This window comes from Pseudomonas sp. UBA6562 (assembly GCF_002434265.1).
Lineage (GTDB): Bacteria > Pseudomonadota > Gammaproteobacteria > Pseudomonadales > Pseudomonadaceae > Aquipseudomonas.
The window spans coordinates 223,366-278,792 of record NZ_DJJS01000003.1 but is presented as its reverse complement, the minus strand read 5'-3'; the positions used below and the strand labels follow the sequence as shown (position 1 = coordinate 278,792).

The following is a 55,427-nucleotide window of genomic DNA, read 5'->3' as shown; positions in this document are numbered from 1 at the left end:
GATCGACACGTATGAGTCGCCGGGCCTGGGCGGCGCCAGACCCGTTTGGCGTCGGCCGTCAGCGCTCTGCGAAACCCCGCCGATGTTTGGCGGGGTTTTCTTTGCGCGGCGTTACTTCGGCGGACACCGCCGCTCGGCCGTCGAGCCGACCTCGTACCCCTGCGAGGCATCGCGAAACAGGCGCGGCACCTTCATGGGGCGGCGATGGGTTCGGCAGGCAATCACACCCCACTGGACTTGCCGTATTACCTGGCTTTGCGAATAATAGGTCCGCTTATTGCTAGCCGATGGGTGCACTGTCCGCGAACCCTGTGGGAGCGGCTTCAGCCGCGAAGGGCTGCAATGCAGCCCCAATGCAGGCGCCGCATGACGCTCAGTGTTCGGTAAAACTGTCAGAGGGCCGGCGTTGCCGGCCATCGCGGCTGAAGCCGCTCCTATAAGGAATTTGCACGCATATTTCATATTCCTTGTCAACCTGGCTGGTTGCTGTTTCGAGCGCTTGTGTACGTAGTTGTCGCCTCAACGCAACATCGTCTTCCGCTCTGTCGTTAAAATGCCCCCTGATCGCTCGTGGTCTGCGACTTTGGTCGATGCCCGTGGCTCGCGCTGTACTCATTGGCATGCCCAGTCACCCTGGGCTGTCGTGCATTGCCTCGTACCGATGGAGTTACTTGATGAAGAAACTTGCCCTGTTCGGCGCCTTGGCGCTGTCCATGATGTCCCTGGTAGCGCACGCCGACGAGAAACCGTTGAAGATCGGCATCGAAGCGGCTTACCCACCGTTCGCCTTCAAGCAGCCCGATGGCAGCATCGCCGGCTTCGACTACGACATCGGCAACGCCCTGTGCGCGCAGATGAAGGCCAAATGCACCTGGGTCGAGCAAGAGTTCGACGGTCTGATTCCGGCGCTCAAAGTGCGCAAGATCGACGCGATCCTGTCGTCCATGTCCATCACCGACGACCGTAAGCAGTCGGTCGATTTCACCAAGCGCTACTACCTGACCCCGGCCCGCCTGGTCATGAAAGAGGGCGCCACCGTCAGCGACAGCCTGGCCGAGCTCAAGGGCAAGAAGATCGGCGTGCAGCGCGGCTCGATCCACGACCGTTTCGCCAAGGAAGTGCTGGCGCTCAAAGGGGCGACCATCGTGCCCTACGGCACCCAGAACGAAATCTACCTGGACATCGGCGCCGGTCGCCTCGACGGCACCGTGGCCGATGCCACCCTGCTCGAAGACGGCTTCCTGAAAACCGATGCCGGCAAGGGCTACGCCTTCGTCGGTCCGTCCTTCACCGACGTGAAGTACTTCGGCGATGGTGTCGGTATCGCCGTACGCAAGGGTGACGACGCCAACCGCGAGCGCATCAACGCCGCCATCGACGCCATCCGCGCCAACGGCGAGTACAAGAAGATCCAGGACAAGTACTTCAACTTCGACATCTACGGTCCAGACGCCCAGTAATCAAAAAGGGCGTCGCCCGTGCAATGGTGCAAACAGCAGAAGGTCTGTGGTTTGCACCATTTTTCTTTTCTAAGCCGTGAGGAATTCCAAACATGTTGAAAGGCTACGGGGCGGTCATCCTCGACGGGGCCTGGCTGACGTTGCAGCTGGCCCTGTCGTCGATGGCCCTGGCCATCGTGCTCGGCTTGATCGGCGTGGCGTTGCGCCTGTCGCCGGTGCGCTGGCTGGCCTGGCTCGGCGACCTGTACGCCACGGTGGTCCGCGGTATCCCCGACCTGGTGCTGATCCTGCTGATCTTCTATGGCGGCCAGGACATCATCAACCGGGTCGCACCGCTGGTGGGGTATGACGACTACATCGACCTCAACCCCCTGGCCGCCGGTATCGGTACCCTGGGCTTCATTTTCGGTGCGTACCTGTCGGAAACCTTCCGCGGCGCGTTCCTCGGCATTCCCAAGGGTCAGGCCGAAGCGGGCGTGGCCTATGGCATGAGCAGCCGCCAGGTGTTCTTCCGCATCATGGTGCCGCAGATGATCCGCCTGGCGATTCCGGGCTTCACCAACAACTGGCTGGTGCTGACCAAGGCCACCGCGCTGATTTCCGTGGTCGGTCTGCAAGACATGATGTTCAAGGCCAAACAGGCGGCCGACGCCACCCGCGAACCCTTCACCTTCTTCCTGGCGGTGGCGGCGATGTACCTGGTGCTGACCAGTGTCTCGCTGCTGGCGCTCAAGTACCTCGAACGGCGCTACTCGGTGGGCGTGAAAGTGGTGGAACTATGATCTTCAACTACTCGGTCATCTGGCAGGCGCTGCCGCTGTACCTCGATGGCCTGCTGACCACCTTGCAACTGCTGGCGATCTCGCTGTTCTTCGGCCTGCTGGCGGCGATTCCGCTGGGCCTGATGCGCTGCTCCAAGCAGCCGGTGGTCAACTTCGCCGCCTGGCTCTACACCTACGTGATCCGCGGCACGCCGATGCTGGTGCAGCTGTTCCTGATCTACTACGGCCTGGCCCAGTTCGAAGCGGTGCGCGAAAGCCTGTTCTGGCCCTGGCTGTCGAGCGCGACCTTCTGCGCTTGCCTGGCGTTCGCCATCAACACCAGCGCCTACACCGCCGAGATCATCGCCGGCAGCCTCAAGGCCACGCCCCATGGCGAGATCGAGGCGGCCAAGGCCATGGGCATGTCGACCTTGAAGATGTACCGCCGCGTCCTTTTGCCCTCGGCGCTGCGCCGGGCGCTGCCGCAGTACAGCAACGAAGTGATCATGATGTTGCAAACCACCAGCCTGGCGTCGATCGTCACCCTGATCGACATCACCGGCGCGGCGCGCACCGTCAATGCCCAGTACTACCTGCCTTTCGAGGCCTACATCACGGCGGGGGTGTTCTACCTGTGCCTGACCTTCATCCTGGTACGCCTGTTCAAGCTGGCCGAGCGCCGCTGGCTCAGCTACCTGGCGCCGCGCAAGCACTGAACGCTCTGTGAGAACCGACAGCATGTACAAACTTCAAGTCCAAGACCTGCACAAGCGCTATGGCAGCCATGAAGTGCTCAAAGGCGTGTCCCTGGCCGCCAAGGCGGGCGACGTGATCAGCATCATCGGCTCCAGCGGGTCGGGCAAATCCACCTTCCTGCGCTGCATCAACCTGCTCGAGCAGCCCCACGCCGGGCAGATCCTGCTCAACGACGAAGCGCTCAAGCTGGTGCCGGGCAAGGACGGCGCGCTGCGCGCCGCCGACGCCAAGCAACTGCAGCGTCTGCGTTCGCGGCTGTCGATGGTGTTCCAGCACTTCAACCTGTGGGCGCACATGACCGCGCTCGAGAACGTCATCGAGGCGCCGGTGCACGTGCTGGGCGTGAACAAGAAGGAAGCGCTGGAAAAGGCCGAGTACTACTTGGCCAAGGTCGGCGTCTCGCACCGCAAGGACGCCTTTCCCGGGCACATGTCCGGTGGCGAGCAGCAGCGCGTGGCCATCGCTCGCGCCCTGGCGGTGGAGCCTGAAGTGATGCTGTTCGACGAGCCCACCTCGGCGCTCGACCCGGAGCTGGTGGGCGATGTGCTCAAGGTCATGCAGGGCCTGGCCCAGGAAGGCCGCACCATGGTCGTGGTGACCCACGAAATGGGCTTTGCCCGCGAGGTGTCCAACCAGCTGCTGTTCCTGCACAAGGGCCTGGTGGAGGAAACCGGCCACCCGCGTGAGGTGCTGGCCAATCCGCAGTCGGAGCGGCTCAAGCAGTTCCTCTCCGGCAGCTTGAAGTAAGGGCTACGGATTTGCACCAGAATAGGGCATCCTGCGCAGCGCCTTTGGGCTACCCTTGGCGCCTCAGACTCGACCGACTTCAGGTTTCGGACCGCACCCTATGACCACCCAGCGTATCGGTTTTCTCATCTGGCCCAGCACCCGGCCCCTGACCTTGGCCCTGGCCGAAGAGGTGCTGCAGGTCGCACAGCGGGTGCATCCGGAGGTGAGCTACGAGCTGTCGTTCGTGCAGGCCGAGGCGACGCCCGAGCAAGCCTGGCGTCTGCCCGGCGAGCCTTGGGGCGCACGCCTGGAGGGGTGCGACAAGCTGTTCCTGCTGGCCGATGAGCCGCCCCAGGCCATCACCGCTGCGGTGTCCAGCGCGCTCAAGCAACTGGCCCGCGCAGGTTGCACGCTGGGCGGGCTGTCGGCAGGGGTGTATCCGCTGGCGATGCTGGGCCTGCTCGACGGTTACCGCGCGGCGGTGCACTGGCGCTGGCAGGACGATTTCGCCGAGCGCTTCCCCAAGGCGATCGCCACCAGCCATCTGTTCGACTGGGACCGCGACCGCCTGACCGCTTGTGGTGGCATGGCCGTGGTGGACCTGCTGCTGGCGATGCTGGCCCGCGACCACGGTGCGGAGCTGGCGGGTGCCGTGTCCGAGGAACTGGTGGTGGAGCGCATCCGCGAGGGCGGCGAGCGCCAGCGCATTCCGTTGCAGAACCGCCTGGGTTCCAGCCACCCCAAGCTGACCCAGGCGGTGCTGTTGATGGAGGCCAACATCGAAGAGCCGCTGACCACCGACGAGATCGCCCAGCACGTGTGCGTGTCGCGGCGCCAGCTCGAGCGCATCTTCAAGCAGTACCTGAGCCGCGTGCCGAGCCAGTACTACCTCGAACTGCGCTTGAACAAGGCGCGGCAGATGCTCATGCAGACCAGCAAGTCGATCATCCAGATCGGCCTGTCGTGCGGGTTCTCGTCCGGGCCGCACTTCTCCAGCGCCTACCGCAACTTCTTCGGCGCCACCCCGCGCGAAGACCGCAACCAGCGGCGCAACAACAGCCCCTTCGAACTCAGCTCCGCGCCGGTGGAGAAAGGGCTGTAGGCACGCCGAACCGCCCACTCCCACAAGAGCGTTCACGGAACCGCAACAGGCCGTTACACTGCGCAAATGTGACCGTTCGTGTCGCATCGCCGACAGCCCGGGCCTACCTCGGTGAGGCGCTGTAACAAGTTGTCGCCTGGCCGCAAGGTCGGGCGACGCCCAGTCCTTACAATCCCCAAACGCTCGCCGCCCCCGGCAAGCGTTCCTCCCCAGGAGACTCCGATGTCCGTTGAGCAAGCTCCGGTGCAACGTGCCGATTTCGACCAGGTGATGGTCCCCAACTACGCGCCGGCGGCGTTCATTCCGGTGCGAGGCCTCGGTTCCCGCGTGTGGGACCAGTCCGGTCGCGAGCTGATCGACTTCGCCGGCGGCATCGCGGTCAACGCCCTGGGGCACTGCCACCCGGCGCTGGTCCAGGCCTTGACCGAGCAGGCCAACCAGCTCTGGCACGTGTCCAACGTCTTCACCAACGAGCCGGCGCTGCGCCTGGCGCACAAGCTGGTCGAGGCGACCTTCGCCGACCGGGCGTTCTTCTGCAACTCCGGCGCCGAAGCCAACGAAGCGGCGTTCAAGCTGGCCCGCCGTGTGGCCCATGACCGTTTCGGCCCCGACAAGCACGAGATCATCGCCACCGTGAACAGCTTCCACGGTCGTACCCTGTTCACCGTCAGCGTCGGTGGCCAGCCCAAGTACTCCGACGGTTTCGGGCCGAAGATCACCGGCATCAGCCATGTCGCCTACAACGACCTGGACGCGCTCAAGGCGCAGATTTCCGACAAGACCTGCGCCGTGGTGATCGAGCCGATCCAGGGCGAGAGCGGCGTGGTGCCGGCCGACCAGGCTTACCTCGAAGGCGCCCGTGCCCTGTGCGACCAGCACAACGCCTTGCTGGTCTTCGACGAAGTGCAGACCGGCGTCGGCCGCAGCGGCTCGCTGTACGCCTACCAGCACTTCGGCGTCACCCCCGACATCCTCACCAGCGCCAAGAGCCTGGGCGGCGGCTTCCCTATCGGCGCCATGCTCACCACCACCGAGCTGGCCAGCCACTTCGCCCCTGGCACCCATGGCACCACGTATGGTGGCAATCCGCTCGGTTGCGCAGTGGCCTGCGCGGTGCTCGACGTGGTCAACACGCCCGAGACCCTGGCCGGCATCCGCGAGCGCCACGAGCGCTTCAAATCGCGTCTGGAGCGGATCGGCGAGCAGTACGGCCTGTTCAGCAAAGTGCGCGGCGTGGGCCTGCTGATCGGTTGCGTGCTCAGCGAGGCCTGGGCCGGCAAGGCCAAGGACGTGCTCAACGCCGCCGAACAGGACGGTGTGATGGTGCTGCAGGCCGGCCCCGACGTGGTCCGCTTCGCCCCGAGCCTGGTGATCGAGCACGCCGACATCGACGAAGGCCTGGACCGCTTCGAGCGTGCCGTGGCGCGCCTGACCCAAGCCTGATCCGCCACACACCGGTCGCGCCGGGCCACGCCCGCGCGACCCCGATCGTTCCAGCGGCTGCGTGCGCCCCCAGGGCGGCGCGGCCGTTTTTCCCCCGTGCCGCCGCGAGCGGCACGTTGCCCTCGAAGGAGTGACACCATGCTGGTAATGCGCCCTGCGCAGATGGCTGATCTGAACGAAGTGCAGCGCATGGCTGCCGACAGCCCCATCGGTGTCACCTCGCTGCCCGACGATGCCGGGCGCCTGGGCGACAAGATCGCCGCCTCCCAAGCCTCGTTCGCCGCCGAAGTCAGCTTCAATGGCGAGGAGCGCTACTTCTTCGTGCTCGAAGACAGCAGCACCGGCCAGTTGGCCGGCTGCTCGGCCATCGTCGCCTCGGCGGGGTACTCCGAGCCGTTCTACAGCTTTCGCAACGAAACCTTCGTGCACGCCTCGCGCGAGCTGAAGATCCACAACAAGATCCACGTGCTGTCGCTGTGCCACGACCTGACCGGCAACAGCCTGCTCAGCAGCTTCTACGTGCAGCCCGAATTGAGCGGCAGCGCCTGGGCCGAACTCAACTCGCGCGGTCGCCTGCTGTTCATGGCCTCGCACCCCGAGCGTTTCGCCGAATCGGTGGTGACCGAAATCGTCGGCCATAGCGACGAGCAGGGCGACTCGCCGTTCTGGGATTCGATCGGTCGCAACTTCTTTGCCATCAACTACGCCGAGGCCGAACGCCTGTGTGGGCTCAAGAGCCGCACCTTCCTCGCCGAGCTGATGCCCAACTACCCGATCTATGTGCCGCTGCTGCCCGACCGTGCCCAGGAGGCCATGGGCCAGGTGCACCCGCGGGCGCAGATCACCTTCGACATCCTCATGCGCGAAGGCTTCGAGACCGAGCACTACATCGACATCTTCGACGGCGGCCCAACCTTGCATGCGCGCACCTCGGGCATCCGCTCGATCGCCCAGAGCCGGGTGGCGGCGGTGGCCATCGCGCCCACCGCGCCGCCTGGCACCCGCGCCTACCTGGTGTGCAACGGCCAGTTGCAGGATTTCCGTGCGGTGGTGCTGGAGCTGGACTGGGCGCCGGGCCAGCCGGTGGCGCTGAGCCTGGCAGCCGCCGATGCCCTGGGCGTGGGCGAGGACGACCACGTGCGCCTGGTCGCCGTCTAACCCCGCCGTCCGATTGCCAGGCGCCGGGCGCGACCCGGACACAGTGAGTTTCGCGGCAGGCGCAGGCCACCGCCCAAGGAGAAAGCATGATCGTCCGTCCCGTACGCAGCAGCGACTTACCCGCGCTGATCGAGCTGGCCCGCAGCACCGGCAACATCGGCCTGACCACCTTGCCGGCCAACGAAGAGCGTCTGGCGCAGCGGGTGACCTGGGCCGAGAAGAGCTTTCGCGGCGAGGCCGAGCGCGGCGACACCGACTACCTGTTCGTGCTGGAGAACGACGACGGCGTGGTCGTCGGCATCTCCGCCATCGCCGGCGCCGTCGGCCTGCGCCGGCCCTGGTACAACTACCGCGTGGGCCTGACGGTCAGCGCCTCGCAAGAGTTGAAGATCTACCGCGAGATCCCGACCCTGTTCCTGGCCAACGACCTCACCGGCAACGCCGAACTGTGCTCGCTGTTCCTGCGCGCCGACCAGCGCAACGGCGTCGGCGGTGGTCTGTTGTCCAAGGCGCGCTTGCTGTTCATTGCCGAGTTCGCCGAGCTGTTTGGCAAGAAGGTGATCGCCGAGATGCGCGGCATGTCCGATGCGGCCGGGCGCTCGCCGTTCTGGGAAAGCCTGGGTCGGCACTTCTTCAAGATGGAGTTCAGCCAGGCCGACTACCTGACCGGCGTGGGCAACCGCGCGTTCATCGCCGAGCTGATGCCCAAGTTTCCGCTCTACACCTGCTTCCTCTCGGAAGCGGCGCGGGCTGTGATCGGCCGGGTGCACGAGGACACCGAGCCGGCCCTTGCCATGCTCGAACGCGAGGGCTTCACCTACCAAGGCTACGTCGACATCTTCGATGCCGGGCCTGCGGTCGAGTGCGAGACCGCGCGCATCCGCGCCGTGCGCGACAGCCAGACGCTGGTGCTGGCGGTCGGCACGCCGGGCGACGACGCCACGCCCTACCTGATCCACAACCGCAAGCGCGAAGACTGCCGCATCACCGCCGCCCCGGCGCGCTTGGCGGCGGGCACCCTGGTGGTCGATCCGTTGACCGCCAAGCGCCTGCGCCTGAGCGCGGGCGACAACGTACGTGCGGTGCCGCTGTCGGCCGTGCGGGAGGTGCGCGCATGAGCACGCACTACATCGACGGGCAGTGGCACGCCGGGCAGGGTACGCCGATGCAGTCGCTCGACCCGGTGACCCAGGCCGTGTTGTGGCAAGGCCAGGCGGCTACGCCTGAGCAGGTCGAGGCCGCCGTACAGGCCGCGCGGCGCGCCTTCGCCGGTTGGGCCGGGCAAGGGCTGGCAGCGCGCATCCAGGTGCTGGAAGCCTTCGCCGCGCAGCTCAAGGCCAATGCCGACGCCTTGGCCCACTGCATCGGCGAGGAAACCGGCAAACCCTTGTGGGAAGCGGCTACCGAAGTCACCAGCATGATCAACAAGGTGGCCATCTCGCTGCAGAGCCACCAAGAACGCACTGGCGAGAAGAGCGGCCCGCTGGGCGACGCGACCGCCGCCTTGCGGCACAAGCCCCATGGCGTGCTGGCGGTGTTCGGGCCATACAACTTCCCCGGCCACCTACCCAACGGGCACATCGTGCCGGCGCTGCTGGCCGGCAACTGCGTGGTGTTCAAGCCCAGCGAGCAGACGCCCAAGGTGGCCGAACTGACGCTGCGCTGCTGGATCGCCGCCGGCCTACCGGCCGGCGTGCTCAACCTGCTGCAAGGCGCACGCGACACGGGCGTGGCCCTGGCGGCCAACGAAGGCATCGACGGCTTGCTGTTCACCGGCTCCAGCGGCACCGGAGCGGCGCTGCACCAGCAGTTCGCCGGTCGGCCCGAGAAGATCCTGGCGCTGGAAATGGGCGGCAACAATCCGCTCGTGGCGGAAGAAGTGGCCGATGTCGATGCGGCGGTCTACACCATCGTGCAGTCGGCGTTCCTGTCGGCCGGCCAACGCTGCACCTGCGCGCGGCGCCTCCTGGTGCCCCGAGGCGCCTGGGGCGATGGCCTGCTCGCGCGCCTGGTCGAGGTCAGCCGCACATTGCGGGTGGGCCGCTTCGACGCGCAGCCCGCGCCCTTCATGGGGGCAGTGATTTCCCTGGCGGCGGCCGAGGCGCTGCTGGCCGCGCAGGCGCACCTGTTGGCCAGCGGTGGCGTGTCGCTGCTCGGCATGACCCAGCCGCAGCCGGGCGCCGCCTTGCTCACGCCGGGCATCGTCGATGTCACGGCCTTGCCCGCTGCGCCCGACCAGGAGCTGTTCGGGCCTTTGCTGCAGGTGATCCGCTACGACGGTTTCGAGCAGGCCATGGCCCAGGCCAACGCCACCCGCTATGGCCTGGCCGCAGGCTTGCTGTCCGATTCCCGGGCGCGCTACGAGCAGTTCTGGCTGCACAGCCGCGCCGGTATCGTCAACTGGAACAAGCCGCTGACCGGCGCCGCCAGCAGCGCGCCGTTCGGCGGGGTGGGCGCCAGTGGCAACCACCGCGCCAGCGCCTACTATGCGGCCGACTACTGCGCCTACCCGGTGGCCTCCCTGGAGACCGCCAGCCTGGCCCTGCCGAGCACCCTGACGCCGGGCGTCAGCCTATGAGCCATCGACCTGGAGCCCTGTCATGAATGCGTTCGAAGTCAATTTCGACGGGCTGGTCGGCCCGACCCACAACTATGGCGGGCTGTCGTACGGCAACGTTGCTTCGCAAAGCAACGGCCAGCAGGGCTCCAACCCTCGCGAGGCGGCGCGTCAAGGCCTGGCGAAGATGAAAGCCCTGGCCGACCTGGGCTTCCAGCAAGGCGTGCTGGCGCCGCAGGAGCGGCCGGACGTGGCCGGTCTGCGCCGCCTGGGCTTCACCGGCAGCGACGCCGAGGTGATTCGCCAGGCCGCCCGTGAGGCCATGCCGTTGCTGGTCGCCAGTTGTTCGGCCTCGAGCATGTGGGTGGCCAATGCCGCGACCGTCAGCCCCAGCGCCGACACCGCCGACGGCCGCGTGCACTTCACCGCCGCCAACCTCAATTGCAAGTACCACCGCAGCATCGAGCACCCCACCACCAGCCGCGTATTGCAGGCCATGTTCGACGACCCGCGCCATTTCGCCCACCACCCGGCGCTGCCGGCGGTGATGCAGTTCGGCGACGAGGGCGCGGCCAACCATACGCGGCTGTGCCGCGACCACGGCGGGGCCGGGGTGGAGTTCTTCGTCTATGGCCGCAGCGCCTTCGACAACCGTTTGCCGGCGCCGACCAAGTTCCCGGCGCGGCAGACCCTCGAAGCCTCCCAGGCTGTAGCCCGGTTGCACGGCCTGAGCGCCGATGGCGTGGTCTTCGCCCAGCAGAACCCGGCGGTGATCGACCAGGGCGTGTTCCACAACGATGTGATCGCGGTGGGCAATGGCGAGGTGCTGTTCCACCACCAGGACGCCTTCCTCGACAGCGATGCCGTGCTGGACGAATTGCGCGCCAAGCTCGCCGCCAGGGGCGGGCGCTTGCAGGCCATCGGCGTGCCGCGCGCGCAGGTGTCGGTGGACGACGCAGTGCGTTCCTACCTGTTCAACAGCCAGCTGCTCAGCCGTGCCGACGGTTCGATGCTGCTGGTGGTGCCCGAAGAGTGCCGCAACCACCCGCGCGTGTGGACCTACCTGCAAGAACTGACCGCCCAGGGCGGGCCGATACGCGAGGTCAAGGCCTTCGACCTCAAACAGAGCATGCAGAACGGCGGCGGCCCAGCCTGCCTACGGCTGCGTGTGGCGTTGAACGCGACCGAGCTGGCGGCGGTGAACCCTGGTGTGCTTCTCGACGACGGACTGCATGCCACGTTGTTGCAATGGGTCGAGCGGCATTATCGTGACCGCCTGACCGACGCGGATCTGGCCGACCCGCAACTGCTCGACGAGTCGCGCACCGCGCTCGACGAGCTGACCCGGATTCTAAAGTTGGGCGCGGTCTATCCGTTCCAACGCCAACCCTGAAAGAGAGAACCTGTAATGTCCGAAGCCTTGAGCCTGTTGCTGGAAGATGACGACGGCACCCAACTGCAAACCTCCTGCACCCGCTTCGCCGTGCTCTGGCAGGGCAAGGAAGTGTGGATTCAGCAGGATGGCCGCGGCCAGTTGCTGATCGGCGTCGACGTCGCCGAGGGCGACAGCGAATACGCCAACCTGTTGCTGCGCCCGATGGCCACCAACCTGGTCAGCCTGCAACTGGAAATGGAAGCCGCCGAGCTCGACGAAGACGACGACCACGTGCACGGCCCCGACTGCGGCCACCACCACTGAAGGACACGCGCCATGCTCTCGCTCGGTAAATTGCTTGAACTGACCTTGGCCGGGCGCGAACCGGCCGACAAGACCCAAGTGACCGTCGAGGGCGTGCGCCTGCGTTGGCTCGGCGAAGGCGCGCTCGAAGTGCGTCCTCCCGAGGCCCTGGACAATGGCCTGGACCTGCTGCTGTCGGCAGGTATCCACGGCAACGAAACGGCGCCCATCGAACTGCTCGACGCGCTGATCGCCGGCATCGCCGGCGGCACCCTCAAGCCGCGCGCCAGGGTGCTGTTCCTGTTCGGCAATCCACCGGCGATCCGTCGCGGCGAGCGCTATCTGGAGCAGGACATCAACCGCCTGTTCAACGGTCGGCATGCCGCCGCCAGCGGGGCCGAGGCCCTGCGCGCGGCGGAGCTGGAGCAGTTCGCCCGGGTGTTCTTCAGCCTGCCGGGGCGGACCCGCCTGCATTACGACCTGCACACGGCCATCCGCGGCTCGAAGATCGAGCAGTTCGCCTTGTACCCCTTCAAGGCGGAGCGCCGGCATTCGCGCCGCGAGCTGGCCCGGCTGGAGGCCGCCGGGGTGCAGGCGGTGCTGTTGCAGCGCAAGCCGTCGACCACCTTCAGCGCCTTCACCTACGAGCAGCTCGAGGCCGAAGCCTTCACCCTGGAACTGGGCAAGGTCAGGCCTTTCGGGCACAACGGCCAGGTCAACCTCGATCGCCTGCGCCAGCGGCTGTGGCAGCTCATAGAGGGCTGCGAACCGCCGTTGGACGCTGAGTTGCAAGGCTTGCAACTGTTCGGCGTGGCCCGCGAGATCATCAAGCACAGCGAGCATTTCCGCCTGCACTTGCCCGACGACATCGAGAACTTCGCCGAGCTTGCGCCCGGCTACCTGCTGGCCGAAGACCTGGCGCAGACGCGCTGGGTGGTGGTGGAGCAGGGCGCGCGCATCATCTTTCCCAACCCCCACGTGAAGAACGGCCTGCGCGCCGGTTTGCTGATCGTGCCGGAGGCGGGGGAGGGGCTCGAATAGGGCGTCGGCCGCCGTGTGTGGCGAAGCGCAGGTCCAAGTGGACTCCCAAGGTGGATGAAAACCTTTTAACGGGCTTGCTGCTTCCTTTTCCCACAAGCTGCGTCGTCAATGGGCTTGCCAGTGGCGAGAAGCTGCATTTAGCATCCGGGCCAGTCGTTTTTGTCCGCATCCACTTCAAAAGCCGTGTCTGCGACGCTTTCTAACGCATAAAACACACTGCACCGAGCTTGCAGGACCGATATAATGCGGCCCTTTGCCGTCGTTTCGTCGACGCGTTTGCCCCCAAGTGGGCCGCCGTTTCCGTGGAAGAACCTATGAAAAGCGCAGAAATCCGTGAAGCCTTCCTTCGCTTCTTCGAAGAGCAGGGCCACACCCGAGTCGCCTCCAGCTCGTTGATCCCGGGCAATGACCCCACCTTGCTGTTCACCAACGCTGGCATGAACCAGTTCAAGGATTGCTTCCTCGGCCAGGAAAAGCGCGCCTATACCCGTGCCACCAGCAGCCAGAAATGCGTGCGTGCCGGCGGCAAGCACAACGACCTGGAGAACGTCGGTTACACCGCGCGCCACCACACCTTCTTCGAGATGCTCGGCAACTTCAGCTTCGGTGACTATTTCAAGCGCGACGCCATCACCTTCGCCTGGACCTTCCTGACCTCGCCGCAGTGGCTGAACCTGCCCAAGGACAAACTCTGGGTCACCGTCTACGCCACCGACGACGAAGCCTACGACATCTGGACCAAGGAAGTCGGCGTGCCGGCCGAGCGCATGGTGCGCATCGGCGACAACAAGGGCGCGCCCTACGCCTCCGACAACTTCTGGACCATGGGCGACACCGGCCCGTGCGGTCCGTGCACCGAGATCTTCTACGACCACGGCGCCGACATCTGGGGCGGTCCACCCGGCTCGCCGGAAGAAGACGGCGACCGCTACATCGAGATCTGGAACAACGTCTTCATGCAGTTCAACCGCACCGCCGACGGCGTGCTGCACCCGTTGCCGGCACCGTCGGTGGACACCGGCATGGGCCTGGAGCGGATCAGCGCCGTGCTGCAGCACGTGCACTCGAACTACGAGATCGACTTGTTCCAGAGCCTGCTCGACGCCTCGGCCAAGGCCATCGGCTGCAGCAACGAGGCCCAGGCCTCGCTCAAGGTAGTGGCCGACCACATCCGTTCCTGCGGCTTCCTCATTGCCGACGGCGTGCTGCCGTCCAACGAAGGCCGCGGCTACGTGCTGCGCCGCATCGTGCGTCGGGCCTGCCGCCACGGCAACAAGCTGGGCGCCAAGGGCAGTTTCTTCTACCAGATCGTCTCGGCCCTGGTGGCCGAGATGGGCGAGGCCTTCCCCGAGCTGAAGAGCCAGCAGGCGCACATCGAGCGCGTGCTCAAGGCCGAGGAAGAGCAGTTCGCCAAAACCCTGGAGCAAGGCCTGCGCATCCTCGAACAGGATCTGGCGCAGCTCGACGGCAAGGTCGTGCCGGGCGACGTGGTGTTCAAGCTGTATGACACCTACGGCTTCCCCATGGACCTGACCGCCGACATCGCCCGCGAGCGCGAGCTGACCATCGACGAAGCCGGCTTCGAGCGCGAAATGAACGCCCAGCGCGAGCGTGCCCGTTCGGCCAGCGCCTTCGGCATGGACTACAACAGCCTGGTCAAGGTCGACACGCCCACCGAGTTCCTTGGCTACGGCGCCACCGAAGGCGACGCCAGGGTCGTGGCCCTGTACCGCGACGGCATGGCGGTCGAGCACCTGGCCGAAGGGCACGAGGGTGTGGTCATCCTCGACCGCACGCCGTTCTACGGCGAGTCGGGCGGGCAGATCGGCGACGTCGGCGTGATCGAAGTCGACGGCGCGCGCTTCGAAGTGCAAGACACCACCAAGACCGGCGGCGCCTTCCTGCACCACGGCGTGATGGCCAGCGGCGCGCTGGAGCGCGGCGCCCAGGTCCAGGCGCGGGTCGAGGCCCAGGTGCAGCAGGCCACTTCGCTGAACCATTCGGCCACCCACCTGCTGCACGAAGCGCTGCGCCAGGTGCTGGGCGAGCACGTGCAGCAGAAAGGCTCGCTGGTCGACAGCCAGCGCCTGCGTTTCGACTTCAGCCACTTCGAAGCGGTCAAGCCGGAGCAGATCAAGGCGCTGGAAGACATCGTCAACCGCGAGATCCGCCGCAACACCGAGATCCTCACCGAAGAGACCGACATCGAGACCGCCAAGCGCAAAGGCGCCATGGCGCTGTTCGGCGAGAAGTACGGCGACACCGTACGCGTGCTGAGCATGGGCGGCGACTTCTCGGTGGAGCTGTGCGGCGGCATCCATGCCAAGCGCACTGGCGACATCAGCCTGTTCAAGATCGTCAGCGAAGGTGGCGTGGCCTCCGGCGTGCGCCGCATCGAAGCGGTCACGGGCGCTGCAGCCCTGGCCTACCTGAACGCTGCTGAAGAGCAGGTCAAGGAAGTGGCCCAACTGGTCAAGGGCAACCGTGACAACCTTATCGACAAGCTGGCGGCGGTGCTCGAGCGCAACCGTCAGCTGGAAAAACAACTGGAGCAGTTGCAGGCCAAGGCCGCCAGCGCCGCAGGGGACGATCTCTCCAACGCGGCCGTTGAGGTCAAAGGCGCCAAGGTGCTCGCCGCCCGCCTGGATGGGCAGGATGGCAAGGCACTGCTGGCGCTGGTCGACCAGTTGAAGAACAAGCTCGGCCACGCAGTGATCCTGCTGGGCAGCGAGCATGAAGGCCGGGTCGTGCTGGTAGCCGGCGTGACCAAGGACCTCTCCAGCCAACTCAAGGCTGGCGACCTGATGAAGCAAGCCGCCGCGGCGGTAGGCGGCAAAGGCGGCGGTCGTCCGGACATGGCTCAGGGTGGTGGCGTCGATGTCGCCGCCCTGGACAAAGCCCTGGCCCTGGCCGTGCCGTTCGCCGAGCAGGGACTTTGAGATGCCGCGGGCGGTGAATCGCTGAGCCCGGTCTGCCTGCCCGCCAAGGGAGGCGGGTCGGGCGGCGCTCCGCTCGCCGGCAGGATGGATTGTTTACTGGGGCCCCTCGGGGCTGAGGCACCTTTGAAATGGCGTTGATCGTACAGAAATTTGGCGGCACCTCTGTCGGTTCCATCGAGCGGATCCAGCAGGTTGCCGACAAGGTCAAGAAATTCCGCGAGGCGGGCGATGACCTGGTGGTCGTGCTGTCGGCCATGAGCGGCGAAACCAATCGCCTGATCGAGCTGGCCAAGCAAATCAGCGAAAAGCCCGATCCGCGCGAGCTGGACGTGATCGTGTCCACCGGCGAGCAGGTCACCATCGCTCTACTGGTGATGGCCTTGCTCGAACGCGGCGTGCCGGCGGTGTCGTACACCGGCAACCAGGTGCGTATCCTCACCGACAGCGCGCACAACAAGGCGCGCATCCTGCAGATCGACGATCAGAAGATCCGCGCCGACCTGCAGGCCGGTCGCGTCGTCGTGGTCGCCGGTTTCCAGGGCGTGGACGAGCACGGCAACATCACCACCCTCGGCCGCGGCGGCTCGGACACCACGGGCGTGGCCCTGGCGGCGGCGCTCAAGGCCGAGGAGTGCCAGATCTACACCGATGTGGACGGCGTCTACACCACCGATCCGCGCGTGGTGCCGCAAGCCCAGCGCCTGGAGAAGATCACCTTCGAGGAGATGCTGGAAATGGCCAGCCTCGGTTCCAAGGTGCTGCAGATCCGTTCGGTGGAGTTCGCCGGCAAGTACAACGTCCCGCTGCGCGTGCTGCACAGCTTCAAGGAGGGTCCGGGTACCCTCATCACCATTGACGAAGAGGAATCCATGGAACAGCCGATCATTTCCGGTATCGCCTTCAACCGCGATGAGGCCAAGCTGACCATTCGCGGCGTTCCGGACACCCCGGGCGTGGCGTTCAAGATCCTCGGCCCGATCAGCGCTTCTAACATCGAAGTGGACATGATCGTGCAGAACGTGGCGCACGATAACACCACCGATTTCACCTTCACCGTGCACCGCAACGAGTACGATCAGGCGCTGGCCGTGCTGCAGAATACGGCTCGCGAGATCGGTGCGCGCGAAGTCATCGGTGACATCAAGATCGCCAAGGTGTCTATCGTGGGCGTCGGCATGCGTTCCCATGCAGGCGTTGCCAGCCGCATGTTCGAAGCGCTGGCCAAGGAGAGCATCAATATCCAGATGATCTCCACCTCCGAGATCAAGGTTTCGGTGGTGCTCGAAGAGAAGTACCTGGAGCTGGCCGTGCGCGCGTTGCACACCGCGTTCGAACTCGACGCGCCTGCGCGTCAGGGCGAGTAACACGCTGCAGGGAAGGGCGCGGCTTGCCGCGCCCTTTCGCGTTTCTGGCGATTGCGCGCGCTACTGTCCTTGCGAGCGCGGTCGCTTGGGGTCGATGGCCCCACCACTAGACTGTTATCCCTGATGAATTGTTTGAGGAGTAAGTTATGTTGATTCTGACTCGTCGGTGCGCCGAGAGCCTGATCATTGGCGATGGTGAAATCACCGTCACGGTCCTGGGCGTCAAAGGCAATCAGGTGCGCATTGGTGTCAGCGCCCCTAAGGAAGTGGCCGTTCACCGCGAAGAAATCTACCTGCGGATCAAGAAAGAGAAGGACGAAGAACCAAGCCTTTAATTTTTATCGAGTTTTTTTCAAAAAAAGGTTTGCAAACGGGGAGGGGTCTGGTTAATATACGCCCCGTGTTGCGGTGAGGTGGCCGAGTGGCCGAAGGCGCTCCCCTGCTAAGGGAGTATACCTCACAAGGGTATCGGGGGTTCGAATCCCCCCCTCACCGCCATTATTTCGCGATGTAGGTCGTTATCGCTCAAGTGGTTAAGTCGTTGAAATTAAACGAAAAATGACTTGGCAAACGTTTCAATCGACCTATAATGCGCTGCAAAACACGGACCCATAGCTCAGCTGGATAGAGTACTCGGCTACGAACCGAGCGGTCAGAGGTTCGAATCCTCTTGGGTCCGCCACTTTTGAAGTGGCTTTGTACATCAAGGCAGCTTCATCAGCCAGTGGTAATCTGGTCTAAAACTACCGTCACGGACCCATAGCTCAGCTGGATAGAGTACTCGGCTACGAACCGAGCGGTCAGAGGTTCGAATCCTCTTGGGTCCGCCACTTTTGAAGTGGCTTTGCATATCAAGGCAGCTTCATCAGCCAGTGGTAATCTGGTTTAAAACTACCATCCCGGACCCATAGCTCAGCTGGATAGAGTACTCGGCTACGAACCGAGCGGTCAGAGGTTCGAATCCTCTTGGGTCCGCCATATCAGAGAAGCCCGCTTTTTAAGCGGGCTTTTTGCTGTCTGCGATTCATGGAATCCTCTAAATCCTTTTCCCATCCTCTCCTGCTCAAGATCGGCCCGCCCCGGCATTGCACAGCCGCACGTAACGCCACGCCCGTTGTCATAGACACATCGCGGCAACGTTCACCCTTGACAAAAATTTAAGCGAACCAATCGCTTGGGCAGTGTATGATTGCGCCCGTCAGCCCCGCCGGGGCTTGTGGAATACCACCATGGACTTACCCAGTAGTTACTTATCCCTACGCTTTTTCAAGCCTGAACTGACCGATTGATTCCCCCGGCGTGCTCCGCTGCTGGGAGTGGAGTTCGCCTATGACCGAAATCGAAGTAAAGAAAAGCCAAGACAGCCTGCAGGACCGTCTGGCCCAGGTAATCGAGCTGCTGCAGCGTCAGCGTGTCGTCGAAGACCTGACCCATCGCCAAGAAGGTCAGCACCACGACCTGGTTGAAAACCTCGTCCACCGGCAGAACCTCGTCGAACTGCAACGCAAACTCGACGACCTGCACCCCGCCGATACCGCCTACATCCTCGAAGCCTTGCCGCTGGAAGACCGTCTTTCGGTCTGGCAGCTAGTGCGCTCGGACCGCGACGGCGACATCCTCCTCGAAGTCTCCGACGCCGTCCGCGAAACGCTCATCGCCGACATGGACGACCACGAGCTGCTGGCCGCCGCCAAGGAGATGGACGCCGACGAACTGGCCGACCTGGCGCCGGAACTGCCCCGCGACGTCGTCCATGAGCTGATGGAAACCCTCGATGCCCAGCAACGCGAGCGTGTGCGCTCCGCGCTGAGCTACGACGAGGAGCAGATCGGCGCGCTGATGGACTTCGAGATGGTCACCATCCGCGAAGACGTCAGCCTGGAAGTGGTATTGCGCTACCTGCGCCGCCTCAAGGAACTGCCCAACCACACCGACAAACTGTTCGTGGTCGACAACGGCGGCATCCTCAAGGGCGTGCTGCCGATCAAGCGTCTGTTGGTCAACGACCCGGAGAAGCAAGTGGCGGAGGTCATGGCGACCGATCCCGTCAGCTTCCGTCCCGAGGAAGATGGCTACGACGCCGCCCAGGCTTTCGAGCGTTACGACTTGGTCTCGGCACCGGTGGTGGATAAGAGCGATCGCCTGATCGGCCGTTTGACCATCGACGAGATGGTCGACCTGATTCGTGAGGAAAGCGAATCCGAAGTGCTCAACATGGCTGGTTTGCGCGAAGAGGAAGACATCTTCGCTTCGGTCTGGCGTTCGCTGCGCAACCGTTGGGCGTGGCTGGCGATCAATCTGATCACCGCATTCCTGGCCTCGCGGGTGATCGGCCTGTTCGAAGGCTCCATCGAGAAACTGGTCGCCCTGGCCGCCCTTATGCCCATCGTGGCCGGCATCGGTGGCAATTCGGGCAACCAGACCATCACCATGATCGTGCGCGCCATGGCGTTGGACCAGGTGAGCCCTGGCAACACTGTACGCTTGATGCGCAAGGAGCTGGCGGTCGCCTTGATCAATGGTCTGGTGTGGGGCGGGGTGATCGGTGTGGTGGCCTACTGGCTGTACGGCAGTTGGTCGCTGGGTGTGGTGATGACCGGTGCCATGACGCTCAACTTGCTGCTCGCGGCGTTGATGGGGGTGCTGATCCCCATGACCTTGATGCGCATGGGCAGGGATCCGGCCATGGGTGCCAGTGTGATGATCACTGCCGTGACCGACAGTGGCGGTTTCTTCATCTTCCTTGGGTTGGCCACGTTGTTCCTGCTCTGACGGCGGTGTCCAGCCCACAAAAAAGCCAGCGTAAGCTGGCTTTTTGCTGAGCGATTGGCCGGATTAGGAGGCGTCGGCAGCCATTTCAGCGTCGTGTGCGATCAGTGACACCAGCGCATTCTGCTGGCGGTGGGAGAGCTGGCGGAAACGTTGCAGCAGCTCGCGTTCGTGCAGGGTCAGCTCAGGGCTGTCCATGCGCATGCTCAGTTCTTCACCCAGGGCACCTTCCTGGATCAGGGTCTGTTCGAGACGAGCGATGATTTCGGAATTCATACTGCGGTGATGGTTGCGCGACACTTCGGCGATACGCTCACGCATGCCGTCTGGCAAGCGGACGACGAATTTGTCAGCGGTGCGGCTCGAGTAGATAGCCTGTTTCAATGGGCGCATATAAATTAACCGGTTCTTCTGGTTCAGGGGGAGCGGTTCGCAGATTGCCCGCACGGTGAAGGTACGACCGTTATTTCGGCAAAATGTTCAACCGCTGCTGTGACAAGGACCGTATATTGCCTGAGGGTAGTCGGTTCCTTGACGTCAAATCTGTGACAAATAGTGAGCTGGGTAAAGGCTTTTTGCCAGCACCGATTATCAGAAATGTGTACTGGTTTGAAAAGTGAAAGGCCTGTTACGCATTTTCATCCGTAAAGAATGAGTTCAAGCGCGGATAACAGGGGTCGGAACATCTGAGTCCACCCCGCGCATATCGTGCGCTCAATCGTCGAGGAGCCTGCCATGACCCCTGTGAATCCCCTGCCAGACGAGCGAGGCCGGCTCATCCTGCTGGTAGGCCCATCGGGGTCCGGCAAGGATTCGCTGTTGCAGGCGGCCCGACCTGTGCTGGAAGAGCAGGGCGTAAAGATCGTCAGGCGCACCATCACCCGTTCTCCTGAATCGTTGGGAGAGGAGGCGTTCGGTGTGTCCCGGCAGACCTTCGAGCACATGCAGGCGCAAGGCGATTTTGCCCTGCACTGGCAGGCCAATGGCCTGTGCTATGGCATCCCGAGGCAGATCGACGACTGGCTGGCTGCCGGTGATTCGGTCCTGGTCAATGGCTCGCGCGGCCACCTCGAGCAGGCACGCACGCTATACCCGGACCTGCTCGCCATCTGCCTGGACGTCGCGCCTGCTGTCTTGCGCCAGCGCCTGCTCAGCCGCGGGCGCGAGCTACCGGAGGAAATGGAGCAGCGCCTGGCGCGCAGTGCCGAGCTGAGCGGTGCGCTGCCCAGGGGCATGCGGCATCTGGACAATTCCGGCGCCCTTGAGGGGGCGGTCAATGCGCTGCTGGCTGTATTGGAAGAGGAAGGCATCATCGGCGTGCCGCGTCCTTCTCGACACGCGTAAACAAAGCCTTCGCTCGTGCAGCCTGATTCCTACATGACAAACGGCCGAGCGCTGGTTAACATGCACGCCTTCCTTGCCGCCGGCGCCCGCCGACGGCCTCAGGGTCTCAGTAGCTCAATTGGATAGAGCATCCCCCTCCTAAGGGGAAGGTTGCAGGTTCAAATCCTGCCTGGGACGCCATACCTTGCAGAATCTCGAAGACCTCAGTGCCTCAGAGAGGCTTGTTCGAATGCGCAGGGTATGTGCGCGACTCCGTTGACCGGCTGCCGAAGACTCTACGCTAGCCAGATCATCTGGACTTGGACTCTGTCATAAATCGATGCTCTATTTTGAATAGCTCATGGCGCGCTATTTTTGCGAGGCGATGCGTTGAGTCTGTGATGCTGCCAATACATGAAACAGGCTCCTATCAGTAACCCGCTGCCCATCGTGCCGAAAATGGCAATGGCAGAAAAGGCGATGCGGTCGTTCTTGTCATCTATTACTTGACTGAGCGAGCTGTCGTAGAGGGTTTCGTTATCCGTATACAAGCGCACGAGTATCAATTTGGATTGCGCGTAGCCTAAATCAACATATAGCGCCGTGGTTTTATGGATGCGAGCACTGTCGAATGTTATTTTATAGGCATAAGCTACGGTAGTTGCTTTTTTGCCTTCTGGATCTTTGTAGGTGATTCTGAATCTGTAAATCGATTGATCGTTCTCCCAGGTCTCGATGTTCGATGAGACTACGGCTGGTGTTCTCGTGGCAGCCATTGTGATAAAGCCGGGGTTCTCGCTCAGCGCGAGTATACAGAATGAAGCAAGGGTAATTTTCAAGGCCCCAGTCCAGGTGAAAAGCTTGGCGGCCTCGATGGGTGGCAAGCTTCGTACCAGTAGAATAATATCTTTCAAGCTCATCATGTCTTCGATCCTGATGAAGATGTGCGGTTGTTCAGTTTGTAGCGGGTGTGCATCAAGCTACTTTGAAGCGTTGGATCTGATGTTGCCGGTGCGTAAGGTTTCGCGCGGGTAGAGAACGAATTTGATGGATCAGTCGGAACTCAATCATCCAGTTTTTTACGCTATGTCTTTGCATGTTGATAGTTCGGACCTGTAATGCCGCCAATACATAAAGCACGCGCCCACCATAAAGCCGCTGCCCATTGTGCCGAAAATCGTCATGGCCGCGACCCCGAGTCGGTCATTCTCGTCATATATCATCTGTCTGGTGGATTTGTCATAAAGGGTTTCGTTTTCGGTGTAAAGGCGCACGATCATGGGCTCGGACCGCAAGTAACCAACATCTACTAATAATCTCGTGTTTTTATTAATGCGGGCAGTATCGAAGGTTATTTTATAGGCATACACCGAATGCCTCAGCTTATTTCCCTCAGGATCTCTGTAGGTGACATGGAACCTGTATATCGAACGATCTCGATCCCATGTCTCGGTTTTGGATGTGAGCACAGCGGGTACTCCAGTGGCTGATACTGTCAGCGTGCTTAAATCAGTGCTCGGTAATATGATGAAAATTGATGCGACTGCGATATTTAAAATGCCGGACCAAGCAAACAGTCTGGCTGCTTCGATGGGTTGCATGCTTCGTATCAATAGGATGATGTCTTTCAGGCTCATCATGATGTAAGCCTATTTTCTCGTGGGGTACGGGGATTTATCATGATTTTTCTTCTGCATGCATTGAATGGCCAGATTGAATCTGGCCTATTCACGAGGTGTTACTTAGACTCGGGCTAGTTTTTATAGCTGTCCTGTGTGTCGCCACTGGAACAGACATATTGATCTTGCTGGTTTCCTATGGGAACCGTTATCGAGGGCGGCGGTCCGGCGGGAGGGGTGCCATTGATGCTTTCTATACCAATTGTTACTGCCGCGCCTCCATTGTGATGAGGCGGTAACGGGGTAATTGCAGGTGTAATGGAACTTCCAGGCGGTGAAGTGGGCTCAAGAAAATACGTGGGATTGGCCGGTATTGGATATATCAGTGGGTATAAAGGCAAGCTCTCGATCTTTACTTCTTCCGATTGAGGATGCCAAGTGATAGCTTGTACTCGACCTGCAAATATTTGATTGATGGAGGAGACATCCCTGATAGTCATGTCTGGCGCTACAAACGGCTCAAGTGGCTCTCGAGTGATGTCGTGTTTTACGAGCATGTCAAAAATGGGTGCTATTTTCTTATTTATTTCTTCGGCCAGTTTAGAGTTGTAAGCTCCGAATAGAGCGGCACCTAATGCTATAGCAGTAAATGCTGTGGCCGCTGCAGGCAGCCCTGCTAGCGCGACAAATCCTGCAACGACGCCAGCGACATTGCCTACGAGACTGATAGAATCACCAAAATTGATTTTGCTATCGGATTTATATTCCGCAACTATCTTTAAGAAGGTTACGCTCCCCGCCAAGGTATTCGTTACAATGTTGATGAACGGCACTGCGCCGTGAGTCATCTTCTCCACTGCTAACACTGCTGCAATCGCACCCGCAGTTTGCGACCCCTGCACGACCAAGGAAAAGCCTTGGTTATCGGTTTTGAATTGATCATGTATCGCCGCAGCTGCCCCAACTTGAAATCCGGGCTTTTCAACTTTGTTGACGATGGCCACGAAAATCTCGAATCTATTACTCATGTCCTATATCCTGATCTACTGTTTTAAACGCAATGGTCATGCGCAGGCGGTCGCAACTCATGAATGGAGAGTTGGCACGGTGTGGAATTTTGCCGTTGAAAACGACAACGCGATTGGGTTTGGGCAGTACGGTCGCAGTGACGTCTGTCTTCATAGGGTTGAAAAAGGTGAGTTCTCCGCCCCATGCCATTGCCCAGTAATCGTTGCAGAACAGCACCGCGGTGCGTCCTGGCTCAAACAAATCGTTGTCTCGATGAATGGGACCATCCTGTCCTGCGGTCTGGCCGTTCGCATAAACGCCGATGAGTCTCGAGTTTTTCATGGACGAACTGCGTAGGCGTCTCCAGACATTTATGAGAAACCCCCACTGCTCATGATCGGCTAACTCCCGTTCACAGCAGTGCAAAGAACTTCGCTCGCTTCCCGCGATAAAGATGTGCCAGCATGGGCGCGAAAATGGGTTTGGGTGTATTGGCCAACCATAGCGCCAGAGGGCCTTTGATAATGTGCTATTCAGTTGGCACTGTTCCGTGTCGGTTAATACATTTTCTATTATTTCCAGATCGTCAATCTTCGTATGTTTTTCCATGGTTGCCCCGCGCAATTGCGCTGTCCATATTCATCCAGGCTTAGGGTGAAAACCGTCGAAAGAAAGATTGAGCGCTAAGTGAAAATCAAGCTACGGGATAAAGTTAACGTCCAGCGAAAGATTCTTCCGGTCTGAACGTAATCTGTTTACCGATGCCTGGTAGGAAATTTCTATTTAGAGATTTTTGGGCCAAAATCATTTCAGTAAGTCACCCGTCGTCAAACAAAAAACGCATCGAGCAACCCATTCAAACCTTGCAATCGTTGCTGTCACAATTTTTATCCTGTGCAGTTGAATGAGCGCCGACAGATCCTCGGCATCAACCCAGCCGCGTGACAGAAAAGTGCAGCCAAGCCTTGCCAAGTTAGGCCTGCGTACGGACAGAGGTTTGCGAGTCTGGTATTCGAGTCGGTGAGGGCAGGGCCTTACCCTTCTGGTAATGGACGTTGGTATTTTTCTCAAAGATGAGTCGTTGCGCCTTCCATCCAGACACAAGCCCATCAAACAAACGTCCGGGCTCCCCCAAGAAGCCTGTGCAGGCTATACGGATACTGCCATGGCTGATTCCTGCACTCCTACAGAATGAACATCCTCCCCCAGTCAACCTCAAAGTTCTGTCGATAGAAGAAAAGCACATAAGCGATCCCGCGCCCTCGCACACGCCGAGGTACGACTCGCTAAGGACCACACCAAGAGGTAATCCAATGAAAATCGGTTGTCTGGCTTGGGGTTCGTTGATCTGGAAGCCTGGCGATCTCCAACTCGCCGGCCAATGGCATGCCGACGGGCCGGCAGTGCCGGTGGAGTTCTGCCGCGTAGCCGACGGCGGCGAGCTGTCCACCGCCATCTGCCTGGGCGCCAACTGCGTCGATGTGCTGTGGGCCCGTCTGGCCACGCTGTCGCTCGAAGAGGCGTGCGCCCAATTGGCGGAGCGCGAGGCCATACCTGCCGGCCGCCACGATGGCGTGGGCACGCTGCTGGTGCATGAAGACGACGGCGTCGACGGCCTCAATCGCTGGGCGTTGCGCCAGGGCCTGGACGCGGTGATCTGGACCGCGCTGCCGCCGCGCTATCTGAACATCGAGAGCCGCATTCCCACGGCAGTGCAGGCCATCACCTACCTCGACGGACTCGAAGCGGACACCCGGACGCATGCGCGCGACTACATCCAGCAGGTACCGGCGCAAATCGCCACCGGTTATCGCCCTTTGTTCGCAGACAAGCTGGGGTGGTGAAGTGACCGTGTCGGCCGTTCGTAGGCGAACGGCCCGGTAAAGGCCTAACGGCTGCGTGGCGTATCCAGCGCCGGTGACCAGACGTGATGCCCGCACCGTTCGCAAACACTCCGCTCCTGCGCCTCGTGATAAGCCCCGAAACCGCAGCTCACGCAGCTGTACAGGCCTGCCACCGGCGGCAACGCGTATTCGGCGCGATGTTCGTCCGGGAGGACCGACAGGCCCGGGCGCGTGTCCTCCAGATCGTAGAAGTACAGGCTCAGATCGCCGTCGGTTTCCAATAGCCCCAGCCGTACCTGGCCCAGATGCTCGACGCCTTGCTGACGCAGTTCCATGAACAGCTCGTTTGAGGAGATGTTCAGGTTGCGCAGCGAGTGAATTTCATACATGCCGTCCTTGACCACGGTGATGGGCAGCCCGTCGATCCAGGCCTCGCAGGTCTTGCTGCGTTTCATGGCGTAGATCGTGCCGCGGTAGAGCAACAACAGGGTCACGAACACCAACAGTACCGGCAAGATGGGCACGTCTTCGTAGAAAGTGACGTCGCCGGCGGCCGAGCCCAGCGTAAGGATGACCACCAGTTCGAAGCGCGACAATTGCTTGATGCCCCGTCGACCGCTGAACTTGAGGAAACAGAACACCGCCAGGAAAGCCACCAACACTCGGGCGGAGACTTCCCAGAGAAACGACAGGGGCAGTTCGCCGAGCAGCATGCGTTGTGCTTCAAACGCGACCATTTACAGGTTCCTTGATAGTCGGCCTACAGCCGTTGATCGATGTCACGGGCAGTCCCTTGGTTCGGCGTTGGACTAACGTCGGATTCATCGCCCAAAGGAAGAACACCGATAGTACACCGCCCGTTAATGAGCGCTCCAAGCATTGGCCATCCTTTATTTAAAGGCGGTTTATCTGAGTGTTCATATTGTTTTCCATTCGTCAGGCAAGGCCTGATCCGTTCCAACCTTTCTCCGCGCACCTCACTCCCAATCATGGGCGGCGTCAACATACCTACATTCAGGCGCCCTCCCAACCGTGAGGAAACCGTCATGTTTATTCACAACAAACGTTTGCAGTACACCGTGCGTGTTGCCCAGCCCAATCCCGGCCTTGCCAACCTGCTGTTGGAACAATTCGGTGGGGCGCAGGGTGAACTGGCTGCGGCCGGTCGCTACTTCACCCAGGCGCTGGCGGAAGACGATCCGGGCCGCAAAGACCTGCTGATGGACATCGCCACCGAAGAGCTGAGCCATCTGGAGATCGTCGGTTCGATCATCGTGATGCTCAACAAAGGGGCCAAAGGGCGTCTGGCCGAAGGCGTGGAAGAAGAGGGTGCGTTGTATCGCTCCATCAACGGCGCAGGCAACGACTCGCACATCACCAGCATCCTGTACGGAGCTGGCGCGCCGCTGACCAATTCGGCGGGCGTGCCTTGGAGCGCTGCCTACATCGACACCATCGGTGAGCCGACCGCCGACTTCCGTTCCAACATCGCCGCCGAAGCGCGGGCTAAGATCGTGTATGAGCGATTGATGAACGTGACGGACGATCCTGGCGTCAAGGAAGCCCTAGGCTTCCTGATGACCCGCGAAATTGCGCACCAGTTGTCGTTCGAAAAAGCACTGCATTCGATCCAGCCCAACTTCCCCCAAGGTAAGTTGCCCGGCATGCCCGAGTTCACCAACAAGTACTTCAACATGTCGGGTGAACCGAATGTAAGAGGGCCCTGGAACGAGGGTGAGGAGTGGGAGTATGTCGAGCATCCCACGGCCGCAGTGGACGGCGGTGATGGCAGTGCTTCGGTGATGTTGTCCGCCGAGGAACTTCAGGTCGTCGAAGCCATGCGTCTGCGCACCCAGTCCAACCCGGCCAGCGACCCCATCACCGGTGCCGATCTCGGCTCGGGCGTGGTCAACGATCTGGATAAGTGAGCGATCGAGCGCCGAGTGTCTCGCCCAACCGAGACCCAAGCCTCGGCGCTCACGCCCAAACTTCGAACAAGTACCTGTTTTCCTACCTTTGGAGAGATAGCGATGGCCCGTAAGACGCTCGAAGACCTGTTCATCCACGAACTGTCGGACATGTACAGCGCCGAGAAGCAAATCGCCAAAGCCCTGCCACGTTTGGCCAGGGCGGCCACCAATCCGCAGTTGGCCGAAGCCTTCAAAACTCATCTGGAAGAGACCCATGGTCAGATCGAGCGTATCGACCAGTTGGTGGAAGCTGAGGGTCTGAAGCTCAAACGCATGAAGTGCGCGGCCATGGAAGGGCTGGTCGAAGAAGGCAAGGAGTTGCTGGACGAGATCGAGAAGGGCGAAGTGCTCGATGCGGGCATGATCGGCGCCAGCCAAAAGATCGAGCACTACGAAATCGCCGGTTATGGCACCCTGATTGCACTGGCCAAGCACCTGGGCATGAAGACCGCCGCCAAGCTGTTGGCTGAGACCCTGAAGGAAGAAAAGGCGACCGATGAAAAGTTGTCGGCCATCGCCGAGCAAGGCGGCGATCAGGCTGCCACTCTGGAAAAATGAAGGTGCATGCCCGGCATCTCGTGTGCCGGGCATCGCTCGTATGCTTCCCCCGCATGCCTCCCTTGTTTTCCTGCCAAGCCTTGTCGCCTCACAAGACGCCTGATGCTTCACAACGCGCGCTTCGTCACTGCAAGGCGGTCAAGCGAACGCCCCACCTAGGTGGAAGTTGCCCGCCTGTGCAGTCTGACCGCGTATCCGGCTTCCTTTTTGTCAGGTATCCGCGCAACCTCCCATCCCACAAGATTTGACCTGAAGGTCAAACCTGCCTAGGGTATCGCCCCTGTTTTTTGCTTGAGACCACCATGACCGACCGTGCTTCAATCCCCGCTGCCGTCTACCTACTGGGGTTGACGATCTTTTCCCTGGTCACTGCCGAATTCATGGTCGCCGGCATCATGCCCGCCCTGGCCGCAGAGTTTTCTGTGAGTCTGGCCCAGGTCGGCAATCTGATTGCGTTCTATGCCCTGGGCATGGCCCTGGGCGGCCCGCCGGTGACCATGCTGCTGATCGCCCGCGGCGTCAGCAACAAGCGTGCGCTGCTGGGGCTGTTGGCGGTGTACGTGCTGGCCGGGGCCCTGGGGGCGGTGGCTACCGACTACTCGGTATTGCTCCTGGCCCGCGTGCTGATGGGTATCACCAGTTCGGCCTGCCTGGGCCTGTGCATGACCCTCTGCGCAGGCCTTGTGCCTGCCGCGCAGCGCGGACGGGCGATCGCCATCGTGCTGGCGGGGTTGATGATGTCGCCGGTAGCCGGCGTGCCGATGATAAACCTGGTCGAGCACAGCTTCGGCTGGCGTGCCAGCGCCTGGGCGATCGTGCTGCTGTCGCTGCTGTGCACGCTGCTGGTGGCGACGTGCCTGAAGCAGGACCCGGCCGACCGGCAACCGCCGCTGTCCCGGCAATGGGCGGCGTTGAGCAACCCCAGCCTGTGGGGCGCGTACCTCACCAGCGGCCTGATCATCGGCGCGACCTTCGCCGGCTTCAGCTACATCACGCCGATCCTGATCGAGGAAGTCGGCGTACTGCCCAGCCATGTGGCGCCGCTGCTGGCGTTGTACGGCGTGGCCAACCTGCTCGGCAACATGCTGGTGGGGCGTGTCGCCGATCGGCACACCTTCGCCGCCTTGGGCTGGGGACTGGTGCTGTTGACGGTGGCGATGGCCGGCTTTGCCATGGCCGGCCAGACGGCGTGGCTGAACCTCGCCTGTTTCCTGGCCATCGGCCTGACCGGCGTGGCGCTGAACCCGGCGATGGTAGCGCGGGTGATGAAGGCGGCCGAGCCCGGCGCGCTGGTCAATGCCCTGCACACCTCGGTGATCACCGCCGGCCTGGCGCTGGGCAGTTGGGCGGGCGGCGAATCCATCGACGCCGGTTTCGGCCTGCGTGCGCCGTTGTGGGTCGGTGCGGCCATGGCGGCGGTGGGCCTGCTGAGCGTGGTGCGTCCGTGGCTCGCGCGTGCGCCGATGCCCCTGGCCAAACCCTGCGTCTAGCCCCAAGGCGGGCCGTGCGCAGACATTCGGTTACTTTCACCGGGAACGGCTGTACGTGTATCGTCCGCTCTTGCGTTCGGGCCGCCGCGCTGGCGCCCGGACGCCGGTAACTCCGACAACAACAGGATGTCCTTCCATGGCCCGCTCGCGTTTCCTGCCCGACAACTTCACCCTCATGCTGGTCGCCGTGGTGCTGACCGCGACCCTGCTGCCGGCCGCAGGTCAGGTGGCGGTGGCCTTCGACTGGATCACCAACATCGCCATCGGCCTGCTGTTCTTCCTGCATGGCGCCAGGCTGTCGCGCGAGGCGATTCTGGCCGGGGCCGGGCACTGGCGCCTGCATGGGCTGGTGTTCGTCTGCACCTTCGTGCTGTTCCCCTTGCTCGGCCTGGCCCTGCGCCCGCTGCTGCTGCCGCTGGTGGGCAAGGACCTGTACATGGGCTTTCTCTACCTGTGCACGTTGCCGGCCACGGTGCAGTCGGCCATCGCCTTCACCTCGCTGGCCCGTGGCAACGTGCCGGCGGCCATCTGCAGCGCGGCGGCGTCGAGCTTGATCGGCATCTTCATCACCCCGCTGCTGGTCACCTTGCTGATGGGTGTGCACGGCGACAGCGGCTCGACTCTCGAGGCGATCCGCAAGATCAGCCTGCAGCTGCTGGTGCCCTTCGTGGCCGGGCAGATCGCGCGGCGCTGGATCGGCGAGTGGGTAGGGCGCAACCGCAACTGGCTGAAGGTGGTCGACCAAGGCTCGATCCTGCTGGTGGTGTATTCGGCCTTCAGCGCGGCGGTGATCGGTGGCCTGTGGCAGCAAGTGCCGCCGCTGCTGCTCGGCTGGCTGGTGCTGGGCTGCTGCGTGCTGTTGGCACTGTCGCTGGGCGTCACGGCGCTGCTGGGCCGGGTGCTGGGCTTCAGCGTCGAAGACCGCATCACCATCCTGTTCTGCGGCTCGAAGAAAAGCCTGGCCACCGGTGTGCCGATGGCCCAGGTGCTGTTCGCCGGCAGCACCATCGGCCTGCTGATCCTGCCGCTGATGCTGTTCCACCAGATCCAGCTGATGGTCTGCGCCGCCCTGGCGCAGCGCTATGCCCGCCGTCCGGAAGCGCCGCTGCCAGCGGCCGAGGTGGCCAAGGCTACCGAGTGAGGGGCGCCCTTAGCCCTTGAAGGCGCCCAAGGGCTGACGCTGGCGACCCTGCCCGTCGAAGTTGCTCGGCGCCAGCCAGGCGTCGAACGCCACCTTGAGCGCCGGCCACTGGCCGTCGACGATCGCGTACCAGGCCGTGTCCCGGCTGCGGTCCTTGTACCGCACCGCCTGCCGAAACGTCCCCTCGTAGACGAACCCCAATCGCTCGGCCGCCCGCCGCGAGGGCAGGTTGAGGTCGTCGCACTTCCATTCGTAGCGCCGGTAGCCGAGTGCGTCGAAGGCGTAGGCCATCAGCAGGTACTGCGCTTCGGTCGACAGCGCCGATTGCTGCAGCGCCGGCGAAAAGATCACGTACCCCACCTCGATCACGGCATTGGCGGGATCGATGCGCATCAGCGCCAACGTGCCTACGGCCTTGCCGCTGGCCAGGTCGATCACCGCGAAGTGCAACGGGTCGCTGCTGCGCGCCGCCGCTTCGGCATGGGCCTGGTACTGCGCAAGGGTGTCGAAGGGGCCGATGGGCAGGTACGTCCAGTGGCGTGTGTCGCTGGCGGCGGCATAGGCGGCGTACAGATCGGCGGCGTGCCGTGCGGCATCCAGCGGCTCCAGCCGGCAGTGGCGACCGGTCAGGGTGACGGCAGCGGGGCGTGGCCGCGGCGAGCAGTCGGCAAGTGCCGGACCGATGGGTTGGGCGTACTCGTTGAGGCGGGTCATGGACGGAATTCCTGCGCGCAAGGGAGTAGCACTGTAGCGCGTCGGCGCTCTGATGAAAGGGCCATTGGCCCGTGTTTGCGGGGCACCAATCGCCTGCTTCGGCACGGGCCGCGCACCGCGTGGCAGACGCTGTGCAAACGGCCGACACTTAGAATGAATCTTTCCCGCGACCCACCGCTCCCATAACCATGTAACGATCAGGGAGGCCGAAATGGCAGGTCAGCAGCTGTATGTAATCGAGTATGCGCTTCACGCGCAGCCGCGCACGTTCATCATCCGCCTGGAACGCATGGACAATGCCCAAGCTTGGCATTGGGCCAGTTGCGATGCGGGGGTGGGGATCATCCCCCGGTTCGGTCAGCACCAGATCAAGCGGGTCAGCCGGCCCATGGCCGAGCGCTACGGCATCACCGAGGTAAAGTGGCGTCTGGCCGGGCAGGGTCCGGAATTCGTCGCGCCGCCGATCGACCTCAAAGGCATGGGTGATTCCGCCTCGCAGCGCTGCACCACCGGCGCGTGAAAGGTCCAAAGGCCATCTCCGTAGACCCGCGGAGATGGCCTTTGTCGTCATGCACGGAGCATTTTCGATAGCCGCTAACGTCCTGCCCACACAGTGCTGGCGAATTCCAAAGCCAAGACCCCTGCCTACTGCCGTTCGCAGCGTCCATGCGGACCAAGCGACGCACCTGCGCGCACCACGCCGCTAGACGTGCAATGCCCGCCCCAATGCCTTCAACGCCGCTTCCTGCACCGCCTCGCCCAATGTCGGGTGAGCATGGATGGTGCCCGCCACATCCTCCAGGCACGCGCCCATTTCCAACGACTGGGCAAAAGCCGTGGACAGCTCCGACACCCCCACACCCACCGCTTGCCAGCCCAGGATCAGATGGTTGTCGCGCCGCGCCACCACCCGCACGAAGCCGCTGCGGCTCTCCAGCGTCATGGCCCGCCCATTGGCGGCGAACGGGAACTGCGCCACCAGGCAGTCGAGCCCTTGTTCGCGGGCCTGCTCGGGGGTGAGGCCGGCCACCACCAGTTCCGGATCGGTGAAGCACACCGCTGCAATCGCGGCCGGTTGGAAGCGCCGGGTATGGCCCGCGACCAGCTCGGCGACCATCTCGCCCTGGGCCATGGCCCGGTGCGCCAGCATCGGTTCGCCGGTCAGGTCGCCGATGGCCCAGACGTTGCGCATGCTGGTCTGGCAACGTTCGTCGACGCTGACTGCCGCGCCATTCATGGTCAGTTGCAGCGCCTCGAGATTGAAGCCCTCGCTGCGCGGGCGCCGGCCGGCCGCCACCAGCACCCGGTCGCAGCCCAGGCGCAGCGCTTCGCCTTCGGGGGTGCGCACGCGTAGGCCTTGGGCATCGTGGCCTTCGACGCGGTGACCCAGGTAGAGGTCGATGCCCAGCGCCTTCATGGCTTCGAGTACCGGCGCGGTCAGCTCGGCGTCGTAGCTGGGCAGCACGCGCTCGCGCGCTTCCACCACGCTGACCTGCGCGCCCAGCTTGCGGTAGGCGATGCCCAGCTCCAGCCCGATGTAGCCGCCCCCGACCACCACCAGGTGCTGCGGCAGCGTCTGTGGCGACAAGGCCTCGGTGGACGACACCACCGCGCCGCCCAGCGGCAGCATCGGCAACGCGACGCTGGTGGAACCGGTGGCCAGCAACAGGTGCTCGCAGCGGATGCGCTGCTCGCCGACCTGCACGGTCTTGCCGTCGACGATCTGCGCCCAGCCATGCACCACCGTGACCCGGTGCTTTTTCAACAGACTGGCCACGCCGCTGGTGAGGCGGTCGACGATGCCGTCCTTCCAGGCCACGCTGCGGCCGATGTCCAGGCTGGGCGCGCTGGCGCTGATGCCCAGGTCGGCATCGGTGGCATGCTTGCCGGCCTGATGGAACTGCTCGGCAACATGGATCAGCGCCTTGGACGGAATGCAGCCCACGTTCAGGCAGGTGCCGCCCAGTGCCTGGCCTTCGACCAGCACCGTAGGGATGCCCAGTTGCCCGGCGCGGATGGCGGCGATGTAGCCGCCGGGGCCGCCGCCGAGAATCAGCAGAGTGGTGTTCAAGGTTTCGGGCATGCTCACTCCACGAACAGGCAGGCGGGTTGTTCGAGCAAGCCGCGTACGGCCTGGATGAACAAGGCGGCGTCCATGCCATCGACCACACGATGGTCGAACGAACTGGACAGGTTCATCATCTTGCGCACCACGATCTGGCCATCGACCACCACCGGCCGCTCGACCATGCGGTTGACGCCGACGATGGCCACTTCCGGGGTGTTGACCACCGGCGTGCTGGCGATACCGCCCAGGGCCCCGAGGCTGGTCAGGGTGATGGTCGAGCCCGACAGCTCTTCACGCGTGGCCTTGTTGCCGCGCGCGGCCTGGGCCAGGCGGATGATCTCGCGGGCGTTGTGCCACAGGCCGGCGGCTTCGGCATGGCGCAGCACCGGCACCATCAGGCCGTTGTCGCCCTGGGTGGCGATGCCTACGTGCACGGCGCCATGGCGGGTGATCAGTTGCGCCTCGTCGTCGTAGGTGGCGTTGATCTGTGGGAAGTCGCGCAGCGCCACCACCAGGGCCCGTACCAGGAACGGCAGCAAGGTCAGCTTGCCGCGCTGTTCGCCATGCTGGCGGTTGAGCTGCTGGCGCAAGGCTTCGAGCTGGGTGACGTCGATTTCTTCGATGTAGCTGAAGTGGGCGACGCGGCGCTTGGCGTCCTGCATGCGCTGGGCGATCTTGCGGCGCAGGCCGATGACCGGGATCTGCTCGCTGTCGGTGCGCCGGGCCTGGCCGGCCGCTGCCGGCTCGCTGCGCTGCGGCGCCTGGAGGAAGGCGTCGAGGTCTTCGTGCAGGATGCGCCCGGCCGGGCCGCTGCCGTGCACGTAGCGCAGCTCGATGCCGGCATCCAGCGCGCGCTTGCGCACGGCGGGGGAGGCCAGGGGCTTGTCGCCGGGCTGGCGCGGCACCAAGGGTGCGGCAGGCTGTTGGGCATGTGCCGATTGCCCAACGGGCGCGCCGTCGGCTTTGGCGCCATGTGCCGATTGTGCGGCGAGTGCGCCGTTGGCTGTGGCACCCGACGCCGAACCGGTATCGGCAGGTACCGCCGTCGTCGGCGGGGTCGGTGCTTTGGCGACCGGCGCCGTCGGCTCGGGCTGCGACGCGGCAGCATCCGACGCCGGCTTGGCGGCGTGCGCCACGTCGGTGTGGTTGCCGCTGCCCTCGACCTCGATGCGGATCAGCTCGCTGCCCACGGCCATGACTTCACCGGGCTGCCCGCCCAGTGCGACCACGGTGCCGCTGACCGGCGACGGGATTTCCACCGTGGCCTTGTCGGTCATGACGTCGGCCACCACTTGGTCCTCGCCGATCACATCGCCGACCTTGACGAACCACTCGACCAGCTCGACCTGGGCGATGCCCTCGCCGATGTCCGGCATCTTGATGACGTGCGTGCCCATTCAGACCTCCATGACCTGTTTCAATGCCGCGCCCACCCGGGACGGGCCGGGGAAGTAGGCCCATTCCTGGGCATGCGGGTAGGGGGTGTCCCAGCCGGTGACGCGCTCGATGGGCGCCTCCAGGTGATGGAAGCAGTGCTCCTGTACGAGAGCGATCAGCTCGGCGCCGAAGCCGCAGGTGCGCGTGGCTTCGTGCACCACCACGCAGCGCCCGGTCTTCTTCACCGAGGCGACGATGGTGTCCAGGTCCAGCGGCCACAGGCTGCGCAGGTCGATCACTTCGGCGTCGACGCCGGTTTCCTCGGCCGCCACCTGGGCCACGTACACCGTGGTGCCATACGTCAGCACCGTGACGTCGTTGCCCGGTCGGGTGATCACCGCCTTATCCAGCGGCACTTGGTAATAGCCTTCCGGCACCGCGCTTTGCGGGTGTTGGGACCAGGGCGTTACCGGGCGGTCGTGGTGGCCGTCGAAAGGGCCGTTGTACAGGCGCTTGGGTTCGAGAAAGATCACCGGGTCGTCGCACTCGATCGAGGCAATCAGCAGACCCTTGGCATCGTAGGGGTTGGACGGCATCACCGTGCGCAGGCCGCAGACCTGGGTGAAGGTGGCTTCCGGGCTTTGGCTGTGGGTCTGGCCGCCGTAAATGCCGCCGCCACAGGGCATGCGCAGGGTCAACGGCGAGATGAACTCGCCGGCCGAGCGATAGCGCAGGCGGGCCATCTCCGACACGATCTGGTCATAGGCCGGGTACACGTAGTCAGCGAACTGGATTTCCACCACCGGGCGCAAACCGTAGGCGCCCATGCCCACGGCGGTGCCGACGATGCCGCATTCGGAGATCGGCGCGTCGAACACCCGCGAGGTGCCGTACTTGCGTTGCAAGCCTTCGGTGCAGCGGAACACGCCGCCGAAGTAGCCGACGTCCTGGCCGTAGATGACCACGTCGTCGTCGCGCCCGAGCATGATGTCCATGGCCGAGCGCAGGGCCTGGATCATGGTCATGGTGGCGGTAGCCTGTGCGGTGTCGGTGTGCATGACGCTTGTCTGGTCGTTCATCTCAGACCCCCAGTTGCTGGCGCTGACGGCGCAGGTGGTCGGGCATGTCCTTGTACACGTCCTCGAACATCGAGGCGGCACTGGGGATGTGGCCGTTGGCGAGGGTGCCGTGCTGCTCGGCCTGTTTCTGTGCGGCGAGGATCTCGGCTTCCAGCTCGGCGCTGACGGCGGCGTGTTCCTCTTCGCTCCAGTGGCCGCTGGCGATCAGGTGCTGCTTGAGCCGGGCGATCGGATCGCCCAGGGGGAAGTGGCTCCAGTCGTCGGCAGGGCGGTACTTGGACGGATCGTCCGAGGTCGAGTGCGGACCGGCGCGGTAGGTCACCCATTCGATCAGGCTCGGCCCCAGGCCGCGGCGGGCACGCTCGGCGGCCCAGCGCGAGGCGGCGTAGACCGCGACGAAGTCGTTGCCGTCCACCCGCAGCGAAGCGATGCCGCAGCCCACGCCGCGGCCGGCGAAGGTGCTGGCCTCGCCACCGGCGATGGCCTGGAAGGTGGAGATCGCCCATTGGTTGTTGACCACGTTGAGGATCACCGGAGCGCGATAGACGTGGGCGAAGGTCAGGGCGTTGTGGAAGTCCGATTCGGCGGTGGCGCCGTCGCCGATCCAGGCCGACGCGATCTTGGTGTCGCCCTTGATCGCCGAGGCCATGGCCCAGCCCACGGCCTGCACGAATTGCGTGGCCAGGTTGCCGCTGATGGTGAAGAAGCCGGCTTCGCGCACCGAGTACATGATCGGCAGCTGGCGGCCCTTGAGCGGGTCGCGCTCGTTGGACAGCAGTTGGCAGATCATCTCCACCAGCGACACCTCGCGGGCCATGAGGATGCTCTGCTGGCGGTAGGTGGGGAAGCACATGTCGCTGCGGTTGAGCGCCAGGGCCTGGGCGCTGCCGATGGCTTCCTCGCCCAGGCTCTGCATGTAGAACGACATCTTCTTCTGCCGTTGGGCGACCACCATGCGGCTGTCGAACAGGCGCGTCTTGAGCATCGCGCGCATGCCGCGGCGCAGCACCTGCGGATCGATGTCCTCGGCCCAGGGGCCGACGGCGTTGCCCTGGCCGTCGAGCACGCGCACCAGGCCCGTACACAGGTCGGCGGTGTCGGCGGCTTCGACGTCGATGGGCGGTTTGCGCACCTGGCCGGCGTCGCTCAGGTGCAGATAGGAGAAATCGGTCTGGCAGCCAGGCCGGCCGGTAGGCTCGGGCACGTGCAGGCGCAGGGGGGCGTAGTCGTTCATGCGGGTTACGCTCGCTCGGGTCGTTGTTTTTATGAGCTATGCAGCGATGGCCGCCATGCGCCAGTTCGGTCAGGGCAGCCTTGCCTATAGGGTAGAAGCCCGGCAGAAGAATATTTCTCTCATGTTCATTGCCTTTCGGCAGTGGCGCAGATAAACATTCTGCACAACCATAAAAAACCGGTGAATTTGTCTCATGCGCAAACTCGATCGTACCGACATCGGCATTCTCAACAGCCTTCAGGAAGACGCCCGCATCACCAACGCCGAACTGGCCCGCTCGGTGAACCTCTCGCCCACGCCCTGTTTCAATCGGGTACGGGCCATGGAGGAGGCGGGGTTGATCCGTCAGCAGGTGACCTTGCTCTCGCCGCAGGTGCTGGGCCTGGACGTCAACGTGTTCATTCACGTGAGCCTGGAGAAGCAGGTGGAACAGTCGCTGCACGGTTTCGAGGACGCCATCGCCGAGCGCGCCGAGGTGATGGAGTGCTACCTGATGACTGGCGATCCGGACTACCTGCTGCGCGTGCTGCTGCCGAGCATCCAGGCCCTGGAGCGCTTTCTCGACTACCTGACGCGCCTGCCGGGGGTGGCGAACATCCGCTCCAGCTTCGCCCTGAAGCAGGTGCGCTACAAGACCGCGCTGCCGCTGCCGGCCAATGGGCTGACCTTGCGCGAGTGAGGGGGGAGGCCAAGGAGGCGCCATCCTGACCGGCAGCTATTGGACCGGGTTCGCTCAGGCCCGCTCCTGGAGCTGCTACCGAAACGAATGTCCTGCTTGCTCTCGACTTGCCTTGGCTTCCCGGGAACTGTCGGCTCCGCTGTTCATCGAACGCTGTGCCGCTGCCCAGCCCCGCTTGCCGAGCGCTTCATGCCCCGCATCCGGCTGGTGCAGGCGCACGGCGGGTCCGACCGGCCCGACTACGACAACATCTTGACTCGCCGCGCCGCCTTGGCACCTTTTCCTGGGGCGAAGCGGGAAAGCGGGTTTAAGCTTGCCAGCTGTACTCCATCTCACCAGGGAGCCCGCCCGGGACGTATGCGCCATATCTGGAAGTCTTTTCGCTCGTTGTACTTCGCCGCGCTGATGATGCTGATCGGCTCGGGTCTGCTCAGCACCTACCTGGCCTTGCGCCTGGCGGCCGACCAGGCCGACAGCCTGTGGGCCGGCGCCCTGATGGCCGCCAACTATTTCGGCCTGGCCCTTGGCGGCAAGGTGGGCCATCGGCTCATCGCCCGGGTCGGGCATATCCGCGCCTACGCCACTTGTGCCGGCATCGTCGGTGCCGCCGTGCTCGGCCACGGCCTGACCGACTGGCTACCGGCCTGGGTCGGGCTGCGCATGGTTGTCGGCCTGGGCATGATGTGCCAGTACATGGTCCTGGAAAGCTGGCTCAACGAGCAGGCCGACGCCAAGCAGCGCGGCGCGGTGTTCAGTTGCTACATGATCGCGTCCTATCTGGGCCTGGTGCTGGGCCAGCTGATCCTGGTGGTGCACCCGCAACTGGGCCTGGAGCTGTTGATGCTGGTCGCCATGTGCTTCGCCCTGTGCCTGGTGCCGGTGGCCATGACCCGGCGCATCCACCCGGCGCCCTTGCGCCCTGCGCCGATGGACCCGCTGTTCTTCATCAAGCGCGTGCCGCAGTCGCTGTCGACCGTGCTCGGCGCGGGGCTGATCGTCGGCGCGTTCTATGGTTTGGCGCCGTTGTACGCCAGCAGCCAGGGCTTGAGCACCGAGCAGATCGGTCTGTTCATGGGCTGCTGCATCTTCGCCGGGCTGGTGGTGCAGTGGCCTTTGGGCTGGCTGTCCGACCGCTACGACCGTGCCGTGCTGATCCGCAGTGTGGCGGTGGGCCTGGCGGTGGCGGCGTTGCCCTTGGCGATCTTCCCGGCGGTGCCGCTGGAGATTCTTTTCGGCATGGGCTTCTTGATCTCGTTGCTGCAGTTCGGCTTGTATCCACTGGCGGTCGCGTTCTCCAACGACCATGTGGAAAGCGAACGCCGCGTGTCGCTGACGGCCATGTTGCTGGTGACCTACGGCGTGGGCGCCAGCATCGGGCCGTTGGCCGCAGGCGTGCTGATCAAGCTGTTCGGGACACAGATGCTCTATGCCTTCTTCGTTTTCTTCGCCCTGGTGCTGGTGTGGCGCATTCGGCCGCAAGCGGTCACCGGGTTGCATCAGGTCGAAGATGCGCCGCTCAGCCACGTGGCCATGCCGGCTACCAGTTCGCCGCTGTCGGCGGCGCTCGACCCGCGGGTCGACGAGCAGACGGTGCAGGATGTGATGCAGGCGCCGGTGGCGGCGGAGGATACCGAGGAGGAAGAGGACGCCGAGCAGGCGCAGGAAGCGCAGGGCGTGGAGGAGGAGGTCGCTGGTAAACCCTGAAGGGAGGGGGCAAATTGGGCGCGGTATCTATCTTGGGGAAGTTGGATCGGGGTCATTGGGCCGGCGTTGCCGGCCATCGCGACTGATCGGAGCGCCGAACCGGCCGCTCCAACAGGGTAGGCGGCGCTGCGCCTGTCCAGGCAGCGCCCTCTGCGAACCGGGCTCAGTAATCGTCTTTGTCGAACCGCCGCGCCTCGCGCTGCAGTTGGTACACGAAACTTTCCACCCGGCGCTGGCCCTGGCCGCTGAGGTTGTGGAAGCGCACGCCGGCAAAGGTGGTGTTGATGCGCTCTTCGAAATGCAGATGGCGCAGCTCCACCATCGTCTCGCTCAAGCCCAGCGGAGCGCCAGCTTTCATGCGCTCGTACACCTGACCGAGTTGCAGGCGGCTTTCCACATCGCCCTCGAAGCGCAGCTTGCAGCCGGTGGCGGAAATGTCCAGCAGCTTGCCGCGCAGCGGCCCGTCGCCACGCAGGTGCCTGCCATCGAGCACGACATCCACCAGCTGCGACAGCTTCAACGCGGCGCGGAAGGCATTGCGGCGCTGGTGGTAGGTGATTTCGCTAGGCAGCGGCCCACGGTAGCAACGGTGGCCGTCGATCTCGGTGATGGTCAGAGGGTGGTTGCATTCCCAGGCCACGCGCACGCCGTCATGGAAGCCCTCGACCCGGAACGGCTCGCCGTTTTCGATATAGCGCTCGCCGTCGCGGGGCATCAGCTCGTCCAACGCCAGCACATCGCTGTCCTTGTCGACGTGCACCACGTAGCTCTGGAAGCGCTGGTCGCGCTCCGGAAAGGTGAGAATCAGAGGGTCGTGGCTGTCGAGCAGTTGGCGCAGGTTGGCGTTGATCTCCAAAGGGGTGGCCAGCACTTTGGGCGGCTGTGGAGCATCGGCGTCATTGAACACGGGTTAACAATCTCCAGGCAAAAAGCGTCACATCCAGGTCGCGGCATTTTGCCAGTATGGAGGGCGGCTTGATAGAGGGCTGATCACACCTGGCTGAGCGGCCGGCGTCGAGCCATGGGCGAGGTACCGCCGCGGCTGTCGTACAGGGAGGGCGAGTCGCCACCCATGAGGATGCGTACTTGGTTGCTGGTGATGTGTTGCTGCACCTGGATGATCCGGCCGTTGGTCTGGTTGACCTCTTGGCAGGCGTCGAGCAGTTCGCCGAGCAGGTCCAGCCGCTGCAGGATCACCTCGCCTTGGGCCGATTGTGCGGCCAGCGCCTGCACACCCTGGCGATCGGCCGACAGGCCCAGCTCGGCGAGCAGTTGCGTGCGGCGGCGGCCATGCTGTTCGAGCAGCACGATCAGCGACTGCTTGCGCGCCAGGATCGTCTCCAGCACGGCCATGTCGCGCCCATGCAAGGCTACCGCTTCGCCCTGCAACAGCTCGAGCAGTTCCTGGGCGGGGGCGATGTCGTCTTCGATGAGGTGCAGCATGGTGGTGTCGTGCATGGCTAGGCCCTGTGTGAAATCGATCTCGCTCGAATCTGCTGCATCCGCGTGCGGCACTGCCGGCCTTGCTTGCGCCAGGGGTGCGTTCGCGTCGCCGCATGCCGGAGCCGCCCAACGCAGCTCAGGTCAGGTGAAGCACAGGCCGTACCCTTCGAATCAGCGGAGTGGACTCAACGCTGGCTCTCGAGATCGAGCATCTTGCTGGCGACACGGCCCGCATCGACCTGGTAGCTGCCGTCGGCGATGGACTGCTTGAGCTGCGCTACCCGTGCGCTGTCCACTACCGGCTGGTCGCGCAGCTTGTCGGTGATGGTCTTCAACTGTTGCGCTTCCTGGCTGAGATGGACCGCTTCGCCGCTGGCGCTGCTGGTCTTGGCCTGGTCGGCGACCGCTGGTTTTTCGGCAGGGCCGGTGGCGGCGGCGCTGCGGGTTCCACCGGCCACGGCCGGCGGATTGTTCAAACGATTGAAATCAATGACCATGATCGAAAACCTCTGGGGATATGGACGCTTGCCTTGTTTTCGGCCACCCCTGGAAAAACTTTAGGCACCGCTGCACGGCCGCCCATCGGCGAGCCCACGGTGTGCGGTGCCGCACAGTTTAAGAAAGGCCCCAGGTTAGCGCCAGCCCATTGGCCTTGGCGTCATCCCCACCGGTCCGATATCGCCACCTACATTGCCACCTCGACCTGCCCCGGCGCCGTTACACGCGCCTTGATCACCCGTTTGGAATTGAGGTTGCGCACGCGGATCTGTTCGGCCAGGCCGCCCTTGCTCAAGGCCTCGCCCGGCATGCGCACGCTCAAGGTGCCGCTGCGCGCGATGATCACCACATGGTCGCCCTTGCGAATCAATTCGGCCTGTTCCAGATGTTGCGGCGTCAACACCTGGTCGAGCACGGTGGGCCGCAGCAGTTTCATGCCCACCACTTGGTCGAGCTCGGTGATAAAGCCCTGGCCGAGGCCGCCGACATCGCGCTCGCGCAAGGCCACGTCGCCTTCGCCCACCACGCTTTCGCGCTTGAGCGGGCGCACCATCACCACCACCTCGCGGAACAGCTTGACCGTGGCCGGCACGAACACGGTCCACGGGCCGCTGCCGGCACAGCTCACCCGCACGGTGACGCGGCCCATGGGCGTCGCCGGGCTTTCCAGCGAAGCGTCCAGTGCCTGGCTGCACTCGGGCATGCGCAAACGCGGGTCGAGCGAGTTGACCGCGACCTCATAGCGTCCGGGGGTTTGCGTGCTCGCAAGATAATCCTCGACCTTGAACTCAAGAAATCCCTGCGTCACGCCGATAAGTTGTTCAGGCGAGGTAAACGCCTGCGCCAGCACCCTGGCGCCGGGTGCCCATAGGCACAGAGCCGCCAGCAAGGTGCTCAGCAGTTGCGTCAGTCGTCGGAAATTTGTCGTTTTCATAGGCATGACGCTCAAAAAAGCAAAGCCCGTGCCGACTTGGTATCAGGGCATCAGGTGTGAAGGAGTCGGGCATGGCGGGTGTAATGGATTCGGTCAACCAGCGTACGCAGCTGGTTGGGCAGAATCGTCTCGAGCTGCTGCTGTTTCGCCTCAACGGCGCACAGCTTTACGGGATCAACGTGTTCAAGGTGCGCGAGGTGCTGCAATGCCCGCCCCTGACGCTATTGCCCAGGTCGCATCCGGTGGTGCGTGGCGTGGCCAACATCCGCGGCGCCACCATTCCCATCCTTGACCTGTCGATGGCCACGGGCTTGCCGGGTCTGCAAGAAGAGCTGTGCAACAGCTTCGTGATCATCACCGAGTACAACACCAAGACCCAGGGTTTCCTCGTGCACTCGGTGGAACGCATCGTCAACATGAACTGGGAAGAGATCCACCCGCCACCCCGCGGTACCGGTCGCGACCATTACCTGACCGCCGTGACCCGCGTGGACAACAAGATGGTCGAGATCATCGACGTGGAAAAGGTGCTGGCCGAAGTGGCGCCGACCTCCGAAGCGGTGTCGGAGGGTGTGATCGACGCCGAGGTGCAGGACAAGGCCGTGATGCTGCGGGTGCTCACCGTCGACGATTCGTCGGTGGCGCGCAAGCAGGTCAGTCGCTGCCTGCAGACGGTGGGGGTGGAAGTGATCGCGCTCAACGACGGCCGTCAGGCGCTGGACTACTTGCACAAGATGCTCGACGAGGGTAAGCATCCGGAAGAGGAATTCCTGATGATGATCTCCGACATCGAGATGCCGGAGATGGACGGTTATACGCTGACCGCTGCCATCCGCAGCGATCCGCGCATGCAAAAACTGCACATCGTCCTGCATACTTCGCTATCCGGTGTGTTCAACCAGGCGATGGTGAAGAAGGTCGGTGCGGACGATTTCCTCGCCAAGTTCAGGCCTGACGACCTCGCCCAGCGTGTCGTCGACCGGATCAAGGCGACGCACTGAAACGGCCGGGGGCTCCGCTCCCGGCGTCAAAGATTGAAAATGAGGCGGCGACAGTGTCTACGGCTACTACTACCGATTTCGAACAGTTCAGGATCTTCCTGGAAAAAGCCTGTGGCATCTTGTTGGGCGACAACAAGCAATACCTGGTCTCCAGCCGCCTCAACAAACTGATGGAGCAGCAGGGCATCAAGTCGCTCAGCGAGCTGGTGCAGCGCATCCAGACCCAGCCGCGCAGTGGCTTGCGCGAGCAGGTGGTCGACGCCATGACCACCAACGAAACCCTGTGGTTTCGCGACACCTATCCCTTCGAGGTGATGAAGAACCGGGTCATCCCCGAGTTCATCAAGAACAACCCCGGCCAACGCCTGCGCATCTGGTCGGCGGCCTGCTCGTCGGGCCAGGAGCCCTACTCGCTGTCGATGACCCTCGACGAGTTCGAGCGCAGCAACCTCGGCCAGTTGAAGATGGGCGCGCAGATCGTCGCCACCGACCTCTCCAGCCTGATGCTGAACAACTGCCGCACCGGCGAGTACGACAGCCTGGCGATCGCCCGCGGCCTGTCGCCCGAGCGCTTGCAACGCTACTTCGACAGCAAGGGGGCAGGGCGCTACGCGGTCAAGCCGGCGATCCGCAGCCGTGTGGAATTCCGTTCGTTCAACCTGCTCGACAGCTACGCGGCGCTGGGCAAGTTCGACGTGGTGTTCTGCCGCAACGTGCTGATCTACTTCTCCGCCCAGGTGAAGAAGGACATCCTCATGCGCATCCACGGCACCTTGAAGCCGGGCGGCTACCTGTTCCTCGGCGCTTCGGAAGCGCTCAACGGCCTGCCGGACCACTTCCAGATGGTGCAGTGCAGCCCAGGCATCATTTACCAGGCCAAATAGCCAACCGCTCCATCTTCTCCAAAGCCAGCGCCCGTGCGCTGGCTTTTTCGTTGATGGGCGCTCGACCGCCAGCGCGCCAGCTGATCGACGCCCCGTCAAAAAATTGATTTTCCCGCTGTAATCCCGCCGATTTGCCGCTGTTTGCCGCCAAGCCGGCAGCACTTTGCCGCTTTTCCCGCTGACGGTTCGCCCGCTGTTGGCATCGACCCCACGTACTTCAAGGCTTTTGCCGATCTGGCACAACCCTTGCTATCTCAGCCTCAAACGATCTTCGGTCAACCCGCGCAGGTTCCAGACATGAGCATCAACTTCGACAAAGCGCTCGGCATCCACCAGCAGGCGATGAATTTCCGTGCCCAGCGCGCCGAGGTGCTGGCCAACAACATCACCAACGCCGACACGCCCAACTACAAGGCCCGCGACCTGGATTTCTCGTCGATGCTGGCAGCCGAGGCGAACAAGCAGAACAGCGGCGGCATCGCCCTGAACCGCACCAACGGCCGGCACATCGAGGCCGAAGGCCTGGCCAGCGCCGACGATTCGCTCAAGTATCGGATTCCGACCCAGCCGTCGATCGACCAGAACACCGTCGACGCCCAGGTCGAGGAGTCCAACTACGCGCAGAACGCCCTCGACTTCCAGGCCAGCTTCACCCTGCTCAACAACAAATTCAAAGGGCTGGTGTCGGCCCTGCGCGGAGAGTGACCATGTCCCTTGCCAACGTCTTCAACATCGCCGGTAGCGGCATGAGCGCGCAGAACACCCGCCTCAACACCGTGGCCTCGAACATCGCCAACGCCGAGACCGTGTCGTCGAGCATCGACCAGACCTACCGCGCGCGCCATCCGGTGTTCGCCACCACCTTCGAACAGGCGCAAAGCGGCGCCGGGCAATCCTTGTTCGAGGACCAGGGCCAGGCCGGGCAGGGCGTGCAGGTCAGCGGCATCGTCGAAGACCAGAGCGAGTTGCAGGCCCGCTACGAACCCAACCACCCGGCGGCGAACAAGGACGGCTACGTCTACTACCCCAACGTCAACGTGGTGCAGGAGATGGCCGACATGATTTCCGCCAGCCGCTCGTTCCAGACCAACGCCGAGTTGATGAACACGGCCAAGACCATGATGCAGAAAGTGCTGACGCTGGGTCAGTAATCGGGATATCGACATGACGACCACGACCGCCACCACCGGCTCGGCTTACCTGACGTCGCTGCAAAAGAGCACCGACGCCAATAACAGCAGCACGGGCGCTGCCGGCAGCGCGCTGGGCAAGGATGCGTTCCTCAAGCTGCTCGCCACGCAAATGCAGAACCAGAACCCGCTCGATCCGCAGGAGAACGGCGAGTTCGTCGCGCAGCTGGCGCAGTTCAGCAGCCTGGAGGGCATGCAGACGCTCAATAGCTCCGTGAACAGCATTCTCCAGGGCTTCCAGTCGTCCACCGCATTGCAGGCCTCCTCCCTAGTGGGGCGCAACGTGGTGGTGCAGACCGACAAGGCCAATGTCGAAGCCGGCCAGCCGCTGAACGGCTCGGTCAACGTCACCGGCTCCAGCACCTCGGTGAAGGTCGACGTCTACAACGACAAGGGCGATGTGGTGCGTAGCATCGACCTGGGCAGCAAGGCCAGCGGCTTGGCCGACTTCACCTGGGACGGCCTCGACGATGCCGGCCAGGCCGTAGCCTCGGGCGTGTACAGCTTCAAGGCCACCGCCGACATCAAGGGCACGGCCACGGCCATGACCACCAACTTGTCGGCCAAGGTCAACAGCGTCACCACGGGCGTGAACGGCAGCGAAATGATGTTGAACCTGGCAGGGATGGGCAGCGTTGCCCTGTCGAAAGTACAAATGATCGGAATCTGAGGGCCGACCCCGTCGGCAGGAGTGAGTAAATGTCTTTCAATATTGGACTGAGCGGGCTGTACGCGGCCAACAAGGCCCTCAACGTCACCGGTAACAACATCGCCAACTCCGCCACCACCGGCTTCAAGGCCTCGCGTGCCGAGTTCGCCGACCAGTACGCCTCTTCCGTGCGTGGCACCAGCGGCCGCACCCAGGTCGGCAGCGGCGTGCGCACTGACGCGGTGTCGCAACAGTTCACCACCGGCAACATCGTCGGCACCGGCAAGAGCCTGGACCTGGCCATCGACGGTGACGGTTTCTTCGCCATGAGCGACAACGGCTCGCGCATCTATACCCGTGCCGGCGCTTTCTACAGCGACAAGGAAGGCAAGGTGGTCAACGCCTCCGGCGCGACCTTGCAGGGCTACCCGGTCGACGCCAACGGCCAGATCGTGCGCGGCGCGCTGACCGACCTGAAGATCGACACCGGCAACCTGGCGCCCCGCGCCACGTCGAAAGTCAGCGAAACCCTGAACCTCAATTCCACGCAAGCCGCGCCCGCGCTGACGCCGTTCGATCCGTCCGACGTCAAGACCTACAACTACACGTTCAACACCGACCTGTACGACAGCCAGGGCAACCTGCACCAGCTGAACCAGTACTTCGTGCGCGACACGGTCAACAACGCCTGGACCATGTACACCACGGTCAACGGCCGCAACCCGGCCGATCCGAGCAACACCACACCGCTGGTCAACACCCTGCCGTTCAAGTCCGACGGCTCGCTCGACACCGCTTCGATGGCCGCCGGCCCGGTCGCCGGTGGCATGAGCATCGCCACCGACAAGACGTTCAAGATGGACAACTGGGTACCGGCCGCGAAGAACGCCGCCGGCGCCTGGGCCAGCAACGGCGCTGTCGCCAATGACGGCGGCGTCGGCCTGGACATGCTCGCCACCACGCAGTACAACGCGGCCTCGGCGACCACCGCCAAGGACCAGGATGGCTATTCCACCGGTGAATTGACCGGCCTGACGGTCGACCAGAGCGGCAACCTGTTCGCCAACTTCACCAACGGTCGCGACAAGGTCATCGGCCAGGTCGCCGTCGCCACCTTCGCCAACATGCAGGGGCTGACCCCGGTCGGTGGCACGGCGTGGCGCGAGTCGTACAATTCCGGCGTGGCGGTGGTCGGCGAGCCGGACACCGGCACCTTCGGCAAGATCGCTGGCGGCTCGCTGGAAGACTCCAACGTCGACCTGACCGGTGAGCTGGTCAACCTGATCAAGGCGCAGAGCAACTACCAGGCCAACGCCAAGACCATCTCGACCGAAAGCACCGTCTTGCAGACCATCATCCAGATGACCTGATGGGTGGGAGCGGGGTGAGGCGCGTGGCAGGGTTTTCAGGGGTGACGCGCGTGGTCTGGTTTCGAAGGGCACGCGTCGTCCCGGCCCATCCTGGCGGCACGGTTTCCTGGCAGATCGCGGTGGCTGGGTGGGGCCGGCGGTGCCGGCCATCGCGGCTGAAGCCGCTCCCACAGAAGCCGCTTCTGCAGTGAGTCGTTTCCACAATGAGTCGCTCCTGCAGTGAGCCGCTTCTGCAGTGAGTCGTTCCCACAGTGAGCCGCTCTTGCGGTGAGTCGATTCTGTAGTGCACCGTTCCCGTGTGGGAGCGGCTTTAGCCGCGATCCAAGGCGAAAGCCTTGGTGGCTGCCAATGAACCCTCTTTAGGCAAACACCCACCCGAGCCCCATGCCAATGTCGAAACGCTTTACCCTCACTGCGCTTCTTCTGCTCCTGGCCCACACTTGCGTACAGGCCGCCCCCGCGCCGTTCTTCCTCTGGCAAAGCAAGCTCACCGGCCGCTACATGTGCAGCCAGCACAAACCCGGCGATGGCTGGATCTGGCACGCCGGGCCGTTCAACAACGCGGGTTGCCGCGCGCGGTAGCGTTGGCGATCGCTGCATGGCAGGCGGTGACGGAGCCCCAAGATACGAAGCATCGAGCAGCGAACCCCAAGCACCGGGCCATGGGCGCCGACCCATGAGCCTCATGCCTCCAGCGCGGTGACCCCCCCCCCCGACCCCATCGTCCGATGCCGGACAATCTCCCCTCCCGGCAATTCCCTTGCGGCAAACCTTTGCCGACAAACTGACGCCATCGCCCAGCCATCCTCGTCAAACCCCAGTAAACACGGGCTTTGGCAAACCTGGTTCGATAATTGCTAAGGCTTGCACGAGGCGACAACATTTCGCTACGCGCACAGAGGATTCCCCGTGGACAAGATGCTTTACGTGGCCATGACCGGTGCCAGCCAGAACGCCCTGGCGCAACAGGCCCACGCCAACAACCTGGCGAACATTTCCACCACCGGCTTCCAACGCGATCTGGAGCAGGCGCGGTCGATGCCGGTGTTCGGCGACAGCTTTCCGTCGCGCGCCTACGCCATGACCGAGCGCCCGGCCACCGACTTCAGCGCCGGCGCCATGATCGAGACCGGCCGTGATCTGGACGTCAGCGTCTCCGGCCCCGGCTTCATGGCCGTCCAGGCCCCCGACGGCAGCGAAGCCTATGTGCGCACCGGCAGCCTCAACGTCGATGCCTTGGGCGTGCTGCGCGCCGGCAACGGCATGGCGGTGATGGGCAACGGCGGGCCGATCGCCGTGCCGCCCGAGCAGAAGATCGAAGTGGGCGAAGACGGCACCATCAGCATTCGCGGCATGGGCGAAGACCCGCGCGTGCTGGCGGTGGTCGACCGCCTGAAGCTGGTCAACCCCGATACCAAGGGCATGGTCAAGGGCACCGACGGCCTGATCCACACCAGCAGCGGGCAAGCGGCCGACGCCGACGTCAACGTCAAAGTGGTGTCGGGCTTTCTCGAGGCGAGCAACGTCAACGCTGTCGAGGAGATGACCTCGGTGCTGGCGCTGTCCCGGCAATTCGAGTTGCACATCAAGATGATGAACACGGCCAAAGAAGGCGATGAAGCCATGGCGCGTGTTTTGCAAATAGGCTGATAACACCTGAACGGGTGCCGAAAATCCGGCGCACGAGGAGAACGAGATGCTTCCAGCACTGTGGGTCGCCAAGACCGGTCTGTCTGCCCAAGACACCAATTTGGCCGTGGTATCGAACAACCTGGCCAACGTGTCCACCACCGGTTTCAAGCGCGACCGCGCCGAATTCCAGGACTTGCTGTACCAGGTCAAACGCCAGCCCGGCGCGCAATCGACCCAGGACAGCGAGCTGCCCTCGGGTTTGCAGGTCGGTACCGGTGTGCGCGTGGTCGGCACGCAGAAGAGCTTCACCGCCGGCAGCCTGCAAACCACCGAGAACCCGCTGGACATGGCGGTCAACGGTCGGGGCTTCTTCCAGGTGTTGCAGCCCGACGGTACGGTGTCGTACACCCGTGACGGCACCTTCCACCTGAACTCCGACGGCCAGATCGTCACCGCCAGCGGCTTCGCCCTGGAGCCTGCGGTGGTCGTGCCCAACGACGCACAGACCTTCACCGTGGGCCAGGACGGCACAGTGTCGATCACCACCGCTGGCAACCCGGCCTCGCAGGTGATCGGCAACATCCAGACCGCCGACTTCATCAACCCGGCCGGCCTGCAGGCCATCGGCAGCAACCTGTTCCTCGAGACCGCCGCCAGCGGCGCACCGCAGGTGGGTACGCCGGGCCTCAACGGCCTGGGCACCACCCAGCAGATGACCCTGGAAAACTCCAACGTCAGCACCGTGGAAGAGCTGGTCAACATGATCACCACCCAGCGCGCCTACGAGATGAACTCCAAGGTCATCTCCACCGCCGACCAGATGCTCTCGTTCGTCACCCAGCAGCTTTGATCACCGATCCGTTCCCGCGCCCGATCCACCGTGAGGTAAGCGTCATGAGTCGTCTGTTGTCCGTGTTCGCCCTGGGGGGCGTGGTCCTGCTGTCCGGGTGCGTGGCGCCCGCGGCCAAGCCCAACGATCCGTACTACGCCCCGGTGCTGCCGCGCACCCCGTTGCCGGCCGCGGCCAACAACGGCTCGATCTATCAGGCCGGGTTCGAGCAGAACCTCTACACCGACCGCAAGGCCTTCCGTGTGGGCGACATCATCACCATCACCCTCAACGAACGCACTTCGGCCAGCAAGAACGCCGGTTCCCAGCTCACCAAGAACAGCAAGGCCAACCTCGGTCTGACGTCGCTGTTCGGCGGCTCGGGCACCACCAACAACCCGTTCGGCGGCGGCGACCTGTCGCTCAACGCCGGCTACAACGGCGACCGCACTACCAAGGGCGACAGCAAGGCCAACCAGGGCAACACCTTGACCGGTTCGGTGACGGTGACCGTGGCCGACGTGCTGCCCAACGGCATCATCTCGGTACGCGGCGAGAAATGGCTGACGCTCAACACCGGCGACGAGCTGGTGCGCATCGCCGGGCTGATCCGTGCCGACGACATCGCCACCGACAACACCGTGCCGTCCACGCGGGTCGCCGATGCGCGCATCACCTATTCGGGCACCGGCTCCTTCGCCGATGCCAGCCAGCCGGGATGGCTGGACCGCTTCTTCCTCAGCCCGCTCTGGCCCTTCTGAGAACGATGACCATGCTCAACCCAAGGCAGCTGCTCGCCGCGACCCTTCTGCTGTGCTGTGCGTTTGCCGCGCAGGCCGAGCGCCTGAAGGACATCGCCAGCATTTCCGGCGTGCGCAGCAACCAGCTGATCGGCTATGGCCTGGTCGTGGGCCTGAACGGCACGGGTGACCAGACCACCCAGACGCCGTTCACCCTGCAGACCTTCAACAACATGCTGGCCCAGTTCGGCATCAAGGTGCCGCCAGGGTCGGGCAACGTGCAGTTGAAGAACGTCGCTGCGGTGTCGGTGCACGCCGACCTGCCGCCGTTCGCCAAGCCGGGGCAGGTGGTCGACATCACTGTGTCGTCCATCGGCAACTCCAAGAGCCTGCGCGGCGGTAGCCTGTTGATGACCCCCCTCAAGGGCATCGACGGCAACGTCTACGCCATCGCCCAGGGCAACTTGGTGGTCGGCGGCTTCGACGCCGAAGGCCGCGACGGCTCGCGCATCACCGTCAACGTACCGTCGGCCGGGCGCATCCCGGGCGGCGCCTCGGTCGAGCGCACCGTGCCCAGCGGCTTCAACCAGGGCAACAGCCTGACGTTGAACCTCAACCGCCCGGACTTCACCACCGCCAAGCACATCGTCGACAAGGTCAACGAGCTGCTCGGTCCCGGTGTGGCCCAGGCGTTGGACGGCGGGTCGGTGCAGGTCACCGCGCCCATGGACCCGAGCCAGCGCGTCGACTACCTGTCGATCCTGGAAAACCTGGAGATCGATCCGGGCCAGGCGGTGGCCAAGGTCATCATCAACTCGCGCACCGGCACCATCGTCATCGGCCAGAACGTCAAGGTGTCGCCGGCGGCGGTCACCCACGGCAGCCTGACCGTGACCATCACCGAAGACCCGGTGGTCAGCCAGCCGGGCGCCTTCTCCAACGGCCAGACCGCCGTGGTGCCGCGCTCGCGGGTGAATGCCGAACAGGAAGCCAAGCCGATGTTCAAGTTCGGTCCAGGCACCACATTGGATGAGATCGTGCGTGCGGTTAACCAGGTGGGCGCGGCCCCCGGCGACCTGATGGCGATCCTCGAAGCCCTGAAGCAGGCCGGCGCGTTGCAGGCCGACCTGATCGTCATCTGAGGCCCCGACCATGACGCCCAAGAGCCTGGTATCGACCACTCCCGACAGTGGCGCGTACACCGACCTGACCCGCCTCAGCTCGCTCAAGCATGGCGATCGCGACAGCGACGCCAACGTGCGCAAGGTGGCCCAGGAGTTCGAGTCGCTGTTCATCAGCGAAATGCTCAAGGCCTCGCGCAAGGCGAGCAACGTCATGGCCGACGACAACCCAATGAACACCGAGACGGTCAAGCAGTACCAGGACATGTACGACCAGCAGCTGTCGGTGAGCATGTCGCGCGAAGGCGGCGGCATCGGCTTGCAGGACGTGCTGGTGCGCCAGTTGTCGCAGAAGAAGGCCAGCGCCGCTGCGGCGGCCAGTGCCGCCAGCGCCCACGCGCCGGCCCTGTGGGGCGCACGGGTGGCGGCGACGGCGGCGGGCGAGGGCGGTGCCACCAGCTCGCGCAACGACGTCGCCCTGCTCAATGCCCGGCGCCTGGCATTGCCCGGCAAGCTGACCGACCGCCTGCTGGCCGGCATCGTGCCCTCCGCCAGCGGCACCTCCGCCAGCGGCACTTCGACGAATGGCGCCTCCGCGAGCGCTCCGACGCTGGCCACCGCCAGTCCCGCGCTGGTCAAGCTGGACCGGTCGAAAGTCCAGTCCGCCACCGCCGCAGCTGCCACTCCGAGCGCCGCCACGCAGATACTCGGTCGCGCCGTTGCCCAGCCACCGTTGGCGCCGCAAAAAGCCTTCTCGGGTAGCGATGAGTTCGTCAACACCATGCTGCCGATGGCCGAAAAAGCCGCCAAACGCATCGGCATCGACCCGCGCTACCTGGTGGCCCAGGCCGCGCTGGAAACCGGCTGGGGCAAGTCGGTGATGCGCAATCCCGACGGCAGCAGCAGCCACAACCTGTTCGGCATCAAGGCCACCGGCAAGTGGCAGGGCGGCGAGGCCAGCGCCATCACCAGCGAATTCCGCGAGGGCAAGTTCGTCAAGGAGCGTGCGGCGTTCCGCTCGTACGACTCCTACGAAGACAGTTTCCACGACCTGGTCAGCCTGTTGCAGGACAACGGCCGCTATAAAGATGCGGTGGCGTCTGCCGATAAACCGGAACAGTTCGCCAGAGAGCTGCAAAAGGCCGGCTATGCCACCGATCCGGACTATGCCCGCAAGATCATCAGCATCGCCCGACAGCTGCAACCCACTTCCCAGTACGCCATGGCCGGCTCTGCAACGACTCTATAAGGATTGACGCATGACGAATCTGATCTCGATCGGCCTGAGCGGCCTGAGTGCCAGCCAGGCGGCGTTGTCGGTCACCTCCAACAACATCGCCAACGCCGCCACCTCGGGCTACTCGCGCCAGCAGACGATCCAGACCGCCAGCCCCTCGCAGAATATCGGCGTGGGCTTTCTCGGCACCGGCACTACCTTGTCGGAAGTGCGCCGCATCTACAGCGCGTACCTGGACAACCAGTTGCAGTCGGCGACCTCGCTGCAGGCCGACGCGACCGCGTTCCAGGACCAGATCACCGGCATGGACAAGCTCCTGGCCGACCGTGACACCGGCATCAGCTCGGTGCTCACCGCCTTCTTCTCGTCGTTGCAGACGGCGGCGGCCTCGCCGTCGGACGTGGCGTCGCGGCAGTTGCTGCTGACCCAGGCGCAGACCCTGAGCAACCGCTTCAACGCCGTGGCCGGGCAGATGAACCAGCAGAATGCGCAGATCAATTCGCAGCTGCAGACCATGGCCGGGCAGGTCAACAAGCTCACGACCAGCATCGCCGACTACAACCGGCAGATCGTGCAGTTGTCGGCGGCGGGCACCTCGCCCAACAGCCTGCTCGACGCACGCAGCGAAGCGGTGCGCCAGCTCAACGAACTGGTCGGCGTCACGGTGCAGGAGCGCGACGGCAACTTCGACGTGTCGCTCGGCACCGGTCAGGCGCTGGTCACCGGTATCCACGCCAATCCTTTGTCGGTGGAGCCCGGCGTGGCGGACAAGAGCCAGGCGAGCCTGAAGATCGAATACGCCAACTTCAGCTCCGACGTGACCACGGTGACCACCGGCGGGCAGATCGGCGGCCTGCTGCGCTACCGCAACGAAGTGCTGACCCCGGCCCTGAACGACCTGGGCCGCGTCGCCCTGGTGGTGGCCGACAGCATCAACTCGCAGTTGGGCCAGGGCCTGGACATCAACGGCCAGTTCGGCGCCGATCTGTTCACCAGCATCAACAGCGCCACGGCGATTTCCCAGCGCAGCCTGGCGTCCTCGGCCAACAGCACCGGGTCGGGCAACCTCGACGTGACCATCCGCAACAGCGGCGCGCTGAGCACCTACGACTACGAGGTCAAGTTCACCAGCGGTTCGCAGTACAGCGTGCGCCGTTCCGACGGCACCGAGATGGGCAGCTTCGACCTCAATGCCGACCCGGCGCCGGTGATCGACGGCTTCAGCCTGGCGCTCAAGGGCGGTGCGCTGGCTGCGGGCGACAGCTTCAAGGTGATCCCCACGCGCACGGCCGCCGCCGACATCGGCACCGTCACGCAGGACGCCAACAAGCTGGCGTTCGCCGCGCCGGTCACTGCGGCGGCCAGTGGTGGCAACGGCGGTACCGGGACCATCACGCAGCCGACCCTGACCGAGCGTCTGGACATCTACGGCGGCAGCGACACGGCGGTGGCGCGCGAAGCCATGCGCACCTCGATGCCGGTGCGGGTGGTGTTCCAGGCGGCCAGCGGTGGCGCCCAGAGCTACACCGTGTTCGACGCCAAAGGCACTTCAATCGGCACCGGCAGCATCGTGCCCGGGCAAGACAACAAGCTCTCGATCGCCGTGCCGATGCGCGACGCCAGCGGCGCGCCGATCCTCGACGGCAACGGCCAGCCGCGCAGCTTCAGCCTCGACACCAGCATCGGCGGCAGCCCCAACGTCAACGACAGTTTCACCCTGTCGTTCAACACCGACGGCAAGTCCGACAACCGCAACGCCAGCCAATTGCTCGCGTTGCAGACCAAGGCGACCGTGGCCACGGGCTCGGGCGGTGGCATCAGCTTCACTTCGGCCTATGCTTCACTGGTGGAGCAGGTCGGCGCCAAGGCCAGCCAGGCCAAGATCGACGGCACCGCCACCGATGCCGTGCTCAAGTCGGCCAAGGAAAGCCGCAGCTCGGTGTCCGGGGTCAACCTCGACGACGAGGCGGCCAACCTGGTGAAGTTCCAGCATTACTACACGGCGTCGTCGCAGATCATCAAGGCGGCGCAGGAAACCTTCCAGACCTTGATCAACGCACTCTAAAGGAGAGCTGACCATGCGCATTTCCACCGCTCAGTTCTACGACGCCAGTGCCAGCAGCTACACGAAGAACTTTTCCGACCTGAACAAGACCCGCGAACAGGTCGACTCGGGCGTGCGTATCCAAAGCGCTGGCGACGATCCGGTCGGTGCCGCGCGTTTGCTGGTGTTGCAACAACAGCAGGCGCTGCTGGGCCAGTACAACAGCAACATGTCCACCGTGAACAACGCGCTGTTGCAGGAAGAGAGCGTGCTGTCGACCATCACCGAAG

Annotated in this window: 55 protein-coding genes and 5 tRNA genes (2 of these 60 only partly in view); 45 read left to right on the top strand and 15 right to left on the bottom strand. The window is 63.7% G+C overall.

What is annotated here, in order from left to right; all coding sequences use genetic code 11:
- The 21 genes from acs to mgtE all read left to right on the top strand — a co-directional run.
- Window positions 1–2, top strand: a 2-nt sliver of a protein-coding gene (gene acs / locus B4M43_RS04050) for an acetate--CoA ligase (RefSeq protein ID WP_296264432.1). Its footprint begins 1,960 nt before the window's first position; just 2 of its 1,962 coding nucleotides fall inside the window; the start codon falls outside the window, past its left edge; the stop codon is cut by the window's left edge — 2 of its three bases fall inside, at window positions 1–2.
- A 672-nt stretch (window positions 3–674) separates the two neighbouring features.
- A complete protein-coding gene (locus B4M43_RS04045; RefSeq protein WP_296264430.1) occupies window positions 675–1,460 on the top strand; it encodes an ABC transporter substrate-binding protein in 786 nt (261 codons plus the stop codon).
- 92 nt (window positions 1,461–1,552) lie between these two features.
- Window positions 1,553–2,242, top strand: a complete 690-nt coding sequence (locus B4M43_RS04040; RefSeq protein ID WP_296264428.1) for an ABC transporter permease — start codon at window positions 1,553–1,555, stop codon at window positions 2,240–2,242.
- Window positions 2,239–2,937, top strand: a complete 699-nt coding sequence (locus B4M43_RS04035) for an ABC transporter permease (RefSeq protein ID WP_296264426.1) — start codon at window positions 2,239–2,241, stop codon at window positions 2,935–2,937. Before B4M43_RS04040 ends, B4M43_RS04035 begins: the two co-directional genes overlap by 4 nt.
- Before the next feature lie 22 nt (window positions 2,938–2,959).
- Complete coding sequence (locus B4M43_RS04030) at window positions 2,960–3,724, top strand: ABC transporter ATP-binding protein (protein ID WP_296264424.1); 765 nt, start codon at window positions 2,960–2,962, stop codon at window positions 3,722–3,724.
- Between the two features lie 100 nt (window positions 3,725–3,824).
- Window positions 3,825–4,808, top strand: coding sequence for a GlxA family transcriptional regulator (locus B4M43_RS04025; RefSeq protein ID WP_296264423.1), 984 nt, complete (start codon window positions 3,825–3,827; stop codon window positions 4,806–4,808).
- A gap of 222 nt (window positions 4,809–5,030) precedes the next feature.
- Complete coding sequence (locus B4M43_RS04020) at window positions 5,031–6,251, top strand: aspartate aminotransferase family protein (protein ID WP_296264421.1); 1,221 nt, start codon at window positions 5,031–5,033, stop codon at window positions 6,249–6,251.
- Window positions 6,252–6,389: 138 nt separating this feature from the next.
- Complete coding sequence (aruF, locus tag B4M43_RS04015; protein WP_296264419.1) at window positions 6,390–7,409, top strand: arginine/ornithine succinyltransferase subunit alpha; 1,020 nt, start codon at window positions 6,390–6,392, stop codon at window positions 7,407–7,409.
- Between the two features lie 86 nt (window positions 7,410–7,495).
- Window positions 7,496–8,527, top strand: coding sequence for an arginine N-succinyltransferase (gene astA, locus B4M43_RS04010; RefSeq protein WP_296264417.1), 1,032 nt, complete (start codon window positions 7,496–7,498; stop codon window positions 8,525–8,527).
- Window positions 8,524–9,987 (top strand): succinylglutamate-semialdehyde dehydrogenase, encoded by a 1,464-nt coding sequence (gene astD / locus B4M43_RS04005; protein ID WP_296264415.1) that lies wholly within the window; start codon window positions 8,524–8,526, stop codon window positions 9,985–9,987. The genes astA and astD overlap by 4 nt, the downstream gene beginning before the upstream one ends.
- Window positions 9,988–10,009: 22 nt before the next feature.
- Entirely contained in the window at window positions 10,010–11,359 is a 1,350-nt protein-coding gene (gene astB, locus B4M43_RS04000; RefSeq protein ID WP_296264413.1) for an N-succinylarginine dihydrolase, read from the top strand.
- A 15-nt stretch (window positions 11,360–11,374) separates the two neighbouring features.
- Complete coding sequence (locus tag B4M43_RS03995; protein ID WP_296264411.1) at window positions 11,375–11,665, top strand: topoisomerase II; 291 nt, start codon at window positions 11,375–11,377, stop codon at window positions 11,663–11,665.
- Between the two features lie 12 nt (window positions 11,666–11,677).
- Window positions 11,678–12,685 (top strand): succinylglutamate desuccinylase, encoded by a 1,008-nt coding sequence (gene astE, locus B4M43_RS03990; protein WP_296264409.1) that lies wholly within the window; start codon window positions 11,678–11,680, stop codon window positions 12,683–12,685.
- Between the two features lie 314 nt (window positions 12,686–12,999).
- The gene (alaS, locus tag B4M43_RS03985) at window positions 13,000–15,624 is read left to right on the top strand and encodes an alanine--tRNA ligase (RefSeq protein WP_296264406.1); all 2,625 of its coding nucleotides are present in this window, start codon (window positions 13,000–13,002) and stop codon (window positions 15,622–15,624) included.
- Between the two features lie 128 nt (window positions 15,625–15,752).
- On the top strand, window positions 15,753–16,988 hold the full coding sequence (locus tag B4M43_RS03980) for an aspartate kinase (protein ID WP_296264404.1): 1,236 nt from the start codon (window positions 15,753–15,755) through the stop codon (window positions 16,986–16,988).
- Between the two features lie 146 nt (window positions 16,989–17,134).
- Window positions 17,135–17,323, top strand: a complete 189-nt coding sequence (csrA, locus tag B4M43_RS03975) for a carbon storage regulator CsrA (RefSeq protein ID WP_003254503.1) — start codon at window positions 17,135–17,137, stop codon at window positions 17,321–17,323.
- A gap of 72 nt (window positions 17,324–17,395) precedes the next feature.
- Window positions 17,396–17,486: transfer RNA gene (locus tag B4M43_RS03970), tRNA-Ser, on the top strand.
- Window positions 17,487–17,593: 107 nt separating this feature from the next.
- Window positions 17,594–17,670 (top strand) — tRNA-Arg (locus tag B4M43_RS03965).
- Window positions 17,671–17,741: 71 nt separating this feature from the next.
- Window positions 17,742–17,818, top strand: a tRNA-Arg gene (locus B4M43_RS03960).
- A gap of 71 nt (window positions 17,819–17,889) precedes the next feature.
- A tRNA-Arg gene (locus B4M43_RS03955) sits at window positions 17,890–17,966 on the top strand.
- A 351-nt stretch (window positions 17,967–18,317) separates the two neighbouring features.
- Window positions 18,318–19,760 (top strand): magnesium transporter, encoded by a 1,443-nt coding sequence (gene mgtE, locus B4M43_RS03950; protein WP_296264403.1) that lies wholly within the window; start codon window positions 18,318–18,320, stop codon window positions 19,758–19,760.
- 63 nt (window positions 19,761–19,823) lie between these two features.
- Here the strand turns inward: mgtE and B4M43_RS03945 are convergent, their stop codons facing one another.
- On the bottom strand, window positions 19,824–20,150 hold the full coding sequence (locus B4M43_RS03945; protein WP_296264402.1) for an Arc family DNA-binding protein: 327 nt from the start codon (window positions 20,148–20,150) through the stop codon (window positions 19,824–19,826).
- 342 nt (window positions 20,151–20,492) lie between these two features.
- On the opposite strand from B4M43_RS03945, the gene phnN reads away from it, so the two are divergent.
- Both phnN and B4M43_RS03935 read left to right on the top strand, forming a co-directional pair.
- Complete coding sequence (gene phnN, locus B4M43_RS03940) at window positions 20,493–21,101, top strand: phosphonate metabolism protein/1,5-bisphosphokinase (PRPP-forming) PhnN (RefSeq protein ID WP_296264399.1); 609 nt, start codon at window positions 20,493–20,495, stop codon at window positions 21,099–21,101.
- Window positions 21,102–21,204: 103 nt separating this feature from the next.
- Window positions 21,205–21,281: transfer RNA gene (locus B4M43_RS03935), tRNA-Arg, on the top strand.
- Between the two features lie 158 nt (window positions 21,282–21,439).
- On the opposite strand, the gene B4M43_RS03930 is transcribed toward B4M43_RS03935, so the two are convergent.
- The 4 genes from B4M43_RS03930 to B4M43_RS03915 all read right to left on the bottom strand — a co-directional run bounded on the left by B4M43_RS03930 (window position 21,440) and on the right by B4M43_RS03915 (window position 24,316).
- Entirely contained in the window at window positions 21,440–22,003 is a 564-nt protein-coding gene (locus B4M43_RS03930) for a hypothetical protein (protein ID WP_296264398.1), read from the bottom strand.
- 156 nt (window positions 22,004–22,159) lie between these two features.
- Window positions 22,160–22,720 carry a hypothetical protein gene (locus tag B4M43_RS03925; RefSeq protein WP_296264396.1) on the bottom strand — a complete coding sequence of 187 codons (561 nt, stop codon included), beginning with the start codon at window positions 22,718–22,720 and terminating at the stop codon, window positions 22,160–22,162.
- Between the two features lie 113 nt (window positions 22,721–22,833).
- Window positions 22,834–23,727 (bottom strand): hypothetical protein, encoded by an 894-nt coding sequence (locus tag B4M43_RS03920; RefSeq protein ID WP_296264394.1) that lies wholly within the window; start codon window positions 23,725–23,727, stop codon window positions 22,834–22,836.
- The gene (locus tag B4M43_RS03915; RefSeq protein WP_296264392.1) at window positions 23,720–24,316 is read right to left on the bottom strand and encodes a 2OG-Fe(II) oxygenase; all 597 of its coding nucleotides are present in this window, start codon (window positions 24,314–24,316) and stop codon (window positions 23,720–23,722) included. Before B4M43_RS03915 ends, B4M43_RS03920 begins: the two co-directional genes overlap by 8 nt.
- Before the next feature lie 704 nt (window positions 24,317–25,020).
- Here B4M43_RS03915 and B4M43_RS03910 point away from each other — a divergent pair.
- A complete protein-coding gene (locus B4M43_RS03910) occupies window positions 25,021–25,551 on the top strand; it encodes a hypothetical protein (protein ID WP_296264390.1) in 531 nt (176 codons plus the stop codon).
- Between the two features lie 44 nt (window positions 25,552–25,595).
- On the opposite strand, the gene B4M43_RS03905 is transcribed toward B4M43_RS03910, so the two are convergent.
- On the bottom strand, window positions 25,596–26,288 hold the full coding sequence (locus tag B4M43_RS03905) for a DUF421 domain-containing protein (protein ID WP_296264388.1): 693 nt from the start codon (window positions 26,286–26,288) through the stop codon (window positions 25,596–25,598).
- A 309-nt stretch (window positions 26,289–26,597) separates the two neighbouring features.
- Between B4M43_RS03905 and B4M43_RS03900 the strand changes: the two genes are divergently transcribed.
- From B4M43_RS03900 to B4M43_RS03885, 4 genes are all read left to right on the top strand, one after another.
- A complete protein-coding gene (locus tag B4M43_RS03900) occupies window positions 26,598–27,479 on the top strand; it encodes a manganese catalase family protein (RefSeq protein WP_296264386.1) in 882 nt (293 codons plus the stop codon).
- Window positions 27,480–27,581: 102 nt separating this feature from the next.
- A complete protein-coding gene (locus tag B4M43_RS03895; RefSeq protein WP_296264383.1) occupies window positions 27,582–28,079 on the top strand; it encodes a ferritin-like domain-containing protein in 498 nt (165 codons plus the stop codon).
- A gap of 302 nt (window positions 28,080–28,381) precedes the next feature.
- Entirely contained in the window at window positions 28,382–29,569 is a 1,188-nt protein-coding gene (locus B4M43_RS03890; protein WP_296264381.1) for an MFS transporter, read from the top strand.
- 136 nt (window positions 29,570–29,705) lie between these two features.
- Window positions 29,706–30,710 carry a bile acid:sodium symporter family protein gene (locus B4M43_RS03885; protein WP_296264379.1) on the top strand — a complete coding sequence of 335 codons (1,005 nt, stop codon included), beginning with the start codon at window positions 29,706–29,708 and terminating at the stop codon, window positions 30,708–30,710.
- A 9-nt stretch (window positions 30,711–30,719) separates the two neighbouring features.
- Here the strand turns inward: B4M43_RS03885 and B4M43_RS03880 are convergent, their stop codons facing one another.
- Entirely contained in the window at window positions 30,720–31,424 is a 705-nt protein-coding gene (locus B4M43_RS03880; protein ID WP_296264378.1) for a GNAT family N-acetyltransferase, read from the bottom strand.
- A gap of 211 nt (window positions 31,425–31,635) precedes the next feature.
- Between B4M43_RS03880 and B4M43_RS03875 the strand changes: the two genes are divergently transcribed.
- Window positions 31,636–31,944 carry a DUF6555 family protein gene (locus B4M43_RS03875; protein WP_296264376.1) on the top strand — a complete coding sequence of 103 codons (309 nt, stop codon included), beginning with the start codon at window positions 31,636–31,638 and terminating at the stop codon, window positions 31,942–31,944.
- Window positions 31,945–32,127: 183 nt separating this feature from the next.
- Here the strand turns inward: B4M43_RS03875 and lpdA are convergent, their stop codons facing one another.
- From lpdA to B4M43_RS03855, 4 genes are read right to left on the bottom strand one after another with little or no spacing between them, the layout of a single operon-like run.
- Window positions 32,128–33,507: a dihydrolipoyl dehydrogenase gene (lpdA, locus tag B4M43_RS03870; RefSeq protein ID WP_296264374.1), complete on the bottom strand. Its 1,380-nt coding sequence runs from the start codon at window positions 33,505–33,507 to the stop codon at window positions 32,128–32,130.
- A gap of 2 nt (window positions 33,508–33,509) precedes the next feature.
- Window positions 33,510–34,889, bottom strand: coding sequence for a dihydrolipoamide acetyltransferase family protein (locus tag B4M43_RS03865; RefSeq protein ID WP_296264373.1), 1,380 nt, complete (start codon window positions 34,887–34,889; stop codon window positions 33,510–33,512).
- Complete coding sequence (locus B4M43_RS03860) at window positions 34,890–35,927, bottom strand: alpha-ketoacid dehydrogenase subunit beta (RefSeq protein ID WP_409522324.1); 1,038 nt, start codon at window positions 35,925–35,927, stop codon at window positions 34,890–34,892.
- Window positions 35,928–35,949: 22 nt separating this feature from the next.
- Complete coding sequence (locus B4M43_RS03855; RefSeq protein ID WP_296264370.1) at window positions 35,950–37,182, bottom strand: 3-methyl-2-oxobutanoate dehydrogenase (2-methylpropanoyl-transferring) subunit alpha; 1,233 nt, start codon at window positions 37,180–37,182, stop codon at window positions 35,950–35,952.
- 193 nt (window positions 37,183–37,375) lie between these two features.
- Here B4M43_RS03855 and bkdR point away from each other — a divergent pair, with 193 nt between their 5' ends.
- A complete protein-coding gene (bkdR, locus tag B4M43_RS03850; protein ID WP_296264368.1) occupies window positions 37,376–37,861 on the top strand; it encodes a Bkd operon transcriptional regulator BkdR in 486 nt (161 codons plus the stop codon).
- A 357-nt stretch (window positions 37,862–38,218) separates the two neighbouring features.
- Window positions 38,219–39,565 (top strand): MFS transporter, encoded by a 1,347-nt coding sequence (locus tag B4M43_RS03845; RefSeq protein WP_296264367.1) that lies wholly within the window; start codon window positions 38,219–38,221, stop codon window positions 39,563–39,565.
- A 163-nt stretch (window positions 39,566–39,728) separates the two neighbouring features.
- On the opposite strand, the gene B4M43_RS03840 is transcribed toward B4M43_RS03845, so the two are convergent.
- The 4 genes from B4M43_RS03840 to flgA all read right to left on the bottom strand — a co-directional run bounded on the left by B4M43_RS03840 (window position 39,729) and on the right by flgA (window position 42,446).
- On the bottom strand, window positions 39,729–40,472 hold the full coding sequence (locus B4M43_RS03840) for a flagellar brake protein (protein ID WP_296264364.1): 744 nt from the start codon (window positions 40,470–40,472) through the stop codon (window positions 39,729–39,731).
- An 83-nt stretch (window positions 40,473–40,555) separates the two neighbouring features.
- Window positions 40,556–41,023, bottom strand: coding sequence for a flagella synthesis protein FlgN (locus B4M43_RS03835; RefSeq protein WP_296264362.1), 468 nt, complete (start codon window positions 41,021–41,023; stop codon window positions 40,556–40,558).
- Window positions 41,024–41,193: 170 nt separating this feature from the next.
- Complete coding sequence (gene flgM / locus B4M43_RS03830; protein WP_296264360.1) at window positions 41,194–41,505, bottom strand: flagellar biosynthesis anti-sigma factor FlgM; 312 nt, start codon at window positions 41,503–41,505, stop codon at window positions 41,194–41,196.
- Between the two features lie 188 nt (window positions 41,506–41,693).
- Window positions 41,694–42,446 (bottom strand): flagellar basal body P-ring formation chaperone FlgA, encoded by a 753-nt coding sequence (gene flgA / locus B4M43_RS03825; protein ID WP_296264358.1) that lies wholly within the window; start codon window positions 42,444–42,446, stop codon window positions 41,694–41,696.
- A gap of 65 nt (window positions 42,447–42,511) precedes the next feature.
- On the opposite strand from flgA, the gene B4M43_RS03820 reads away from it, so the two are divergent.
- The 14 genes from B4M43_RS03820 to B4M43_RS03755 form a co-directional block, all read left to right on the top strand.
- Window positions 42,512–43,441, top strand: a complete 930-nt coding sequence (locus tag B4M43_RS03820) for a chemotaxis protein CheV (RefSeq protein WP_296264357.1) — start codon at window positions 42,512–42,514, stop codon at window positions 43,439–43,441.
- A 53-nt stretch (window positions 43,442–43,494) separates the two neighbouring features.
- Window positions 43,495–44,325 carry a protein-glutamate O-methyltransferase CheR gene (gene cheR, locus B4M43_RS03815; protein WP_296264355.1) on the top strand — a complete coding sequence of 277 codons (831 nt, stop codon included), beginning with the start codon at window positions 43,495–43,497 and terminating at the stop codon, window positions 44,323–44,325.
- Between the two features lie 297 nt (window positions 44,326–44,622).
- Entirely contained in the window at window positions 44,623–45,030 is a 408-nt protein-coding gene (gene flgB / locus B4M43_RS03810) for a flagellar basal body rod protein FlgB (protein ID WP_296264353.1), read from the top strand.
- A 2-nt stretch (window positions 45,031–45,032) separates the two neighbouring features.
- Complete coding sequence (gene flgC, locus B4M43_RS03805) at window positions 45,033–45,476, top strand: flagellar basal body rod protein FlgC (protein ID WP_296264351.1); 444 nt, start codon at window positions 45,033–45,035, stop codon at window positions 45,474–45,476.
- 13 nt (window positions 45,477–45,489) lie between these two features.
- Window positions 45,490–46,185 (top strand): flagellar hook assembly protein FlgD, encoded by a 696-nt coding sequence (locus B4M43_RS03800; protein WP_296264349.1) that lies wholly within the window; start codon window positions 45,490–45,492, stop codon window positions 46,183–46,185.
- Between the two features lie 29 nt (window positions 46,186–46,214).
- Window positions 46,215–47,534 carry a flagellar hook protein FlgE gene (gene flgE, locus B4M43_RS03795; protein WP_296264346.1) on the top strand — a complete coding sequence of 440 codons (1,320 nt, stop codon included), beginning with the start codon at window positions 46,215–46,217 and terminating at the stop codon, window positions 47,532–47,534.
- 390 nt (window positions 47,535–47,924) lie between these two features.
- Window positions 47,925–48,116 (top strand): hypothetical protein, encoded by a 192-nt coding sequence (locus B4M43_RS03790; RefSeq protein WP_296264345.1) that lies wholly within the window; start codon window positions 47,925–47,927, stop codon window positions 48,114–48,116.
- A 327-nt stretch (window positions 48,117–48,443) separates the two neighbouring features.
- Window positions 48,444–49,184 (top strand): flagellar basal body rod protein FlgF, encoded by a 741-nt coding sequence (locus B4M43_RS03785; RefSeq protein WP_296264343.1) that lies wholly within the window; start codon window positions 48,444–48,446, stop codon window positions 49,182–49,184.
- A 46-nt stretch (window positions 49,185–49,230) separates the two neighbouring features.
- Window positions 49,231–50,016 carry a flagellar basal-body rod protein FlgG gene (flgG, locus tag B4M43_RS03780; protein WP_296264340.1) on the top strand — a complete coding sequence of 262 codons (786 nt, stop codon included), beginning with the start codon at window positions 49,231–49,233 and terminating at the stop codon, window positions 50,014–50,016.
- Window positions 50,017–50,060: 44 nt separating this feature from the next.
- Window positions 50,061–50,756, top strand: a complete 696-nt coding sequence (gene flgH, locus B4M43_RS03775) for a flagellar basal body L-ring protein FlgH (protein ID WP_296264338.1) — start codon at window positions 50,061–50,063, stop codon at window positions 50,754–50,756.
- An 11-nt stretch (window positions 50,757–50,767) separates the two neighbouring features.
- Window positions 50,768–51,877, top strand: a complete 1,110-nt coding sequence (locus B4M43_RS03770; RefSeq protein WP_296264336.1) for a flagellar basal body P-ring protein FlgI — start codon at window positions 50,768–50,770, stop codon at window positions 51,875–51,877.
- 10 nt (window positions 51,878–51,887) lie between these two features.
- Window positions 51,888–53,105: a flagellar assembly peptidoglycan hydrolase FlgJ gene (gene flgJ, locus B4M43_RS03765; protein ID WP_296264334.1), complete on the top strand. Its 1,218-nt coding sequence runs from the start codon at window positions 51,888–51,890 to the stop codon at window positions 53,103–53,105.
- 10 nt (window positions 53,106–53,115) lie between these two features.
- A complete protein-coding gene (gene flgK, locus B4M43_RS03760) occupies window positions 53,116–55,158 on the top strand; it encodes a flagellar hook-associated protein FlgK (protein WP_296264332.1) in 2,043 nt (680 codons plus the stop codon).
- A gap of 13 nt (window positions 55,159–55,171) precedes the next feature.
- On the top strand, window positions 55,172–55,427 hold the 5' portion of the coding sequence (locus B4M43_RS03755) for a flagellar hook-associated protein 3 (protein WP_296264330.1). Its footprint extends 1,307 nt past the window's final position; only the first 256 of its 1,563 coding nucleotides appear in the window; it begins with the start codon at window positions 55,172–55,174; the stop codon falls past the right edge of the window.

Excerpts from the sequence above, each read along its gene's own strand:
- B4M43_RS04030 (WP_296264424.1), top strand. The coding sequence starts at position 2,960 with ATGTACAAACTTCAAGTCCAAGACCTGCACAAGCGCTATGGCAGCCAT.
- B4M43_RS03820 (WP_296264357.1), top strand. The coding sequence starts at position 42,512 with ATGGCGGGTGTAATGGATTCGGTCAACCAGCGTACGCAGCTGGTTGGG.
- mgtE (WP_296264403.1), top strand. The coding sequence starts at position 18,318 with ATGACCGAAATCGAAGTAAAGAAAAGCCAAGACAGCCTGCAGGACCGT.
- B4M43_RS03925 (WP_296264396.1), bottom strand. The coding sequence starts at position 22,720 with ATGATGAGCCTGAAAGACATCATCCTATTGATACGAAGCATGCAACCC.
- B4M43_RS03920 (WP_296264394.1), bottom strand. The coding sequence starts at position 23,727 with ATGAGTAATAGATTCGAGATTTTCGTGGCCATCGTCAACAAAGTTGAA.
- alaS (WP_296264406.1), top strand. The coding sequence starts at position 13,000 with ATGAAAAGCGCAGAAATCCGTGAAGCCTTCCTTCGCTTCTTCGAAGAG.
- B4M43_RS04025 (WP_296264423.1), top strand. The coding sequence starts at position 3,825 with ATGACCACCCAGCGTATCGGTTTTCTCATCTGGCCCAGCACCCGGCCC.
- bkdR (WP_296264368.1), top strand. The coding sequence starts at position 37,376 with ATGCGCAAACTCGATCGTACCGACATCGGCATTCTCAACAGCCTTCAG.
- B4M43_RS03800 (WP_296264349.1), top strand. The coding sequence starts at position 45,490 with ATGACGACCACGACCGCCACCACCGGCTCGGCTTACCTGACGTCGCTG.
- B4M43_RS03980 (WP_296264404.1), top strand. The coding sequence starts at position 15,753 with ATGGCGTTGATCGTACAGAAATTTGGCGGCACCTCTGTCGGTTCCATC.
- astD (WP_296264415.1), top strand. The coding sequence starts at position 8,524 with ATGAGCACGCACTACATCGACGGGCAGTGGCACGCCGGGCAGGGTACG.
- lpdA (WP_296264374.1), bottom strand. The coding sequence starts at position 33,507 with ATGCCCGAAACCTTGAACACCACTCTGCTGATTCTCGGCGGCGGCCCC.
- B4M43_RS04045 (WP_296264430.1), top strand. The coding sequence starts at position 675 with ATGAAGAAACTTGCCCTGTTCGGCGCCTTGGCGCTGTCCATGATGTCC.
- B4M43_RS03875 (WP_296264376.1), top strand. The coding sequence starts at position 31,636 with ATGGCAGGTCAGCAGCTGTATGTAATCGAGTATGCGCTTCACGCGCAG.
- B4M43_RS03855 (WP_296264370.1), bottom strand. The coding sequence starts at position 37,182 with ATGAACGACTACGCCCCCCTGCGCCTGCACGTGCCCGAGCCTACCGGC.
- B4M43_RS03845 (WP_296264367.1), top strand. The coding sequence starts at position 38,219 with ATGCGCCATATCTGGAAGTCTTTTCGCTCGTTGTACTTCGCCGCGCTG.
- astB (WP_296264413.1), top strand. The coding sequence starts at position 10,010 with ATGAATGCGTTCGAAGTCAATTTCGACGGGCTGGTCGGCCCGACCCAC.
- phnN (WP_296264399.1), top strand. The coding sequence starts at position 20,493 with ATGACCCCTGTGAATCCCCTGCCAGACGAGCGAGGCCGGCTCATCCTG.
- B4M43_RS03905 (WP_296264388.1), bottom strand. The coding sequence starts at position 26,288 with ATGGTCGCGTTTGAAGCACAACGCATGCTGCTCGGCGAACTGCCCCTG.
- B4M43_RS04020 (WP_296264421.1), top strand. The coding sequence starts at position 5,031 with ATGTCCGTTGAGCAAGCTCCGGTGCAACGTGCCGATTTCGACCAGGTG.
- flgA (WP_296264358.1), bottom strand. The coding sequence starts at position 42,446 with ATGCCTATGAAAACGACAAATTTCCGACGACTGACGCAACTGCTGAGC.
- aruF (WP_296264419.1), top strand. The coding sequence starts at position 6,390 with ATGCTGGTAATGCGCCCTGCGCAGATGGCTGATCTGAACGAAGTGCAG.
- B4M43_RS03895 (WP_296264383.1), top strand. The coding sequence starts at position 27,582 with ATGGCCCGTAAGACGCTCGAAGACCTGTTCATCCACGAACTGTCGGAC.
- B4M43_RS03890 (WP_296264381.1), top strand. The coding sequence starts at position 28,382 with ATGACCGACCGTGCTTCAATCCCCGCTGCCGTCTACCTACTGGGGTTG.
- B4M43_RS03770 (WP_296264336.1), top strand. The coding sequence starts at position 50,768 with ATGCTCAACCCAAGGCAGCTGCTCGCCGCGACCCTTCTGCTGTGCTGT.
- B4M43_RS04035 (WP_296264426.1), top strand. The coding sequence starts at position 2,239 with ATGATCTTCAACTACTCGGTCATCTGGCAGGCGCTGCCGCTGTACCTC.
- B4M43_RS03835 (WP_296264362.1), bottom strand. The coding sequence starts at position 41,023 with ATGCACGACACCACCATGCTGCACCTCATCGAAGACGACATCGCCCCC.
- B4M43_RS03900 (WP_296264386.1), top strand. The coding sequence starts at position 26,598 with ATGTTTATTCACAACAAACGTTTGCAGTACACCGTGCGTGTTGCCCAG.
- B4M43_RS03995 (WP_296264411.1), top strand. The coding sequence starts at position 11,375 with ATGTCCGAAGCCTTGAGCCTGTTGCTGGAAGATGACGACGGCACCCAA.
- B4M43_RS03860 (WP_409522324.1), bottom strand. The coding sequence starts at position 35,927 with ATGCACACCGACACCGCACAGGCTACCGCCACCATGACCATGATCCAG.
- flgJ (WP_296264334.1), top strand. The coding sequence starts at position 51,888 with ATGACGCCCAAGAGCCTGGTATCGACCACTCCCGACAGTGGCGCGTAC.
- flgC (WP_296264351.1), top strand. The coding sequence starts at position 45,033 with ATGTCCCTTGCCAACGTCTTCAACATCGCCGGTAGCGGCATGAGCGCG.
- B4M43_RS04040 (WP_296264428.1), top strand. The coding sequence starts at position 1,553 with ATGTTGAAAGGCTACGGGGCGGTCATCCTCGACGGGGCCTGGCTGACG.
- flgB (WP_296264353.1), top strand. The coding sequence starts at position 44,623 with ATGAGCATCAACTTCGACAAAGCGCTCGGCATCCACCAGCAGGCGATG.
- csrA (WP_003254503.1), top strand. The coding sequence starts at position 17,135 with ATGTTGATTCTGACTCGTCGGTGCGCCGAGAGCCTGATCATTGGCGAT.
- flgG (WP_296264340.1), top strand. The coding sequence starts at position 49,231 with ATGCTTCCAGCACTGTGGGTCGCCAAGACCGGTCTGTCTGCCCAAGAC.
- astE (WP_296264409.1), top strand. The coding sequence starts at position 11,678 with ATGCTCTCGCTCGGTAAATTGCTTGAACTGACCTTGGCCGGGCGCGAA.
- B4M43_RS03930 (WP_296264398.1), bottom strand. The coding sequence starts at position 22,003 with ATGATGAGCTTGAAAGATATTATTCTACTGGTACGAAGCTTGCCACCC.
- B4M43_RS03910 (WP_296264390.1), top strand. The coding sequence starts at position 25,021 with ATGAAAATCGGTTGTCTGGCTTGGGGTTCGTTGATCTGGAAGCCTGGC.
- flgH (WP_296264338.1), top strand. The coding sequence starts at position 50,061 with ATGAGTCGTCTGTTGTCCGTGTTCGCCCTGGGGGGCGTGGTCCTGCTG.
- B4M43_RS03865 (WP_296264373.1), bottom strand. The coding sequence starts at position 34,889 with ATGGGCACGCACGTCATCAAGATGCCGGACATCGGCGAGGGCATCGCC.
- flgK (WP_296264332.1), top strand. The coding sequence starts at position 53,116 with ATGACGAATCTGATCTCGATCGGCCTGAGCGGCCTGAGTGCCAGCCAG.
- flgM (WP_296264360.1), bottom strand. The coding sequence starts at position 41,505 with ATGGTCATTGATTTCAATCGTTTGAACAATCCGCCGGCCGTGGCCGGT.
- B4M43_RS03885 (WP_296264379.1), top strand. The coding sequence starts at position 29,706 with ATGGCCCGCTCGCGTTTCCTGCCCGACAACTTCACCCTCATGCTGGTC.
- B4M43_RS03880 (WP_296264378.1), bottom strand. The coding sequence starts at position 31,424 with ATGACCCGCCTCAACGAGTACGCCCAACCCATCGGTCCGGCACTTGCC.
- B4M43_RS03790 (WP_296264345.1), top strand. The coding sequence starts at position 47,925 with ATGTCGAAACGCTTTACCCTCACTGCGCTTCTTCTGCTCCTGGCCCAC.
- flgE (WP_296264346.1), top strand. The coding sequence starts at position 46,215 with ATGTCTTTCAATATTGGACTGAGCGGGCTGTACGCGGCCAACAAGGCC.
- B4M43_RS03945 (WP_296264402.1), bottom strand. The coding sequence starts at position 20,150 with ATGCGCCCATTGAAACAGGCTATCTACTCGAGCCGCACCGCTGACAAA.
- B4M43_RS03915 (WP_296264392.1), bottom strand. The coding sequence starts at position 24,316 with ATGGAAAAACATACGAAGATTGACGATCTGGAAATAATAGAAAATGTA.
- astA (WP_296264417.1), top strand. The coding sequence starts at position 7,496 with ATGATCGTCCGTCCCGTACGCAGCAGCGACTTACCCGCGCTGATCGAG.